Below are 57,671 nucleotides of genomic sequence, written 5' to 3' on the forward strand. Positions count from 1 at the left end.
CTGCTCTAATGCCTTTTGATAATCTGCTTGGTGTGAGGATTGATATTCTGGCTCTTCATCCCACTGCAGGCCACAGGCCAATAGTTGAGACTGAATTTGGAGATCTGCACCCGGAATGCATCTTGGTGTGTCGATATCTTCAATGCGAAGTAACCATGCGCCACCCTGTTTACGGGCATCGAGCCAGCTACCCAAAGCTGCCACCAGTGAGCCTGCATGGAGGGGTCCTGTAGGGGAAGGGGCGAATCGTCCGCGATACAAGCTCAAGACCCTAAGATCTGGATTGTGCAATTGCTAAAGCGCTCAACTCACTTTTCACGTTTGCAAAAACAGCATCCCAATTACGTAATTCTGGTTGACGAAATAATTTGACAGATGGATACCAGGGACTGGATGTAGAAGATGCAAACCATTTCCAATCTGGTGCAAAGGGGAGTAAGACCCAACAGGGCTTGCCGAGTGATCCAGCAAGATGCGCAATGCTAGTGCAAGTAGTCACAACTAGGTCAAGGCACTCTATCAACGCAGCAGTATCAGAAAAATCGACAATCTCTTTTTCAACAAACTGAATATGGCTCAGTTGTGAAACAAGTTCTTGATCTCTGGGGCGAATCACTTGTTGTAGTGAAATGTATTCAATATTCTGTTCTGGCAAGCATTTCACGAAATCGGCTAAAGCCAAGCTGCGTAGGTGATCCTTTTTGAATGTAGGGTTACCGCTCCAGGTAATGCCTACGCGTAAAGCCCCTTTTTTGCGGCCTAGGCGCGAGTTCCATTGCGCCACTTTTGCTTGATCTATCAAAAGACTAGGGTGAATGCGGGCAATATCCACTGTTCTAATGTTGAGGCTATACGGCAAACTTAAAAGTGGACAGTAACAATCAACATCACTTGGTAGATGCTTTTCATCCACTAGGGTCACGCGTTCATTCGGGGCTTGCAAGAGCGCTAATAGCGCTCCGGGAACTACAAATACGACGTGCGCTGCTAAGTCAGAGAGCGGTGTAATAAAACGTGAAAATTGAATAGTGTCGCCAAGCCCTTGCTCGCAGAACACTAGAATGCGCTTTCCCTCTAGCGGGCTATCACCTAACCAGAGCGGCTTGGAAATGGTTGGAGCCGAGTGGAGATAACTTGGTAGCTGTCTACGCCACTCATGCTCTTTCAGACCCTCTTGAAAGTGTTGCTGGAGTAAAAGTGCATAGCCTTTGTTGTAATGGGCATCTGCATACTGCGCCTCTATATCAATCGCTTTTTGATAATGCGCAATCGCTTGGTCTAATTGCATCAGCTCATTCAAAGCCACGCCTTTGTTATTCCATGCCTCTGCATAATTTGGCTGAATGGCAATTGCCTGATCAAAGCTAGCTAAAGCCTCAGGAATTTGGGTGTGATAGGTCTGCAATACCCCCTGATTGCAATACGCTGCGGCATATTGCGGGTTGAGCGCCAAGGCTTTGCTGTAGCACTCGGCTGCCTGGGTAAACTGTTTCAGTTCTTTATGGGCTAAGCCACAATTATTGAATGCCTCTACATAAGCTGGTTGCAATTGAGTGGCTTGCTCGTAATATTGAATCGCCTGATCAAATTCCTGTAATTGCTTGTGAGCGTTTCCAAGGCTGTAGTAAATCTCTGCCTGCCCAGGGTCGAGTTTGAGACATTGCTGGAAACTCTCGATCGCAGCGCGATAGTCCTCTAGCTCTAATAAGGTATTGCCGCGATTAAAGTGCGCTTGGAAAAAGCTGGGGTTTAAGGCAATTGCTTTGCTAAAAGCATTTAGTGCCTCCTGATTTTTTCCTGACTCGAGTAGCAGGTTGCCGTAATTATTTAATGCATGAAAGTGATTGGGATTGATACGCAGAGCACTCTCAAGCAAGTGTTCTGCTTTATCAAACTGTTTTTTCTGGAGGGCGACTACTCCTGAAAGATGGAGGGCATCAAACTGGTTCGGAGCTAAGGCCAGAATTTGTTCGTAGATTTTCTCGGCCGAATCGAGTTGGCCTTGTTGATGAAGCTGAACTGCCTGCTGGAAAAGTGACTGAATTTGGGCTGGATTCATGGGGTGGTAATCCAGGTCAATTTTGAGGGGTTTAAGCCCGAATTTCCTTGGTCGGCTGGAAGGCTATTAACGGGGGTCCCAAGGCGTATGAGTCGCATGGGAATATGATAGTAGATTCCCCGGGAAGATTAAAATTAAGCCTGTATTCCAGATGGCAAAATCCCGTATGGATGCCCTTTTCAGCAACTCTCAATTTAAGTGAAATAGTCAGTTCCGTCTTATGGCATTACCCCGCTTCGTTCACCTCCGCGTTCATTCCGAATTTTCAATTACGGATGGAGTAGTGCGAATTGATGATGCGGTGGCAGCTGCTGCTAAAGATGAGATGGGTGCCTTAGCGCTGACAGACTTGAGTAATTTATTTGGTCTAGTGCGGTTTTACACCGCAGCCCGTGCAGGAGGCATTAAACCCATTGCAGGTGCTGATGTTTGGGTAAGTAATCCACAGGATCCCGATCAGCCACATCGTCTTTTATTACTAGTTCAGAATCATTCTGGCTACCTCAACCTCTGCGAATTGCTCAGCAGGGCTTCCTTAGATAATCAATCACGTGGCCGTGCTGAAGTGGACTCTGCCTGGTTTAGTGAGCCCGCAGCAAAAGCGGAAGATAAGAAGGCGAAAAAAACACTCTCTCATGGTTTGATCGCATTATCCGGAGGGCGCTTTGGAGAGGTCGGCGCCGCCTTATTGGCAGGCCAAGAGGATCAAGCAAAAATAGTTGCGCGGCGCTATGAAAAGCTATTCCCACAATCCTTCTATATTGAGGTTCAGCGCGGTGGCCACCCTCAGGATGAACAACAGCTCCAACTGGCATGTCATCTTGCGAGCGAGTTAGATTTACCGGTAGTAGCAACCCATCCCGTGCAGTTTATGCAAAGAAGCGATTTCACGGCGCATGAAGCGCGCGTGTGTATTGCTGAAGGTGAGTTACTTGGTAACCCCCGTCGACAAAAGAAATTCAATGAAGAGCAATACTTCTTAACGCAAGAGGAGATGGAGAGGCGTTTTGCAGATTTGCCGGCGGCATTAGCAAACTCGGTTGAAATTGCCAAGCGCTGTAACTTATCTCTTGTCTTGGGTCAGCCGCGTTTGCCCGATTTTCCGACGCCGCCCGGTATTACGCTCGACGACTATTTGCTGCAACAATCTCAGATTGGTTTAGAGCGTCATATGGCACGCAACTTCCCTGATCCGGAGGAGCGCGCTAAAGAAATGCCGCGCTATCAAGATCGCTTGGTATTTGAGGTCAAAACTATTTCTCAGATGGGTTTTCCGGGCTACTTCTTGATCGTGGCGGACTTCATCAACTGGGCAAAAAACAATGGTGTTCCGGTGGGTCCTGGCCGTGGATCTGGTGCGGGCTCTTTAGTGGCGTACTCTTTAGGCATTACAGACCTAGATCCACTGCGTTACAACTTGCTCTTTGAGCGCTTTCTCAATCCAGAGCGGGTATCGATGCCCGACTTTGATATCGACTTCTGCCAGCACGGTCGTGACCGTGTCATTCAGTACGTTAAAGATAAGTACGGCAAAGATGCGGTGAGTCAGATCGCCACCTTTGGAACCATGGCGGCGAGAGCTGCGATTCGTGACGTTGGTCGGGTACTCGAGCAGGGTTATAACTTTGTTGATGGCATCGCTAAGCTAGTGCCAAATAAGCCAGGTCAATACATGACGATTGAAATGGCGAAAAAGGAAGAAAAACAATTAGCAGAGCGCGAAAAGAATGAAGATGAAGTACGTCAACTTCTCTCCTTGGCTCAGCAATTGGAGGGCATGACTCGTAACGTAGGCATGCATGCTGGGGGCGTATTGATTGCTCCAGGCCGTCTAACGGATTTTTGTCCGCTGTATACCCAAGAGAGCAAAGATCAAGACAGTAGCTCAGTCATTAGTCAGTTTGATAAAGACGATGTAGAGGCAATTGGCCTGGTGAAGTTTGACTTCTTGGGTCTGACTACGCTAACGATTCTGGCAGCAGCAGAGCGCTGGATTAAAGCCTTACATGCAGATCGCAAGGATTGGAATATAGGCGAGATTCCGCTGGATGACGAGAAGGCTTTTGAGGTTCTCAAGCGCGCGAATACCGTTGCGGTATTTCAGCTAGAAAGTCGCGGCATGCAGGGCATGCTGCGCGAAGCAAAGCCCGACCGCTTTGAAGACATTATTGCTCTGGTGGCTTTATATCGTCCGGGTCCAATGGACCTGATTCCAGACTTTATTGAGCGTAAGCATGGCCGTCAAAAAGTAGAGTATCCCGATCCGCGGATTGAGCCCGTTCTGCGCGAAACCTACGGCATCATGGTCTATCAAGAGCAGGTGATGCAGATGGCCCAGATGATTGGGGGATACTCATTAGGTGGCGCAGATATGCTGCGCCGCGCGATGGGTAAGAAAAAGCCTGAAGAAATGGCGCAGCATCGCAAAATCTTTAGTGATGGTGCAAAAGCTGGCGGTATCACAGAAGCCAAAGCGAATGAAATCTACGATTTGATGGAACGCTTTGCGGGCTATGGATTTAATAAATCCCATGCTGCTGCCTATGCACTCTTAGCCTACCAAACTGCTTGGTTAAAGGCTTACTATCCCGCTGAATTTATGGCAGCCAACTTATCGCTCGCGATGGATGACACCGATAAGGTGAAGATTCTGTATGACGATTGCTTGGCCAACCAAATTCGGGTTTTCTCGCCTGATATTAATACCGGGGTGTATGAGTTCACCCCATTGCGTGCGCCAGATGCTGCGCCCGACTCTCCAATCAGTCATGTTCGCTATGGTTTAGGGGCCGTGCGGGGAACTGGCGAAGCGGCAATTGAGGCAATTGTTAAGGCGCGTGAAGCTGGTGGCCCATTTAAAGATTTATTCGACTTTTGCGCACGGGTAGATCGCCGTCAGGTTAATCGACGTGCAATCGAGGCGCTGATGAGGGCTGGGGCATTTGACAGCTTGTATCGGGATTCGGTTGCGGCAGGCGGAAATCTATATGACATTCGCTCCACTTTGCTAGCATCCTTGGCAAGAGCAATTGAGGCTGCTGAGCAGGCTGAGGCCTCCATTCATCAGGTGAGCTTATTTGAAGTGGCTGGTGAAGAGCATCGTCATTTGCCTGAGCTCGTTCGCGAGCCAGTATGGTCAGAGAAAAAACGCCTCCAAGAAGAGAAGACTGCTCTGGGTCTATGCTTAACTGGCCATATGTTTGATGCCTACCGTGAGGAGGCATCACATTTCATTCGTCAGCCATTAGCAAAGATCACAGAAGGCAAAGATCAGCTCATCGCTGGCATCATTACTTCCGCACGCATGCTTACTGGTCAGCGCGGCCGTATGATGATCGCAACTATCGATGATGGCACTGCTGCACTAGAAATCACCTTGTATAGCGAGGTATATGAGCCCAACCGCTCTTGGTTAAAAGAGGATGAGCTGTTGATTGCGAAGGTCAATGTCACGCCAGACAAATTTTCTGGTGGCATGCGCATTGTCTCTGAGGCGGTGATGGATATTACTGGCGCGCGCATGCGCTTTGCCCGCAATATTCATGTCAATCTTGACCCAGCGGTAGATGTTCGTATGCTCCGTACACAAATTAACCCTTATCTCATGTCTAATCGCGTACGCGATCCAAAATTCGGCGCACCACCATCCAGTGCTAATGATGGCGTCAAGGGCTTGATGTTGACAGCTGCTGTTACTACGAGTGGCGGAGCTTGTTTGGTGCAATTTCCGGAAGAGATGCGTATCTACCCAGATGATGCTTGTTTGCATAGCTTGCATCAATTGCTGCCAAGCAAGCAGGGAAGCGCTGTAGAAGTTCAGTACCACTAGGTACTAGAGAGCACTTTCTCTACCGCCTCTATCACTTGGGTGGGTTCCAGTAAATCTAAGCATTCACTATGACTATCGGCGTGATCTAAGCATCCCGCTTTGCGACAAGGTACGCATTCTCCTGGCCCTTGTAGGATCGTGACCTTGCCCACAGTTTGATGGCGTGCACGCAATTGATAAGGCTGCTGTCCTACAAAGCCATTTGGCCATGGCCCAAAATTCGTGGGCGGTGTTGCGCCAAAGAGGGTGATGGTTGGGGTATTACAAGCGGCTGCTAAATGCGTGATGGAGGTATCCACGCCAATATAGAGCGAAGCCCCACGCAATAGTGACCCAGCTTGGGGAATGGATAGCTTGCCAGCTGTATCGAGTACTTTGCTACGAACCGCATCATCGAGTAAAGACAAGATATCTTGGTTTAACTCCAAGTCTTGCTTTGCTGCAGAGGCGCTGAGCACCACCTGGAAGCCACGCTGTACAAGATTGCTAATGAGGGCTTGCCAGTGCGCAAGTGGCCAGCGCTTATACGCTGTTAGTGGACCTGGATGAATGACGACATAAGGTTGCGTTAAGGCGCTGGCAATCACTGGTGTAAGCGGCTCGCCAATTGGAGGGGTGACCTCAATCGGTTTTGAAAATAATGCCTGTGGATTTTTGAAGAACACCTCTAAGAGGCGCAATTTTTCTGCAATCACGTGCTGAGCAAAATAATCGACATCAACTGTATGCATGGAAATCCATTTTTTCCAGGCATTTTGTTTGTCTGCTTTGCTATGACCCTTACCCTGCGGGTGTCCGCCTAATACGCCAACGCGCCTAAAGGCCGCAATCAGACTATACAAATAAGCGCGGTCACTTGGTTGGGTGACAAAAGCGAGGTCATAGCGTTGAAACAGGCGATTGAATAGCGATAGATATTCGCCGAACTTGGGTCGATCTGAGCTTTCAATTATTTGGGCGATGTCCGGATTGCCCTTGAGCATATCGAGCTTTCCCTTGTAGCCTAAAAAATGAAATTCTGCATCCGGCCACAATTCTCGGGCCTTGCTAATCAAGGGGGTGGTCACTAAGACGTCACCAATTTGCCGAGTGGCAATAAACAATACTTTTTTAGGCTTTAAAGAAGAGAACGCTTTCATGATGCTTTACATTGCCTTAGCCAAAATCTTTTCTCGTACACGACGGGCATTTTCGGCAGCATTGCTTTGATCGTGGATTTTGTGGAAAAGGTGAAAGACCTCTGTGGCCCATGAGCCAGACTTACGTTGAATACCGTGGCGCTGCAAGCGAAAGACAAAATCGGCATCTTCATGCCCCCAGCCCGTCATGGTTTCATCAAATCCCTCAATCATCTGGGCATCCGATTTCCAGCAGGCCATATTGCAACCTTTAATGCGTCGCCAAACAAACTTTTTGTAATCACGCCATGAGCCATTGCCCAGTTTGATTTTGATAGGCCAGTACTTATTGATGCCGCCACGAATGCGCTCTCTCAAAAGGCTAGCGTCAAATCGGGCGAAGTCCCAATGGGGCCATGTGAAGAGTTCATGTGTCAAAGTTTCATTTAGGAGCACTCTGCTGCCGGTGACGAGGTAATTTTTTTGCGCTAGTGCGCGGTGTTGCGCTACAAAATCTGGCTGAACAATGCAATCGCCATCGAGAAAAATAAGATAGTCCCCTTGAGTGCTAGCAATTGCTTGATTCAAAATTTTAGTTTTCCGAAATCCTTGGTCATCTTGCCAAAGGTGGGTGATGGCAATTGGGTGGGTAGCACGAATGTGCTCGATGAGTTCTTTGGTTTGCTTAGTAGATCCATCATCCGCAATAATGATTTCAAAATCACGGTCAGTTTGTGTGGCGAGAGACTCTAGAGAAAGCTTTAGCGCTTGTGGCCAGTTATAGGTGGCCAACAAAATCGAAATCATTTACGCACTTCCTGATTGAGGTGCCACAGCTTGATATAGCGATAGTAAGTGCCTTGACCATTGGAGATGGCTAGGGCAAATCCTTGTGGACCATCTAAAAATCCTGCTCGCAAGATGTAGGTTCGAAAAAAGGCCCAGGCGCCATGTATTACCGCTTTGAAGGGGCTACTGTTTTTGCCTTTAGCAAACGCTTGCTGTGCAGATGCCGTTGAGTAACGATCTAATTTCTGGAGCACTTGGGAGTAATTCATAAAGCTGTAATGCAGCATCGGATTTTCGAGTTTAGCAACCGGACCCTGGGGAATCAGTCGCTCGTGCACTAAGTCATCCGAGAAGCGTGCAGTCCCGCGTTTAAAAAGACGGTCAACGTAATCGGGGCTCCAGCCAGAATGGCGGATAAAGCGACCGCAATACCAAGAAAGGCGTGGGATCGCAAAGCAATCTATCTGGGCGCTGTGGTGAATGGCGGTCAAAATCTCCGATCTGAGGGCGGGGGTCAGTCTTTCATCGGCATCGAGGGATAAGACCCATTCGCCTGTTGCCAGGTCTAAGGCGCGGTTTTTCTGGGGGCCAAACCCCGGCCAATCGGCGGGCTGGGCAATCGTTGCGCCATGTTTTTGGGCGATCTCCAGGGTGCGGTCGGTGCTGTTCGTATCGACCACGATGATCTGCTGGGCCAGCCCCTCTAGAGAGGCTAGACAATCGTCCAAATTGGCCTCTTCGTTGCGGGTGATGAGTATGACGGATAAGGTGGGCATAATTCATTATATGAATGCTCAAGACCGTTATGCCTTAAATCGCCTAATCGCCTATCTCAAGCCCCATATTGGCCTCATTATCGGCTCATTATTGGCCATGGCCTTAGTGGCTGGGGCTGAAACCTCTATTCCGGCACTCATGAAGCCTTTATTGGACCGAGGCTTCACTGGGCAGCTTAATAGCAAGCTATGGCAAATCCCCGTCTTTTTGGTGGGTTTGGCTTTGGTGCGGAGTTTGGCGCAGTTTTTATCTAACTATTTACTCACTCGGGTGATTAACGCAGTGCTCCTGAAATTACGCGAGCAAATGTTTCAAACCTTGCTCCATGCTGGCAGCGCATTTTTTCAGAAAAACTCAGCCTCCAAGTTAATTAATGCAGTGGTCTTTGAGGTAAATAATGTCCTATCCATTATGGGCGGAATGCTCATTAGCTTGGTGCGGGATTCGCTCACGGTGGTTGGACTGATGGGCTACTTAATTTATCTGAACTGGAAACTCACTCTCGTGGTGTTACTCATTTTTCCAGTGATTGCTTTTGTCATGAGTAAGGTCAATCGTCGCTTGCGTTCACTCAATCGCGAGCAGCAAAATTTAACGAGTGAGCTTGCTTATATCGTGGAAGAGTCCGCCGCAGGTTTTAAGATTGTCAAAGTCCATGGCGCCGAGGAATATGAAATTGGCCGCTTTATGGAGAAGGCGGAGCGCCTGCGTCAGTTTGCTCTGAAGTCTGCAGTAGCAGGCGGCCTGAATCAGCCGATCACCCAGCTCATCGCTTCAATGGCCTTGTCGATTGTGCTAGTGATTGCCTTAATGCAGTCTGCTACTGAAGGCACTACGGTTGGAGGTTTCGCAGCTTTTATCACTGCCATGATGTTGGTGATTTCGCCTCTAAAGCATTTGGCAGATATTAACCAGCCTTTACAGCGTGGCTTAACTGCAGCAGAAATGATTTTTGATTTAATGGATCAACCCTTCGAGGAGGATGAAGATCGTAGGCTCAATATGAAACCGCTGGATCATGCCAAAGGCGCTATTCGTTTTGAGAATGTCGGTTTTTCATATCAGCAAGAAGCGGGGCGCAGGGACGCACTGACTGGCGTCAACTTAGATATTCAGCCCGGTGAAGTGGTTGCTTTTGTTGGGCCTTCTGGAGGGGGTAAGTCCACTCTGGTGAATTTACTGCCACGCTTTTTCAGACCCACCAGCGGCCATATTTTTTTAGATGGAATACCTCTAGAAGAAATCGTTTTATCGGATGTCCGCAAACAAATTGCTTTTGTAAGTCAGGATGTTGTGCTGTTTAACGACACGATCGCTGCCAACGTTGCCTATGGGGCCCTTGGGGAAGAGGGTATCGATCGAGGTCGTGTCATTGAGGCCCTGGAGGCGGCCAATCTTTCGGCTTTAATCCAAGACCTACCTGAGGGAATTGATTCTTTGGTTGGTGATAACGGTAATCGCTTGTCTGGCGGTCAACGCCAGCGCTTAGCTATTGCTCGTGCTATCTATAAAAATGCACCTATTTTGATTTTGGATGAGGCTACCTCAGCTTTGGATTCAGAATCTGAGCGCCAGGTACAAGATGCCTTAGAGCGATTGATGGCAGGTAGAACAACGCTAGTAATCGCTCATCGTCTCTCAACGATTGAACATGCTGACCGCATTGTGGTTTTAGAGCATGGGCGGGTAGTTGAAAATGGCTCTCACGAGGAATTAATCAAGCGGGATGGCTTGTATGCCAATCTGCATCGAATTCAGTTCTCGAATGCTTAGAGGCTGAGTTTTAACTTAAAACAATATCGTATTGTTCTTGGCGGAAGCTGCCCTCTGCCTGAAGCGTAATAGGCTTACCAATAAAATCGCCTAGCTGAGCTAAGAATTGATTTTCCTCTTCCAAGAAGAGGTCGATCACATCGGGCGCAGCGACTATCCGAAACTCTCGGGGATTAAATTGGCGGTGTTCGCGCACAATCTCCCGTAGGATCTCGTAGCAAATGGTTTGAGCGGTCTTTACTTCACCTTTGCCCATGCAGGTGGCACAAGGCTCGCAAGTAATGTGGGCAAGTGACTCTCTCGTTCGTTTGCGCGTCATTTCCACCAATCCCAAAGCAGAAAATTCGCTTACAGAAGTCCGGGCATGATCACGCTCTAAATTCCGTTTGAGTTCATACAAGACCGACTCTTGATGGTCTTTGCCAATCATGTCAATAAAGTCAATGATGATGATGCCGCCTAGATTGCGTAAGCGTAACTGCCGTGCAATGGCTTGAGCAGCTTCGAGATTGGTTTTAAAAACGGTGTCATCGAGATTACGGGCACCAACATAGCTGCCCGTGTTGACATCAATAGTAGTCATCGACTCTGTTTGATCAATCATGAGGTAGCCACCAGATTTCAGATCCACTCGCCGACCTAATGCCTTATTGATCTCGGCATCTACATCAAATAAATCAAAGAGGGCGCGCTCGCCACGATGCAAGGTCAGCTTGCCCAATAAATTGGGCATATAGAGGTTGGCAAAGCCCTTGAGCCTCTCAAAATTCTCTGCAGAGTCCACTCGAATTTGCGTTGTCTCTTCGCCGGCCACATCGCGTAGGACGCGCTCGGCCAAACTTAAGTCCTGATACAGCAAGCTTGGAGCTGCATTGTGCTTGACCGCCTCGCGAATGTTCTCCCAAGTGGTGCGCAAGTAGTGCATGTCATGAACCAACTCTGTATCCGAGGCATCTTGGGCGCTCGTGCGCACAATAATTCCGCCTTTTTCATCATCAGCCATCAGGCCAGCTAAACGGGCTTTGATTGCTTCGCGCTCTTCTGGTTGGTCAATGCGTTGAGAGACACCGATATATTTCTCGGTAGCCACATCCGTGCCTGCAGGCGGCAGATAAACCAAGTTGCGGCCTGCAATACTGAGTTGGGTTGTTAGGCGTGCACCCTTGGTACCAAGGGGATCCTTAAGCACTTGCACCAACAATGTTTGACCTTCAAAAAGTAATTTCTCAATCTGGGGCTGAGGAGTGCTTTGGGTAATATCCGCTACGTGCATAAATGCAGTCCGCTCTAAACCAATCTCGATAAATGCCGATTGCATTCCAGGTAAGACGCGAACTACTTTTGCTAGATAGATATTGCCAACAATGCCGCGCTGACGAGTTCTCTCAATTTGCAGCTCTTGCACTGCTCCCTGCTGAATTAAAGCTACGCGCGTTTCTTGCGGAGTGATATTGATGAGGATTTCTTCATTCATATGCGAATAACTTGAGCGCGATCGAGTAGTAGAGCGGTTTCATAGAGCGGAAGACCCATGATACCGCTATAACTGCCTTTGATCGAGGGGATAAAAGCACTCCCAGAACCCTGGATTCCATAGGCTCCAGCTTTACCAAAGGGTTCACCGCTCTCGATGTATACCTTAATTTGATCGGTCGACAGTTGTGCAAATTGCACTTCCGAAACCTGTACTAAGCAGTAGGGTTTTTCATTGGGCTCAATCGTCAGTGCTACTGCGCTTAAGACCTGATGGATTTTGCCGCTCAGCATTTGAAGAATGTGGGCAGCATCTGCTGCATTGCTAGGTTTACCCAAAATTTGGCCCTCAACACTGTCCGGGAGACTCACTGTAGTATCGGCGCACAAGATCGGTGCCCATGGGAGATTCTTTTGTTTCCAGCGCTCTAAGGCGACAGTGCTTTTGGCCAAGGTCACCCGCTCAACATAAGCCCGAGCATTTTCTTGTAGCAGTGGGGTTTCAATACTTTCAGTATCTTCGCCTGGCTCTGGGAGTAGTAACTCAAAACGAGTACCGATTTGCTTTAGTAGCTCTTGGCGTCGTGGGCTTTGAGAGGCCAGGTAAATAAAGGTGTGCACAGCATTACTCGCGATGATAGGGGTGACCCTGCAAAATAGTCCATGCTCGGTAGAGCTGCTCAACTAAAAGCACTCTGGCCATTGCATGCGGTAGTGTCAGGCTTGAGAGGCGCCACATCGCTTGAGCATTATTTTTGAGGCTGGGATCTAAGCCATCAGCCCCACCAATTAAAAAGGTGATGTCAAAACCTTCTTGGCGCCAATTGGCCAGCTGAGTAGCGAGGTGTTGAGTGGTCTGGTCTTTGCCGCGCTCATCGAGCGCAATAATGCGTGACCCCTTAGGAATGGCCGCAGCGATTTTGACTGCTTCTTTGGCGGGGGTGAGGTCGGGCTTAATTTCTTTAATTTCAATGCTGCAATCGGCTGGCATACGCTTGATGTAATCGTGGGTGGCTGTTGCCACCCAATCTGGCATTTTGTGTCCAACAGAAACAATGGTTAAGCGCATCGATTATGTAGTGCTATGGGGTTTTACTCGTCTTCCTCATCTGGCTCGCTTGCTTTTGCAAGACCTTTGCTGCCGGCCAATTTCACGCGAACGGGTTTGGCGCCCCACATACCTTCAAGTTGATAGTAAGAGCGCAACATGGGTTGCAAAATATGTACGACGATATCGCCGCAATCTACTAGCACCCATTCTCCAGTTTCTAAGCCTTCAATCGAGATGACTTCGCCACCTTTGGCATTGACTTCTTCTTTGACGGACATGGCTAAAGAGCGGGTTTGGCGATTGCTTGATCCGGTAGCAATAATCACGCGATCAAATAACTCGCTGAGTTTGGTGGTGTCGTAGACGCGAATATCTTGCGCCTTAACATCTTCGAGGGCATCAATAATGACGCGTTGTAATTTACGTAAGTCCATGGTTTCCGAGCAATATTTCTAAAGAGTTGAGGGTGATCTTAGCTTGATTACTGATACAAGCCCAGATTTGTAATGATTTCTAGGGTATGAGACGGTATTTGCTCGGATCCAATCGTGTGGCGAGCGGGGGTTTTGAGGTGTTGACGTAATGCCGTGGAGGAAAGATCCACAGCAAGACTTTCATCAATGTAGATGAGGCCAGAAGTGTCAGTTTCAAGGGCGCTTGCATCTTTTGTCTGATGTTTTGCGAGGTATTGTGCAAGTACAGGCGTTAATTGTTGCTCTAGTGCATGATTTGGGCGGCTCGCAACAGCGAAATTGAGATAGTTGCTTAATTCTTGCCAGTCATGCCAGCTTGGTAGCGCTAGAAGCGAATCAGCACCCATCAACCAGATCAGACTGGCATCTGACCCAAAACGCGCTCTGAGGGCTTTAGCGGTATCAATGGCATAACTTGGTCCTGCGCGATCAATCTCGATGCGATCAATGCCTACTTGAGTGGGAATCTTGAGATACAACATTGCACGAGCCAAATCAATTCCAGCAGCCTCTGTTAATTGCAGGCGAATAGCCGCTGGGGTGATACCACTTCCTTTTTGCCATGGCTCACCACTGGGAATGAGTAACAAGGCATCGAGGTGCAATATCTTGGCAAAATGAATCGCTAACTTGAGGTGACCCACGTGGGGTGGATCAAAGGTGCCACCTAAAATACCGATTTTTTGACGAGTGCTCAAGCTAACCAATCACGCGGTTTAAGGTAATAGTCATACAACTTGGCTTCGGGTGTGCCTGGCTCAGGCTGCCAGTTGTACCACCATTGCACTACCGGGGGCATCGACATGAGAATAGATTCCGTACGACCACCAGAGTGCAGACCAAAAATAGTGCCACGATCAAAGATGAGGTTGTACTCAACATAGCGGCCGCGACGATATTCCTGAAAGGATTTTTCTGCAGCGGTAAAGGGGTCTTGATGGCGACGCTCTACGATTGGTAAATACGCATCAATGAAAGCATCACCTACGGCACGGGTCATTGCAAAGCTTTTTTCAAAACCAAGCTCATTGAAGTCATCAAAAAAGACGCCGCCAATGCCGCGAGGTTCTTCGCGGTGTTTGAGATAAAAATATTCATCGCACCATTTTTTGAAGCGCGGATAGAGCTCAGGGCCAAACGGATCGAGTGCATCCTTCGCTGTTTGGTGAAAGTGCTTGCAATCCTCGTCTACGCCGTAATAGGGCGTGAGGTCAAAGCCGCCACCAAACCACCAGACAGGTTCTTTATCCGGCGCCTGTGCAATAAAGCAGCGCACATTCATATGGGTGGTAGGAATCATGGGATTATTGGGATGAAAAACCAAAGAGACGCCCATCGCCTCAAAGCTGCGACCTGCTACTTCTGGGCGATGGTGCGAAGCTGAGGGCGGCATTTGATCGCCGCGCACATGAGAAAACCCTACACCACCTTTTTCCAAGATGTTGCCTTGATCGAGAATGCAGGTACGTCCATAACCTTTGAGCTTGCTGTCCTCAGGTTTGTGCCACTCATCTGCCACAAATGCTTTGCCATCGAGCGCACTCATCGCGCTGGTAATGCGATCCTGCAAGCCTAAGAAGTATTCCTTGAGGGCTGCAATGTCAATTTGAGTATGTTGTTGTGACAAGGGGCTCTAGACTCTTATTTAATTGCGCGATAGCCAATATCTTTGCGGTATTGCATGCCATCAAACTGAATTTTGGCAATCGCATCGTAGGCTTTTTGTTGGGCACCACGAACGGTGTCTGCTAAACCGACAACGCACATGACGCGACCGCCGGAAGTGACGAGCTTGTCATCCTGTAATTTAGTGCCAGCATGAAAGGTCAACTGATCCTCGGTGTCTGCAGGAATGCCGGTGATGACATCACCATTGCGTGGAGTATCAGGGTAGTTATGAGCAGCCAAGACAACGCCTAATGCGGTGCGGCGGTCCCACTCTAGCTCCACTTCATTGAGCTTGCCATCCACTGCATGATCAAGGGCATTCACCAGATCGCTGCGTAAACGCGCCATGATCGGTTGTGTCTCGGGATCACCCATGCGGCAGTTGAATTCCAGTGTTTTAATTTTTCCGTCTGGCGCAATCATGAGGCCCGCATACAAAAATCCGGTATAGGGCAGGCCGTCCGCTTCCATGCCCTTGACGGTAGGCATGATGACTTCGCGCAGGGCGCGCGCATGAATTTCTGGGGTGACTACTGGAGCAGGGGAGTAGGCTCCCATACCGCCGGTATTGGGGCCTTGATCAGCATCCAATAAACGCTTGTGATCTTGACTCGTTGCTAACGCAAGAACATGTTTGCCATCGACCAACACGATGAAGCTGGCTTCTTCGCCAGTGAGGAATTCTTCAATCACCACACGGGCACCTGCGTTACCTAATTTATTGTCAGCCAACATCATGTCTACGGCAGCATGTGCCTCAGCCAGATTCACGGCCACAACGACGCCTTTACCAGCAGCTAAGCCATCAGCCTTAATGACAATCGGCGCACCCTTTGAATCAATGTAGGCATGCGCTTCGAGTGCATTTGAAAAAGTTTGGTAATCCGCAGTTGGAATGCCATGGCGCTTCATGAATGCTTTTGAGAAATCTTTGGATGACTCTAATTGGGCTGCCAATTGTGTTGGTCCAAAAATACGTAATCCATTGTTACGGAAAACATCCACAATACCCGCAGCGAGAGGGGCTTCTGGTCCAACAACGGTTAAGTGAATCTTTTCACGCTTAGCAAAGTCAGCTAATTCTTGTAAGCCAGTAATGGGTAAATTTTCAATGCCAGCAGCAGCTTGTTTGGCAGTAGCAGTCCCACCGTTTCCGGGGGCAACATATACGGTTTGTACTTGAGGGGATTGAGCTAGCTTCCATGCTAGAGCATGTTCGCGTCCGCCAGAGCCGATAAGAAGAATTTTCATAGTAAAGGTGATAAAGGAATATTAAAGAGCCGCGTTGGTAAAGACATCTTGAACGTCATCTAAGTTCTCAAGCGCATCGAGTAATTTCTGCATGCTTTCGGCTTGCTCACCCTCAAGGGTAATTTCTGTTTCAGGACGCATCGCTACCGTAGCCAGTTCAGCTTTTAGGCCAGCTTGGTTGATAGCATCTTGTACTTTTGAAAAGTCAGGTACCGGTGTGAGCACTTCAAACGAACCATCATCGTGTGCAATCACATCATCGGCACCAGCATCTAGTGCAACTTCCATGAGCTGATCTTCATTGGTGCCTGGTGCAAATAACATCTGTCCACAGTGCTTGAAGAGGAATGCAACAGAACCTTCTGTTCCCATATTGCCGCCATTTTTATTAAATGCATGGCGTACTTCTGCCACGGTGCGAGTGCGGTTGTCTGTTAGGCAATCCACAATCACAGCAGCACCATTGACGCCGTAACCCTCATAACGAATTTCTTCGTAATTAACGCCTTCAAGAGAGCCTGTGCCGCGCTGAATTGCTCTTTGTACGTTGTCATTGGGCATATTGGCATCTTTTGCCTTATCAATGGCTAAACGTAAACGTGGATTTGCAGTCAGATCGCCGCCGCCCATTTTGGCAGCAACGGTAATTTCTTTAATCAGTTTGGTCCAAATCTTGCCGCGTTTTTCGTCTTGACGACCTTTGCGGTGCTGAATATTGGCCCATTTCGAGTGGCCGGCCATACGGGTAAGTCCTTTTAATAATTTGGCTGTAAGAGGCTATTTTAAGGGGTTCTAGAGCAAAGGGAGGGGGTTGCTGAGCAATTTTTGTTACACTCTCATGTCTTAGCAGTAACAAAGCATCAAAATTAAGCAGAATTTCCACTGCAAACACCTGCCTCGGTGATGGAATTGGTAGACGTGCCGGACTCAAAATCCGGTGCCGCAAGGCGTGGCGGTTCGAGTCCGCCCCGAGGCACCACTCTTTTCCCGTTTTAAATGATCTTAATAGCGACCTGCTTGCTGGCAAAGCTAAAGGCAAGTAGCTCATATTTCCATTGGTATTGCACCAACGCTTCCTGAAATGCTTTGAATTCATCTTCTTTCCAGGATTTGTAGCCAATATATTCATCAAAGACGATAACGGTTCCCGGCACAATTTGCGGGCCCAATAAATCAAAAATGGTTTTGGTTGAGCTGTAAAGATCGCAATCGATATTCATAAAGCGAATCGGTTCAGGATGCGTCTTTTTAAATTCCGGAATCGTTTGATCAAACCAGCCTTGGTGCAAGGTAACGTTCGCAGGGACTTCTGGTAGATCGCCGTTGGCGCTATAACTTCCTTGTGGCTCATCATTCCAGTTTTCTGGAATACCTTCAAAGCTATCAAATCCATGTACTTCTGTTTTGATGAGTGAGGCGATATTGCAAATAGACTTGCCGTTATAGACGCCAAACTCTAAAACCAGGCCATCTAATTTGGCATGCGACATTGCCACATCAATCGTTTTGGTATTGGTACCAGTCAGGACGCTCGATTGCAGATTGAGGGTTTTGAGGTGCGCCCAAGACTCTAGCTCAGGCTGGACGCCAGGCGCTTGCGCAATCGCCTGCAGGGTTTTCTCTCCCAGCTCCTCTTGTCCGTAATACGCTTGCAGCATACCCAAGAAAAACACATACATGGGATTGGCGCTATCTAAGCTTGCGGCTTGTTCAAGGGCTTGCATCGCCTCAGCACCGCGCTCAAGATCCACTAGTACTGCATGACGGTTAAATAGGGGCTCGACAAAATGGGGGTCTAGCGTAATAGCTTGTTGATAAGCCTCTAAGGCTTCCGGTAGTTCTCCAAGTTCAGTGAGGCAGACGCCTAGACTATTCCATGCGCTAGCATTGTTGGTTTGCAGCGCAAGTGCCTTGCGAAACCAATATTGCGCTTGGGCAGGTTTCATCGACTTGAGAAAGAGTGAGCCTATGTTGTAATGAATCAGCGCAGAGTCTGGTGTTATTTCTAATGCTTTTTTGTAGAGCCCAAACGATTCTGAAAATTGATTTTGTTTGAGAAGATTATTCGCTAAATTGACGAGCGGTTCAATCTGCAGAGGGGCAAGCAAAGTCGCTTTTTTGTAGAAGCTGTTTGCCGCATCTAGATCGCCTATTTGGGTATGGCAAATGCCCAGCGGTACATACACACTTGCTAAAGCCGGGCTGAGTTGATTGGCTTTGGTAAACAAGGCGATTGCCCCGTGAAAATCGCCTTGGTATTGGGCAATAGAGCCGCTGAGACACAAAGCCTGCAAATGTTCAGGCGCCTCGCTCAAAATAGCGAGATAGATGTCATTAGCTTTGCCGAGCTCTCCATTTTGGTGAAATTGGATGGCTTGCGATAGCAGGTTTAAAGCGCTCATATGAATCTGGAATAAATGGGGTTCGAGTGCCGCTTAAATTTCGTAAGAATCTGTCTCATTATTCATTGCTTGCTCAACCATTTTTTTGGTGAGAGTTGGCGAGAACAGTTCGATAAAGGTATAGACGAAGGAGCGAAGATAAGCGCCTTGCTTCACTCCAAGATGTGTCACGTTATTGCCAAATAAATGGCCTACGGAAATTACTTTCAAATTGCGGTCACGATCGGGATCGTACGCATGGCCTGCAACAATTCCAATACCCATGCCTGCTTCTACATAGGTCTTGATCACGTCAGCATCAATAGCCTCAAGGATGATGTCAGGAGTCACGTTGCGTTGTGCAAAAGCGGCATCGATCTTGCTGCGACCGGCAAAGGCTTTGTCATAGGTAATGATTGGGTATTTAGCAATTTCTTCTAAGGTAATAGTTGCTTGGTTCAACAGGGGATGGCTGAGGGGAACCATTACTACATGCTGCCACTGGTAGCCGGGCAGTGCCAATACGCCCTGGGTGTTAGCAATACCTTCAGTAGCAATGGCGATATCAGCACGATCGTGACTCAACAGTTCGGCAATCTGGCCCGGGCTTCCTTGTTGAATGCTGACGCGCACTTTAGGAAAGCGCTTAGTAAATTCCGTCAGTACCTTAGGAAGTGCATACCGTGCTTGCGTATGGGTGGTTGCAATGACGAAGTTACCCTGGTCTTGACTCGCAAAATCTTTACCTACACGTTTGAGTGTTTCTACTTCATCGAGGATGCGCTCGATGGAGCTCAGAATTCGTTTGCCTGGTTCGGTCAAGGAGCGTATGCGTTTGCCGTGGCGGCGAAAAATTTCCACGCCCAATTCATCCTCTAATTCAATGATGGCTTTAGAGACGCCTGGCTGAGAAGTGAAGAGCGCCTTTGCCGCAGTGGTTAGGTTGAAGTTTTGCCTAACGGCTTCGCGCACAAAGCGGAACTGATGAAGGTTCATGTGGAATTCCTATCTATATATCTACAAAGATATAGGAATCAAATTCTAAATGAATTTTGGGTATTAGGCCTTAGAAACCCAGCGTAAACCAGCCAGTGCCAATAAGAAGTAGACCAGGGGAGGCGTTAAAGCCGTCATAAAGGCGGGCCAAGCACTCAGTAAGCCCACATTGGAGAAGAGGGAGTTAAAGAGCTGAAAGCTCATTCCGAGCATGATTCCGCCAAAAACCTTAATCCCCACGCTACCAGCGCGCACTTTTAAATAAGCAAACGGAAGCGCTAAAGCAAGCATCACAAAAATGGTGAAGGGGTAAACCACCTTTTTCCAGAAGGCGATTGAATGTCTCTGGGTGTCTTGTTTGTTTTCTTGGAGGTGATTAATAAAACGACCCAAGCTCACAATCGACATTTTCTCCGGACTAATGAGGAGCACGCTGAGAATTTGCGGGGTGACCTCAGACTCCAGAGTCAGAATGGGGTGGGTAAACGTCTGTGCTGAAAACACCGGATTGAGAGGGTCAGTCTGTTTGGTTTCTTTAAAGCGTGTTTCGGTAACATCATTCAGAACCCAGATACCCGTCTCATCAAAGTGACCAGAGGGCGCGCTACGAATCGATAGCAGGTTATAGACATCATTAAATTCATACATGCGGATATCGCGAATGTCATTATCTTTATCCACCTTGCCTACGTTCACGTACCGTACACCAGGCCGCACAGGGCCGCTGCCATCTTCATCCCTGAGACGATCCTTAACCCAAACGCCTGTTTTAAATTGAGATGAGTAGGTTGAGCCGAGCGCCTTCATGCGAATCTGTTCAGATTTCGCTTCGGTGTAAGGGCCAACCCACTCACTCATGATGAGGGTGATGGCTACTAGTGGGAGGGAGATTTTGCTCAGGGTTATGAGGCCACGCTTCACATCAAGGCCCGCAATGCGCAAGATCGTAAATTCTGATTGGCTAGCGAGCATTGCAAAGACATAAATACTTCCGATGAGGCCGGCGATGGGAATGATTTCGGAAATACGGCTCGGCGCCTTGAGTAAGACATGCAATAAGGCGAGCGGAAGAGTGTATTGCCCTTGCACTGAACCCAATTCGCTCAAAATATCAAAGAATAAAAATAGCGCAACTAAGGCAAAGAGAATGAAACCAAATGCAGCATAAATCTGCTTGGCAAGGTAACGCTCATAAATATAGGGAAAGAGCAATTTCATTTTCTTGACAGAGATGCTGGTAATTGACGGCGCCACCACTTCACTGACGGATTAATACGATTGCGAATTAACAAGATTGCCATCAACAGTGCTAATAAGTGTATTGGCCAGACCCCAACAAACACGCTGAACTTGCCCTGCGCAACAAAGTTTTGCGTTAGGTTTAAAAGGTTGCTATAGATCAGATAAATCAGCACTGCATAAAACATGGCAGTGTAATTTCCCAAGCGAGGGTTCACATACGCTAATGGGATAGCAATCAAAACCAAGCCAAGCGCCATGAGTGGCAAACCAATGCGCCATAGAAGCTCGGCTCGATTCGGATTAATGGTGATGGGGTCGGTATCGTTCAGCAATTCAGAAATAGTCTTTTCGCGATCCCTTGGAGGTGGCGCAAGCGCCTCCTTGCTGCGAATCTTGGTGGTGTACTCATCAAACTCTAGGATACGAAAATCAGGCTGTGTAGGCTGCCCCTCATAGCGGCGACCATGATTGAGGATGATGGATTTTTCGCCATTCTCAGCATTTTGAATAAAGCCAGTTGACGACACTGCAATGCTGAGGCGACCATTTTTGTTGTCCGCAACAAAGATATTCTTTACTTCGCTCTTATCAATATCCAGCTCTTCAATAAAGAATACGCGCTCTGCTTTAGCCGATTCCTTAAATTGTCCAGCGCTCACCATAGAGACGTCATCACGTTGTTGGAAGCGTTGACTAATCAGGGTGGATTCGCGATTTGCCCAAGGCCAAACGAATAAAGCAAGCAAGGCAATGACAATGATTAACGGCGTAGCAAACTGCAGAATAGGTCGAATGAGATTGGTAACGCTCAAGCCACTGGCAAACCAAACAATCATTTCTGAGTCTTTGTACCAACGCACTAAAACAATCAGTGTGGCCACAAATAAGGAAACCGTTAGAAGAACTGCTAGGTAGCCTAAAGTTGCCAATGCTATTAGAACCAGCGCATCTTCGGGGTTCACGGCACCATTAGCAGCAAATCCCAGAATACGAATCACCAAGGTCGTTACCATGATGGTTACCAGCACCAAAAAGACGCCACCAGTTGTAAAACTGAGTTCACGGCGAAGGGCTTGGTTAAAAATCATGGAGGGGCTGGTTTGGTGGGCTTAGTTGGGGTGAAAAGTGGGTTAATCTCATGTCGGAGGATAATGGATAAATATCCTCAATTTGCATTCTTTCATCCTTAAATTGACCTAAAAACTGCGCAAGACAATATGACTATTCAATTTAGTACCAAGATTTTCCCTCAGGCGGACCTCCACAGCCCAAAACTACTCAAAGCTGGCCTAAAAAGCGTACTGGCTAATGCCACGGATTGCTTGGTCTTGCCTTATTCAAAAGCGGATTTTGAGGGTTTTGCTGGAGCCAAGGGTGCAAAGGCCCAGGCGGGGCTTTTGGGCGAGTTAGATCAATTTCTGGGTGGTTCGGTTGCCCATGCCAAAGCACTGGGTGATTTGGACGGAAAAGTTACCTCTGTTTGCGTGTTACGTGCAGATAAGTCATGGGCTGCTGCCGGGGTAAAAGCAAAGCGTGTTTTATTGCTTGGAATTGGTGATCTACATTCAGCTGCTGATCGCGGTTTGATTGCTTACTCTAAGGTTGCACGAGCAGCCTTGAAATCATTAAGTGGCGGCTCAATTGAAAATGCCCTTTGGTTTACTCCTGGCTTTAAAGATTTAAAAGATGTTGCAAGCGTTGCAGAAGAAGTTCGGTTAACGATTCAGTATGCAGGCGATCAAGCTTATCGCTTTGGCGTTCGTCAGCCGGCAATGAAATTCAAAGCCAAAGATACGGCTGATTCCTTTAAGCATCTGACTTTTGCGGGGAATGATGCGATTTCTAAAGATTTGAAATTGGCTGTAGAGCAGGGCGCCGCTATGGTGGAGGGAATGAATGTTGCCAAAGATTTGGGTAACCTTCCACCAAATATTTGTACACCAACCTATTTAGGTAAAACTGCTCAAGCCTTGGCTAAAAAAACCAGCCTCAAAGTGGAGGTGCTCGGTCTTAAGCAAATTGAGGCTTTGGGTATGGGCTCTTTTCTTTCTGTTGCCAAGGGCTCTGATACGCCACCTCAATTTATCGTGATGCGCCATCAAGGCGGCAAAGCAGGCGAGGCCCCGATTGTGTTGGTCGGTAAAGGCATTACTTTTGATACTGGCGGTATTTCATTGAAGCCAGGAGAAGCAATGGATGAAATGAAGTACGACATGTGTGGCGCAGCTTCCGTAATTGGTGCTTTGTATTCAGCAGCGCTGATGGGTCTGAAGAAAAATGTGATTGGCGTGATTCCGACTTGTGAAAATATGCCATCAGGTGGCGCTACACGTCCCGGAGATATTGTAAAAAGTATGTCTGGTCAAACTATTGAGATTCTCAATACTGACGCTGAGGGTCGCTTGATCTTGTGTGATGCCTTAACTTACGTAGAGCGTTTCAAGCCTCGCGCGGTGATTGATGTTGCAACCTTGACTGGTGCTTGTGTCATTGCGTTGGGTCATGTACATAGTGGTTTATTTTCAGAAGACCAAGGTTTAGTTGATGCGCTGACGAAGGCGGGTCAAGCCTCTCTCGATACCGTATGGCGTTTGCCGCTAGATGCTGCATATCACGAGCAACTCAAATCGAATTTTGCTGATGTTGCCAATATTGGCGGTCGCCCTGGTGGCAGCATTACTGCGGCTTGCTTCTTGTCGCGCTTTACCGAGAAATACAAGTGGGCTCACTTGGATATCGCTGGAACCGCTTGGAAGAGTGGCGCAGCAAAAGGCTCAACTGGTCGTCCAGTGCCCTTGCTGGTTAATTATTTGCTAGAGCAAAACTAAGCCTCTGATATGGCGCGCATCGATTTTCACAGCAACGTGAGCGATAAGCTGGAATACGCTTGTCGCCTGACCCGCAAAATCTGGAGCGCTACCCAAGAGGGCCAGCCCGTCCGTAATATTGTGATTGTTGCCGAAGGTCCTGATTTAAAAAAACTTAATGAATTAATGTGGACCTTTAGTAATACTGATTTTTTGCCGCACTGTTTTATTGAGGATGAAGCTGCTGCCGAGACACCGATTGTTTTGACAGATCACTTTGCCTCGCCTGCCTTAAATTCCATTCCGCATGCGGATGTCATGATTCATTTGGGGATGCGCATGCCGCAAGATGTGCCAGCTTTAGTAGCTCGTTTTCCACGGATTGTAGAGGTGGTAACGGTCAATGAAGCAGAACGTCTTGCGGGGCGTGAGCGCTTTAAGGCCTATCGTGACCTTGGTCACGAGCTACATAATTTCGATCAATCCAAGAGTTGATCGCCATGTTGATTCACCCACAATTTGACCCTGCAGCAATTCGGATTGGTTCCTTTGCCATTCATTGGTATGGCTTGATGTATCTGATGGCTTTTGCTCAATTCCTGCTGCTAGGTCGTTTGCGAATTCGTACTCCACAGTACCAAGCCTTGGGATGGACCTATAAAGACTTGGAAGATTTGTTATTCGCTGGCGTATTGGGTGTAGTGCTCGGTGGTCGTTTGGGTTACACCTTGTTTTACATGCCTGACTTTTATCTTGTGCATCCCCTGAGTATTTTTAAAATCTGGGAAGGCGGCATGTCTTTTCATGGCGGCCTGTTGGGTGTTCTGCTTGCCCTATGGTGGTTTGCAAAAAAACGGCACACGAGTTTTTTTGTAGTGAGCGATTTGGTAGCGCCGCTCGTTCCTTTTGGTTTAGCGTTTGGCCGTTTAGGAAACTTTATTAATGGCGAGTTATGGGGTCGACCTACTGATTTACCCTGGGCGATGATTTTTCCGATGGTCGATTCTGTACCGCGACATCCCTCGCAGATTTACCAGTTGCTGGGCGAAGGTGTCTTGCTGGGCGTGCTGTTGTGGATTTACGCAAGCAAACCGCGTCGTGTAGGGCAAGTCTCGGGATTCTTTCTGTTGGGTTACGGCATCTGCCGTTTCTTGGCTGAATATGCCCGTGAGCCAGATGCATTCCTAGGTTTATTGGGTTTTGGACTCTCGATGGGTCAATGGCTTTGCGTGCCAATGATTGTTTATGGAATTTATCTAATGCGCCGTTCGCAATCCTCAGCCTATGCTCAGTGATGAAGTGACTCTAAAGAAGCTCGAGATTCTGTGTTCTTTTGTGAGAACCGGAAGTCTCGTGAAGACTGCTGATGAATTGCAGTTAAGTTCAGTGAGTATTCACAAAGCGCTGCACTCATTAGAGGCGGGCATTGGTTGCCCCTTATTTATTAAAGAAGGCCGCCAGCTCAAGGCCTTACCAGCGGCGGTCTACTTGGCCGAGGCAAGCGTTGATTTATTGGGAGATGTTGAGCGTATTCTCAAGAAAACCAGATCTAAGGCGGGTGTTGAGAGTGGTCAAATCCGTCTTGGCTCTATGTATTCTTTAACGGCCAACATTATTCCGCGCATCATCATGGGAACCAAAATCCGTAGACCTGATTTGGACATCGATCTTTATCTTGGTTCAAATGCAGATCTAATGAAGAAGCTGACAGAGGGCAATATTGATGCCGTTGTGATTGCAGCACCAGCCGAAGGATTGTTAGATGGTATCGAGATTGTCCCTTTGTTTGAGGACCATCTATTTTTTGCCTCTTCGAAAAAAAGCAAGCCCAAGGAAGACAGCATTGATCTTTCGACCTATGCGCAGGAGAAATTCCTCACCCTGCAAGATGGTTTTGCGACTACCTCAGGTTTTTATGACGCTTTTGAGCTAGCAGGCTTTAAACCCGATGTCGTGATGAAGGTTGGGGATATCTTTTCTTTAATGAATATGGTTTCAAGCGATATGGGGCGCTCTTTATTACCTGGTCGGGTGAGGGCGCTGATGGGTGATGCGATTGAATTTACCCCCTTATTGCCCAAATATCAGGTCACCCAGCGGATTGCCTTAATGTATCTTCAGGCTAATGAATCCAACCCGAATATTTTGGCGCTTGCGGCTGAAGCCCGTATGTTGCATCGCAATAACTAATTCAAATACTAAGAGCATTCCCTTGATCATTAACTAAAGGTTAATGAAAATGCAATTCGCTTAATTGATTCCCGAAACGGGTGGGGCTACATTGGGGCATTCGTTTTATGGACCCCCTTTCTAAGAGAGCGGCATGCTTGAAAAGTTAGCTAAAGCCCGATATTTTTCACGCGTAACTGGCGCAGTGAATCGACTCATCTCCGAGCGAGGTGAATCGAATGCTGTCAGCATGGCTGATGATGTGATTAATAACTATCGCAAGCTCTCGAAAGATCAGCACCTTAAATTTTTCACATTCTTATTTGAAAAGCTCAACCCAGATCCTGCCGCAGTGATGTCTGCGGCGCAGAATTTCTCGGCTGAAGCTAGCGCCCGAAACTACATTAAGTTGCAGCGGGTTACGGAGCCGCCACGTCAAGAATTGTTCCGTCGCTTAAATCGCGCTACGAACGGTACCGCGGCACTGGTGGCGATGCGCCGTGATTTATTGCAGTTGCTCGAAAAGCAACCAGAACTCACGGCAGTTGATTTTGACTTACGCCACTTGTTGTCTTCTTGGTTCAATCCTGGCTTCTTGAAGATGCATCGCGTTGACTGGAAGTCACCAGCAGAAGTGCTGGAGAAATTAATTCAGCATGAAGCAGTACATGCGATTGATGGCTGGGATGACCTGCGCAGACGTTTGCAGCCAGACCGCCGTTGCTTCGCATTCTTTCATCCACAGTTACCCAATGAGCCCCTTATCTTCGTTGAGGTGGCTTTATTGCCTGAGATTCCTGCGGTCATTACGCCTTTGGTCGACAAGAAGGCTGAAACAGTTCACCAAACTTCCCAATACAAGGTGGCCGCTTTCTATTCCATTAGTAACTGTGAGCCGGGATTGCGTGGTGTATCCATGGGTAACTTCCTCATTAAGCGCGTTGCTGAGCAGTTGCATGCTGAATTCCCTGGCCTGAAAACTTTCGTCACGCTGTCACCAATCCCGGGATTTATTGATTGGGTCGCTGCGGGAGCCGATATTGGCGGAGAAAAAACTGGTGTGCAATTAAAGCCAGCAGTGCGTGCTGCTCGCGAACAGGCATTAGAAACTATGGGCCTAGCAAATCGCTCTTGGACAGAGCGTTTAAGTGCTGGCTGGCATCCGGATAACGCTACAGAAAAAGAAAAAGCGGCTTTGCTCTGCTTGGCTAGCATTTATTTGGCCTTGGGTTCTGCAGGCAGAAATGGCAATCCGGTAGCCAAGTTCCACCTGGGTAACGGGGCCAAATTACATCAAATTAACTGGGCAGGCGACCTTTCCCGTAAAGGTTTGCGTCAATCGGCCTCGCTGATGGTCAATTATTTGTATGATTTATCGGCGGTTGAGGAGAACCATGAGCGTTTTACGCATGGTGAGATTGATTATTCAAGGGCTGTAGGTCGTTTAATGCAGCCCTAAGCAGGAATTGAGCAGGGGAGACGCTAAAGCAGAATTCAAAGAGTATTCGCTTTAGAATGGGCAGCAAGAAGCCGGGCGTTAAGACCCGGCAATTTATAAGCAATTAAAAATAAATAGCTATAACTAATCAGGAGATCAACATGAGCAATGAATTTCATTCAGGATCCGACGCATCCAAACCAAATGCTTTGCGCCGTCAACTATTGGCCGGTTCAGCAGCGTTGCCAATGGCAGGAGTAATGGGCTTTAGCCACAATGTCGCTGCCCAGGGCGCAACCAAGACCTTGAACATTTCTCATCAGTTTCCTGGTGGCACGATCCAGGCAGGCGATTTCCGTGATCGCCTCTGTAGAAAATTTGCAGAGTCAGTAGAAAAGCGTACTAAAGGCGCTCTGAAGTTCCAGGTTTATCCAGGCTCTTCACTGATGAAAACCAATGCGCAATTTAGCGCAATGCGTAAAGGCGCTTTGGATATTTCACTTTTCCCAATGCCCTATGCTGGCGGAGAAGTTCCTGAACTCAATATTGGTTTGATGCCAGCATTGGTGACTAGCTATGAGCAAGCTGCCAAATGGAAAACTGCTGAAGTTGGAAAGATGCTCACCAAAACATTAGAAGACAAAGGAATTGTTCTTTTAAGTTGGGTTTGGCAAGCCGGCGGTGTTGCTAGCAGAACCAAGCCAGTCGTTCTCCCAGAGGATGTGAAAGGCATGAAGATTCGTGGCGGTAGTCGTGAATTTGACTTGATGCTCAAAGCAGCAGGCGCTTCAGTGATTTCCTTGCCCTCCAATGAAATCTACGCAGCAATGCAAACTGGGGCAATGGATGCTGCCTACACATCATCTACTAGCTTCATGTCCTTCAAATTGGAAGAGTTGGCAAAAGCATTTACTAGTGCCCGTAATAAGTCTTACTGGTTCATGTTAGAGCCACTCATGATGTCCAAGCAAATCTTTGATGCATTGCCTAAAGATCAGCGTGATGCTTTGATGGCTGCTGGTGCTGAGATGGAAAAATTTGGCATGGAAGCTGCTAAGGATGATGATAAAACTGCTGCGCTTGCTTATGCAAGAGCAGGTAGTAAGGTGTCTGACGTGGATGCTGCCATTGTGGATAAATGGAGAGCAATCGCCCGTGATAGCGCTTGGAAAGATTATGCCGAGAAGAATGAAAGCTGCGCAGCATTGTTACGAGCAGCAGAAAAAGTGACCTAAGAATATGACTCAACTTTTACAAGCGACAGACCGCTTAATGTCTGGCATTAACAAGCTGATGGTGTTATTTGGTTCATTGGCTTTGGTGGCTGCTTCTGTCATCTTGAGTTATAGCGTAGCCTCCAGAGCATTTTTCGGTGCAACGACAGATTGGCAAGATGAGGCTGCCGTATTTTGCTTGGTAGGGGCCACTTTCTTATGTGGTGCCTATGTTCAGCAGATTCGGGGGCATGTCGGTATATCAGCGGTTTCTACGATGTTGCCTAAGGCCCTCAATCGTTTACGCGTGTTGATTATTGACGTTGCCTCTTGCGCATTCTGTGCATTTTTTGCATGGAAGTCTTGGGCATTGTTCCATGAGGCATGGGTAGACGGCCAAGTCACAGCATCCTCATGGGCGCCACCACTGTGGATCCCGTACATCATGATGTCGCTGGGTATGACCTTGTTGGCATTTCAGATTTTGCTCCAAGCGTTTGGAGATGTTGTTAATCCAGGCGAAGGGGAATAAGTATGTCAATCATGACACTAGGATTATTGTTTGCAGCAGTTACCTTATTGGTAATGTTCTCGGGGATGCCAATCTCCTTTGCCTTAGGTTCTGTTGCCGTCATATTTATGGTCTTCTTTATGCCTGCATCCTCATTGGATACAGTCACGCAGAATGTGTATGAAGAGATGGCGAGTATTACCTTGCTCTCGATTCCGCTCTTTATCTTAAAGGGGGCGGCCATTGGTCGTTCACGTGCGGGTCAAGATCTGTATGAAGCGTTGCATGTGTGGTTGGGTAAGGTGCCAGGCGGCTTAGGTGTGGCCAACGTATTGGCTTGCGCTTTATTCGCTGCGATGGCCGGCTCCAGTCCTGCTACTTGCTCTGCAATTGGTAGTGCTGGTATTCCAGAGATGCGTAAGCGTGGCTATTCACCTGGTTTGGCTGCTGGCATTATTGCCGCCGGCGGAACCTTGGGTATTTTGCTCCCACCATCAATCACCATGATTTTGTACTCAGTTGCTGCTGAGCAATCTTTGGGTCGTTTATTCCTAGCAGGCATTGGCCCTGGTTTAATGCTGGTGTTGTTTTTCTCAATCTATACCGTGTATCGCTTCCGCAAGGAATACAACCTCGCTCTTGATGCAGTAGAGAAGGGCGCACCAAGTCAGCCGATTCTTGAGCGTCAGACATACACGATGCAGCAGAAGATGAGCTCCTTGCCACGCGTCTTGCCATTCTTAGTGTTATTGATTGGTGTGATGATTGCCCTGTACGGTGGTTATGCAACACCATCAGAGACCGCAGGTTTGGGCGCCATTTTGGCATTCGCTTTAATTGCTGGCATCTATAAGATGTGGCGCGTAAAGGATTTAGCGCCGCTGCTAAATGCAACCATTAAAGAGTCCACCATGTTGATGTTCATCATCGGCATGTCGCTCTTATTCTCTAACGTGATGAGCCACTTACATTTGAGTCAGTCTGCTGCTCAAGCAATTGTGGATTTGGGTTTTGGCCGCTGGGGCCTCTTGACTGCGATTTTGGTCTTGGTGGTGATCTTAGGCTTCTTCTTGCCACCGGTCTCGATCATTTTGATGACTGCACCGATTTTCTTGCCACCATTAAGAGCCGCTGGCTTTGATTTGGTTTGGTTTGGCGTGGTGATGACGATTGTGATGGAGACGGGCTTGATTCATCCACCAGTGGGTCTGAATATCTTTGTGATCAAAAATATTGCACCCGATATTTCTTTGAATGAAATTATCTGGGGCGTCTTTCCATTTGTGATCATCATGATTCTTTCCGTTGTATTGCTTTGTTTTGTGCCAGAAATTGCCACCGGTTTATCAGACCTGGTAATGGGTGCAGCTAAAGTTCATTGATTACGGCATTAATAGATAAATTAGTTTCATAGGAATATTTCATGAATTTATATTCAGTTTTGGAAAAAGGTTTTCCAAAAGACAAAACAGCGTGCGCCATTGAAACGCATGATGGCCTTTACTACTCTTGGGCGGACTTAGAAGGGGCAACTGCAAAGTTAGCCAATCTCTTAAAAAGCCTCAAGCTACCAGCAGGTTCACGGGTGGCTGTACAGGTTGAGAAGTCTCCAGAGGCATTGTTTTTGTATTTGGCAACCATTCGTGCCGGCTATGTTTACCTGCCACTGAATACTGCCTACCAGGCCGCGGAGATGCAGTATTTTATTGAAAACGCTGAGCCTGCAGTCGTAGTTTGTAGCGGCAAAAATGATGCTTGGGTCTCTAAGGTAGCATCTAAGGCTGGAACAAAACAAGTCTTCACCTTAAATGAAGATCGCACTGGTAGCTTGCTCGAGCGCGCTGCCGGTATGAGTGACTCATTCAAAACGGTTGTTACAAAAGATGATGATTTAGCGGCAATCTTGTACACCTCTGGTACTACAGGGCGTAGCAAGGGAGCGATGCTCACCCATAAGAATCTGTATAGCAATGCGCAAGTACTCCAAAAATTTTGGGGTTGGCAAAAAGGTGATGTGCTCCTGCATGCATTGCCAATCTTCCATGTGCATGGTTTGTTTGTTGCCGCTCATGGTGCATTGATCAATGGCAGCAAGATGATTTGGTTGCCACGCTTGGATGTTTCACAATTGATAAATCACATGCCACGCTCTACCGTCATGATGGGTGTGCCAACTTTCTACGTGCGTCTATTGGCTGATAAAGGCTTCACCAAGAAAGTAGCCCGCAATATGCGTTTGTTCGTTTCTGGCTCTGCTCCATTGCTGACTGAAACATTCAATACCTTCAAACAAGTGATTGGTCAGCCAATTCTCGAGCGCTATGGCATGAGTGAAACCGTGATGCTAGTTTCTAATCCTTACAAAGGTGCTCGTGTAGGCGGCTCCGTTGGCCTGCCCTTACCTGGCGTCAAGGTACGCGTAGTGAATGAGAATAATAAGCCATGCGGCGTTGATGAGATTGGCAGCATCCAGGTGAAGGGTCCGAATGTATTTAAGGGCTACTGGCGCATGCCGGAGAAGACTGCAGAAGAATTTACCAAAGATGGTTGGTTCAAGACTGGAGACGTCGGTCGTTGGGGTGGGGATGCCAATGGTGGTAAGGCACCCAAAGACTACTTATGTATCGTAGGTCGCAGTAAAGATCTCATCATCTCTGGTGGCTACAACGTTTATCCAAAAGAAATCGAGAGCTTTATTGATGATATGGTTGGTGTTGATGAAAGCGCTGTGATTGGTATTCCACATCCAGATTTTGGTGAGGCGGTAATGGCAGTTGTGGTGCCTAAGAAAGGCGCCAAGCTCAATGCGGATTCAATGATTGCGACTTTAAAAACTCAGATTGCGAACTTCAAGATTCCTAAGCGTTTAGAAATCGTAAGTGATTTACCGCGCAATGCAATGGGTAAGGTGCAAAAGAATATTTTGCGCCAGCAATATACGAGTTAATTAAAAACCGAATGCCTTGCGGCTTTCATTTAGCATGAAGGCCGCAAGGAAAAACAACATGATGCCAAATACGCGTTTGAGCTGAGCAATATCGAGTTTTCTTGCCATCTTGGCACCCCATGGAGCGGTAAAGATACTCACCACAACAATACAAGCGACTGCTGGTAAGTAGACAAAGCCCAGTGATCCTGCTGGCAGGTTGGGATTACCCCAGCTTCCATACATATAACCAAGCGTTGCGGCAGCGGCTACTGGCAGGCCTAATCCTGATGATGTGGCCATTGCGGTGTGGGGCTTGACGTTACACCACAGCATAAAAGGCACGGTAATGAATGCACCGCCGGCGCCCACCAGGCTAGCAAGTCCTCCAGCGAAGGCTCCGAAAGAAAATAGTCCCAAAGGGCCTGGCAATTCTCTACCAGGCTTTGGTTTCTTATTGAGCAGCATCTGTATGGACGTGTAAATAATAAAGATGGCGAAGAAGAGTGAAAGCCAGGAGGTCTTTAAAGCTTCAAACAATTCACTGCCACCAATCAAGCCGCCAAAAATCATTCCAGGGCTAAGGGATGCAACCAATTTCCAATCAATCGAGCCATGCTTGTGATGCGCCCAAATTGCAGAAGAGGTGGTGAATAAAATAGTGGCCATGCCAGTTGCAATCGCCATGTGCACGATTACTTCTTGACTAAATCCTAGGTGGTTAAAAACCAAGATCATGAATGGCACCAAGATCATGCCACCACCAATGCCAAGCAGTCCCGCAAGAAATCCGGAGATGCTGCCGCACAGCATGAGCATTAGGATATCGTTTAGTGACATGAATTCCCCGCCTTAGCCGCTAGGCCGTCATCCTGAACCCTAAGGTTCAAGGTGGAACGGCTACTCTGTTTCGGGTGCATTAAGTAGTTCAGGGAGTGACCAAGTCTGAGTTGGCACTGTGAACTCGCAAAACGCTCACGCCCACAAGGTAAAGATCGTTCCGGATGCTTGCGCATCGGTTCAAGGAACTATTGGCCTTGGCGAACCAGGCAGGGAAAGGGTTTGCATCAAAGTATCTACCTGTTCTTCAAGTCCACGAATCTCTGCATGAAGTCGTGCTACTTCATCAGAGCTGACATGTGAAGAGGTGCTTTGTTGCGTTTGATTTTTTTGCAAAGTGATGAGATCACCTGCAATTTTGAGTGCAGCCATCATGCTGGCACGTTCGATGCTACGGTTGCCTCCGCCGATGGCCAACTGAATTTGTTCGTCCACCAAGACGCAGGCAGCACGCAACAATGGCTCGTGTTCGGCGCTGGTGGCTAAGGTGATCTTTTGACCAGCAAGAGTTACTTCAATGCGTTGTTGGCTCACTGTCATCCTCAAGATTGGTTGGTGGGATTGCTTCGCCAAGCAAATTCAATTGGCGACCATCATTTTGTTCTGGCAAACGACTCAAGATCCGCTGCACCCGTTTTTGAGCATCTTCAATCTTGCCCTCTAATTGCGCGCGACTCTGAGTCATGTTCTTCACCGCATCCTGAATTGCAGAAAGCTTTTCAGACAAACGCTTGATCGATGCATTTAAGCTATCAATATCAAGGACATCCTGGGATGGGGGTTGGGAGGTTAGCTCACTCATATTGGCATTGTAGCCTCGAGAAGGGTCTCCCTGCAGCCCTCTAGAACGTATATTTAGTGGTGATGAAATAAGAGCGTCTATCGCTAGGGTAGTAGTAATAGCTTTTTGCGCCAGCCCCATCTGCGGTGCTGATGGTTCCATAGCCCCCGTAGGTGGCATAAGTGGCATTTCCAACGTTTTTAATGGTGAATTTGGCGTCAAAACCACCTAATTTGTAGGCCAGGTATACATCCCCTACGGTGTAGGAAGGCATGACGGCAAGCGCGTTGTAGTAACTTGGGCTGGCATCGTAATGCTGGTTGCTAACGTAATTGACAACACCCCCAAATGACCAATTCATATCAATCAGGTAGCTAGCCCGGGCATTGAGCAATAAATTTGGCGTTAGCGGAATCTCATTGCCAGAGTAGGGGCCATCAGCATAGAAAGATTTTTGATATTTACCACCACCAGCAACGGTGAGTTTGTTCGTGAGATTGGTTGATGAATCTACAACCACACCTTTGCGGTTGATGTTGTAGGGGGAGTTGTAGTTATAGCCAGTAGATGGGTTGTAAGTAATCTCGTTTTGAGAAACAGAGGAAAAGATAGAGCCATTCACACGCAAACTATTGAGCATCCAATTGCCGCCTAGCTCATAGGTTTGAGCGGTCTGAGGGCGTAGGATGCCATTAAATACTCGGTTCCCCTCAGCATTAAAGCCCCAGAATTCATCGATATTCGGAAAGCGATAGGACTGATTCCATTTGACGTAGATCTTTTGGTCTTTTGCATAATTCATATTGAATGCGATATCGCCAGCATTGGCTGAATAGGTTTGACTGTTATTGACCGATCCGTTTGGTGAAAAGATATTTGAATCGTACGTGTTAGCTTGCTGCGTTTGATGTCTTGCGCCACCATCTAGACTTAATCCATTGGTAATAGGGAGTTTCAAAATTCCGTAGACCGATTGATTGACGATGGACGCATTCTGAATATCGTGATTCAGACCATTTGGATTGGCGATGTAAAAATTAGTATTTAAGAAATCTTGTTGGGTCGCTCCATAGGTATCGGTTGACCCCTGAGCACCTTTATTAAATTCATACCCAAAAATCCCGCTACCAAATGAACCCAGGCCAGCCTTGATCCGTGGCGAGAGATTGAACTGCCAGCCAGATAATTTGCTGCTGCTGGGTACCTGCCATGAGTTGCCAACGTTATAGGCAGTTTGCGTATCCCAATAGGGATTGGCAAAAAATACCGTCTTATTGGTGTAAAAACCATCCAACTCTGCAATGGAAGTTTCTCCAAGTCCTTTGGTTCCACCAAAGCGAACGCCGACATTATCGGTGGTCGTATTCGATCCAATGTTATTAAATTTTGCTGCTTGCGGATCTCCTTGACCTACTTGGCCAACAACGCCACCAGGATTTTGTGCATTTGTGTACGCATAAAAAAGGTCTGTATAAACGCGATCGATCCCGCCTAACTTTTGCGTTACCTTGGCATCAAATGAATACGCATTAGCTGCAGAGTTTTGTCGCCAACCTTGGGTGTTGGATGTGTTGGCGGTGAGTTGATAGGTTGTATCTTCAAAACTATCTCGCAAAATGGCATTGTTGATCAGTGTTCCATAGCTGCCATACATCACGCTGGCCTGATTGAGCTTTGCATTATTGCCGTTAGTAATGATGTTGATTACGCCGCCAACTGCGCCGTTACCATACTGAACGCTGGCGCCGCCTTGCAGCACTTCAATGCGCTCAATAGAGTCTATTGGAATGGATTCCCAATTGACCCCAGCAGAATCAATGGGGTTAAGCCGTTGGCCATCAATCAAGATCAGGGTGGTGCTGTTGGCGGTAGCGCCGTAACCACCCATATCTACCGTGGCATCTAAATTGAGTTGTCCTGGATTTAAGCTACGAACATTCAGACCACCAATCTGTGACAACACATCTGGAATATTGCTCGAGGTGGAGCTGGCAATTTCATCGCGGGTGATAACTTTGACATTAGCTGGCACTTCATTCAGATTTTCTTCAAATCTTGAACCAGTGACGATGACTGTCGATTGAGAATTTTGCGCAAGCGCAACAAGCGAATTACTGAGGAAAAATACACTGGCGCAAATTTGGGCAATTTGCTTTGACTTCAACTGCTGTTTCATTTCAAACTTTCTGTGATCGAATACCCATCTAACTTCCCCGTTAGCTGGGTCGAACAGAATTTTTTGTGCAGGAGCTTAGGCGTCAATTTGGCGTCAGATCGCAAGATAGGGCGCTGTCATCGGCGCGCGAAGATCCCCGTCCGCAAAATTCCACCTGTCTTGGCCGGTATCCGGGCTAGTAAATGTCAGAATCTGGCCTTCCCATGCAAATGACAGCACAGTGGCATTCTCAGATTCCTGACCCCTTTGGATTGCTCCTTAGGAGGTATTTACTTACCGTTGCGGGGGCAGCACACGTTTAGTGTTTCCCGTTTAACTTTATTGCACTGCAATAAAGCACCACGACCTGGCAATTCTAGTCCATCCGGAGGACGCTTTGACCTCAAGTCGGGTTTTTGGTGCAAAAAAGCCTACAATATGAGGTCTAGGATTAAGGATTCATGACCGTATTAGATAAGCATCCCGAAAAAAACCTGATTCGCCTTCAGTTGAGCCAAAACTCCGTGCTGAAAAGCCTTGATGTGGCTGCAATGGCTGAATTGGAGCGCCATTTAGAGATCTCCGACCTTAAGAAATCAGAAATACTGCTGCACCAAGGTGATCACCAAATGGAGCAGTATTTTGTGCTGGACGGAATTCTCAAGCGGATTGTTTCCAGCGCAGATGCCAAAGAGATGATCCTGCGGTTTGCAATCGAAAAAGACATTGAGACCAGCTATGCTGCCTGGCGCCTGAAAACCGCTGCTCCTTACAGTATTGCCTGTGTCACCAAGGCCCGTGTGGCTCGGATGCCCCTCAAAAAATGGGCGGAATTTTTGGAAGAGCACAAGCCCCTCAAAGAAAGCTTTGAGTTTGAGGTAATGCGTCTCATGAGCGAGATCATGGCCCACACCATTACACTCCATATGTTGGACGCTCCCGGTCGTGTAGAGCGCTTTTTGCGCAAGTACGAGGACCTTTTTGAGCTGCTTCCCAAAAAGGAGTTGGCCGCCTACCTCAATCTCTCCCCTGAGACCCTGAGCCGCCTCAAAACCAAGCATAAAGAGCTCTTTATTTAGGCTTGGGTACCCCTGTAATTACAGGATTTAGAGGGAAATTGACCGAAGTCAATGATGAACCCCCACCCCAAGCCTAATATTCATCTCAGCCAAAGCAGGACGTAAAACCTGCAGTGCGATTAATAACTTTATTGGAGACGATAGCGCAAGCTAAATTGCTTTAGCCCTTATCAGGGCCTTTTCGCAATTCACATCAAAAAATTATGACAACAGACAATCAAAACACCCAATTAACAGATGGCTTTCACCTCGTTATTGACGCTCTGAAAGCGAATGACCTCAATACGATTTTCGGTCTGGTTGGTATTCCAATTACTGACTTATGCCGTTTGGCTCAAGCTGAAGGTTTGCGTTTTATTGGCTTCCGTCATGAGCAACACGCTGGTAACGCTGCTGCGATCGCAGGTTACATGACACAAAAGCCTGGTATTTGCATGACCGTTTCTGCGCCAGGCTTCTTGAACGGTTTAACTGCATTGGCTAATGCCACTGTGAACTGTTTTCCAATGATTTTGATTTCTGGTTCAAGCGAACGTGAAATCGTTGACTTGCAACAAGGCGACTACGAAGAGATGGATCAGCTTAATGCTGCTAAACCTTATTGCAAAGCCGCTTATCGTATTAATCATATTGAAGACATCGGCATTGGTTTTGCGCGTGCCATTCGTGCTGCCGTTTCTGGTCGTCCAGGCGGCGTGTATTTAGATTTGCCAGCCCAGCTGCTATCTCAAACCATGCCGGTTGAAGAGGCGAAGAAATCCATCTTCAAGGTAATCGATCCAGTACCACGTCAAATCCCAGCCGCTGATGCGGTAGCGCGTGCATTAGATGTGCTCAAAGGTGCTAAGCGCCCATTGATTCTCCTGGGTAAAGGTGCTGCTTATGCACAGGCTGATAAAGAGATTCGTGATCTGGTTGAAAAATCCGGCATTCCTTACTTGCCTATGTCGATGGCCAAAGGTTTGTTACCAGATAACCACCCACAGTCGGCTTCTGCAGCACGCTCATTTGTATTGGCTGAAGCCGATGCAGTGTTGTTGGTTGGTGCGCGTTTGAACTGGTTGCTTGCACATGGTAAGGGTAAGACTTGGGGTAAAGAGTCTAAGAAATTTATCCAGATCGACATTCAAGCAAATGAAGTGGATAGCAACGTACAAATTGCTGCTCCATTGATTGGTGATGTTGGTTCATGCGTGAGCGAACTCTTGAAGGGTATTGCATCAGTGCCTAAGCCAAGCGCTGAGTGGATTGCTGCAATCAATGAGAAAAAAGATAAGAACATGGCCAAGATGGCCGAAACATTGGCCAAAGAAGCAAGTCCAATGAACTTCCATGGCGCACTGCGTGTAATTCGTGATGTGATCAAGAAGAACCCTGATGTGAACTTAGTAAACGAAGGTGCTAATACCTTGGATTACTGCCGTGCCATCGTCGATATGTACAAACCGCGTAAGCGTTTTGACTCCGGTACTTGGGGCATTATGGGTATTGGTATGGGTTATTCGATTGGTGCGGCGGTCATCAGCGGCCTGCCAACAGTGGCAGTTGAGGGTGATAGCGCGTTTGGCTTTAGCGGCATGGAACTCGAAACCGTTTGCCGTTACAACCTCCCAATCACTACCGTTGTATTTAATAACAACGGCGTATACCGTGGTACCGATAAGAATCCTACTGGCGGTGCTGATGTTGCCCCAACTGTATTCGTAAAAGATGCGCGTTACGACAAGATGATTGAAGCATTTGGTGGAGTGGGTTATTACGTGACTACCCCAGCAGAATTGGAAGCAGCCTTAACAGAAGCAATTGCTGCCGGTAAACCAGCCCTCATCAATGCTGTTATTGATGAAACCGCAGGTACTGAGAGTGGACGTTTAACGAACTTAAACCCATCTACTGCAGCCGCTAAGAAGTAATTCCAGATTAATTTAGAAGCAAACAAGAAAGACTTAAGGAGAAACAAACATGACTAAACCATTAGACGGTATTCGTATTATTGACTTCACACACGTACAAGCAGGTCCTGCATGTACTCAGTTGTTGGCTTGGTATGGCGCAGACGTGATCAAAGTTGAGCGTCCAGGTGCTGGCGACGTTACTCGTAGCCAATTGCGCGACGTTCCAGGCGCTGATGCTTTGTACTTCACAATGCTCAACGGCAATAAGCGTTCATTGACACTCGATACTAAGACTGCCGAAGGTAAGGAAGTTTTAGAGAAGATGATCAAAACTTCAGACGTAATGGTTGAGAACTTTGGTCCTGGAGCCTTGGATCGTATGGGATTCTCTTGGAAGCGTATTCAAGAATTGAACCCAAAGATGATCATGGCTTCTGTAAAAGGCTTTAGCGATGGCCACTCATATGAAGATCTGAAGGTGTATGAGAACGTTGCTCAGTGTGCTGGTGGTGCTGCTTCTACTACTGGTTTCTGGGATGGTCCTCCAACAGTTTCTGCTGCTGCTTTGGGTGACTCTAATACTGGTATGCACTTGGCAATTGGTATTTTGACTGCTTTGATGCAGCGCGCTAAGACTGGTAAAGGTCAAAAAGTATCATGCTCCATGCAAGACGCTGTATTGAACTTGTGCCGCGTGAAGTTGCGCGATCAACAACGTTTGGATAAGGTTGGTTACTTAGAAGAGTATCCACAATACCCACACGGTTCATTCACTGACGTAGTTCCACGTGGCGGTAACGCTGGTGGTGGCGGTCAGCCAGGTTGGGTATTGAAGTGTAAGGGCTGGGAAACTGATCCTAACGCATACATCTACTTCACTATTCAAGGTCACGCTTGGGAGCCAATCACTAAGGCTTTGGGCAAACCAGAATGGGCAACAGATCCTGCTTACATGACTGCAGAAGCTCGTCAAGATAAGATTTTCGATATCTTCGCAACCATTGAAGATTGGCTCAAAGACAAGACTAAGTACGAAGCTGTGGATATCCTCCGCAAGTTCGATATTCCTTGTGCACCAGTTCTCTCTATGAAGGAATTGGCAAACTCACCAGACTTGCGTAAGAGCGGTTCGATTGTTGAAGTTGACCACAAAGTACGTGGCAAGTATTTGACTATCGGCAGCCCAATTAAGTTCTCTGACTTGGAAATCGAAGTGAAGCCATCTCCTGTATTGGGTGAGCACACTGATGAAGTGTTGGCTGATCTCGGTTACAGCGCTGATGACATCGCCAAGTTGCATGCAGCTAAAGCAGTTTAATAACGATAAACATCGCTGTTGATTTGAAGGCGCTCCTAGTGGGCGCCTTTTTTATTCCCTAATAACTGAATGCCTTGTAAAAATTCAGATTAAAACTGCTATAGACTGAACATATGAATACAAATGTCGATTTGCATCAATTAATAGAGTGCGTTGGCGATGCTGTGATTGTTGCCAATGCCAATGAAAAAATTATTTTGTGGAATCCAGCGGCTACTCGCATCTTTGGATATTCAGAGGCCGAGGCCTTGGGTAATACTTTAGATTTAATTGTTCCAGAGCGTCAGCGCCAAAAACACAATGAGGGCTACAGTCACTCAATGCAAACGGGCACCACTCGCTATGGCACTTCTTTATTGAAGGTCCCCGCAAAACATCAAGATGGCAGCACGCTGTCTATTGCCTTTACAGTGGGCATGCTTTTTGACGCAAATCATCAGGCCAATGGAGTAGTGGCGATCATTCGGGATGAGACAGCCCGTTTTGCGGAGGAGCGGGCCCTCAAAAAGCGCCTCTCTGACCTTGAAAACCCCCAGTCCTAGCCGCATATAGTCTCTATAAGGCTTGAATGGAGCCTGTGCCCAAAAATTGGGCATTATCCTTTTTCCAGAATTCCCCGCTGGTAAAATTGCTTCAATTCAAAATTTTCATTCTTATTAGGACTTAAATCATGGCAAAAGCACTAGAAGGGGTCAAAATCCTCGACTTTACGCACGTTCAATCAGGGCCAACCTGTACTCAGTTACTGGCTTGGTTTGGTGCGGATGTGATCAAGGTAGAAAAATCTGGCGAAGGCGATGCAACCCGCGGTCAGTTGCGTGATATTCCGGATGCTGACAGCTTGTATTTCACAATGTTGAACCATAACAAGCGTTCAATCACTGTTAATACCAAAACCCAAAAGGGTAAAGAAATTCTCGAGCGCCTCATTAAAGAGTGCGACGTTCTAGTGGAAAACTTTGCACCTGGCGCGTTAGATCGTATGGGCTTTTCTTGGGAGCGTATTCAAGAACTTAATCCGATGATGATCATGGCCTCTGTGAAGGGTTTTGGTCCTGGACCATACGAAGATTGCAAGGTATATGAGAACGTAGCGCAGTGTGCTGGCGGTTCTGCATCTACTACTGGTTTTGATGATGGGCCTCCAATGGTGACTGGTGCACAAATTGGTGACAGCGGTACTGGCTTGCATTTGGCTCTCGGTATTGTTACGGCTCTGTATCAGCGCACTCACTCTGGTCGCGGTCAAAAAGTATTGGCTGCCATGCAAGATGCTGTATTGAACTTGTGTCGCGTGAAGTTGCGTGACCAGCAGCGCCTTGAGCGCGTTGGCCTCATGCAGGAATATCCACAGTTCCCAAATGGCGAGTTTGGTGACTCTGTACCCCGCGCTGGCAATGCCTCTGGCGGTGGTCAGCCTGGTTGGATTGTTAAATGTAAGGGCTGGGAAACTGATCCTAATGCCTATATGTATGTCATTGTTCAGGCTCCAGTTTGGGAAGCCATCTGCAAAGTGATTGGTCGTGAAGATTGGATTACGGATGTCCGTTTTGCATCCCCAATGGCACGCTTGCCACACTTAATGGAAATTTTCGGTGAGATCGAAAAATGGACCATGACCATGACGAAGTTTGAGGTGATGGATGTATTGAATAAATACGACATCCCATGCGGCCCAATTCTGTCGATGAAAGAAATTGCTGAAGAGCCTGCATTGCGTGCTACTGGGACTGTGGTTGAAGTAGATCACCCAATTCGTGGCAAATACTTAACTGTCGGTAATCCGATTAAGTTATCTGATAGTCCAACGGAAGTAGAACGATCACCATTGTTGGGTGAACATACTGATGAAATTCTCAGTGAGCTTGGTTACTCAACGGATGAGTTGATCGCATTGCGTCACGATAAGGTGATCTAAGATGCGGATTGCGTTGATTGGGAGTGCAGATTTTGGTAAGGCTGCATTAGAGGCCTTTTTGGATCGTGGCGACCAAGTGGTTGCCATTTTCTGCCCACCGGATAATCCCAAGTCAAGCAAGCCTGAGGTTTTAAAAGAAGCTGCGCTCGCAAGGGGATTGAACCCCTTGCAATTTGCCTCCTTAAAGAGCCCGGAAGCCGCTCAGGCCATGATCGATAGCCAAGCGGATATTTGCGTCATGGCTTATGTTTTGCAGTTTGTGCCACAAGAATTAGTCAAAATTCCTAAGCACGGTACGATCCAATATCACCCATCTCTCTTGCCAAAGTATCGTGGCCCAAGCGCAATCAATTGGGCTATCGCATTGGGTGAGGAAAAAACGGGTTTAACTATCTTCCGTCCATCTGATGGCTTGGATGAAGGCGAAGTCATTTTGCAAAAAGAGGTAGCGATTGGTCCTGATGACACATTAGGAAAGATCTACTTTGATCATTTATTCCCGATTGGCATCAAAGCGCTATTAGAGGCTGCTGATTTAGTGGTGGCGGGCAAGCATCAAGAACTGGTTCAAGATGAGTCCCAGGCTAATTACGAAGGTTGGTTTGATACAAACGCCGCACAGATTCATTGGGCAACGCATATCAGTCAGATCTACAACTTGATTCGCGCGTGCAATCCTGCACCAGGTGCTTGGACCAAGTTTGGCGAGCAAAAGGTGCAGATCTATGATTGCCATAAGCACGTGGCTGCAACTTTTGGCGCCGTGCAAGGTAAATCGGGTGAAATTACCAATATCACCTTAGATTCCTTCTTTGTGACCTGCCATGGTGGGCAGATTGAAGTGCTCAAGGCAAAAGGTACTGCTGGTAAGGTGACTGGAGCTGAATTGGCAAAAGAATTAAATCTGCAAGTAGGCCAGTTCTTCGCTCTGTAAATCATTCCATGATGAATGAATCAACTCCATCCTCTGCGGAAAAAGTAGAGAATGCTTCATCCTCAAAGGTGGAAGATTCACAGTTAGATCAAAGTGAGTCTGCATCAGATCAAAAGATTGACCATTCAAGAAATCCTGCGCTGAGTAAGCGCGAAATCATGGAACAGTTATCTCGAGAGCGATTTCCTTGGGATGATTAAACTCCCAAGATAACTTCTTTAAATCTCTAAGTTATCGATTAAGCGAGTGTTGCCAAGCTTGGCTGCGGTGAGGATTACCAAGGACTCGCCAGCCTGCAAATTTTCATTGGAAGCAGGCGCCAAATTGCTTTGCTGACGAATTGCGATGTAGTCTGGTTTCCAGCCACGGCTAGCAAGAGAGGCAACAGCGGCTTTTTCGATCTCGGATAGAGATTGGCTATTACGATCTTTAAGTTGCAGCACACGTTCACGAACTTCTTGCAATGCTCTTTGTAATTGTGGAGCTTCTGCACGCTCTTCTGCAGAGAGATAGCCGTTGCGCGAAGATAGGGCTAAACCATCATCGGCGCGAATGGTTTCACCAGGAATAATCTCAACTGGCAAGGAAAATTGCTTCGCCATTTGGCGAATAATCATGAGCTGTTGGTAATCTTTTTTGCCAAATACGGCTACCTTGGGCTGTACACAAGAAAATAATTTCAAGACAACCGTACAAACACCTTTAAAGAAGCCAGGGCGGAACTCACCTTCCAGGATATCACCCAGTTGCTGCGGTGGATCTACGCGATACTCCTGCGGCTGCGGATAGAGATCTCGCTCGGTAGGTGCAAATAGGATGTAAACCCCTTCCTTTTCCAGCTTCTCGATATCGGCCTGCATGGTGCGTGGGTAGCTATCGAAATCTTCATTAGGGCCAAACTGTAGGCGGTTCACAAAGATGCTGGCAACGACAGGGTCACCATGTTGTCTTGCTAAACGCATGAGGGAGAGGTGACCTTCATGCAAGTTGCCCATGGTTGGGACAAAGGAAGCACGATTTTGCCCGCGCAAGTGATCGCGCAGTTCCTGAATGTCGCTAATAATTTTCATGCAACCGGGGTATAGGCGAGACGCACATAGATTGGCGCATAAGGCTCGGCCTGAGTAATTTCTACCAAGGCTTCGCGAGAGAGTTCCAGCATCGCAATAAAGTTGACGATCACAACGGGAATGCCTTTGCCAGACTTGATGGCATCTTCAAACAACTCTCCAAACTCAACAAAGCGTGTGCTTTGAAGGCGACGCAAAATACGCGTCATAAAGTCACGCACCGAAAGCTCTTCGCGGGTAATCGTATGGTGTTGATTGAGTTTGGCGCGGTGGAGAACATCGCGCCACGCCATTTGCAGGTCATCGAGATTAACCTCTGGCCAAGTGATGGCGACTGTGGTGTCCACAAAGCCATGTGCCACTTGGAAATCGCGACCCTGCTGGGGAATTTGATCCAATTCTTGAGCGGCTAACTTCATGCGCTCATACTCGAGCAAGCGACGTACCAATTCTGCACGTGGATCTTCCACTTCTTCTTCGCTGTCTGCTTTTTTCATTGGCAGCAGCATGCGTGATTTAATTTCAATCAACATTGCGGCCATTAAGAGATATTCGGCAGCTAGCTCAAGATTGTGATGACGAATTTGATCAATGTAGCTCAGGTACTGTTGGGTTACCTGCGCCATTGGAATATCTAAGACATTGAAGTTTTGTTTGCGAATTAAATACAGCAATAAATCGAGAGGGCCTTCAAAGGCCTCCAGAAAAACTTCTAAAGCATCGGGTGGGATGTAAAGATCGGTAGGGAGCTTAAAAAGTGGCTCACCATACAACTTGGCAAATGCTGACGACATCCCATCGGTAACCGACGGGGTGCTGTCGAGCAAATCTGACATTGGCTGAGTGTTTGGCTCAGTCATTCGAATAAACGTAGGCGCGTTGCTTTAATTTGGCGGCCTTGGCGCGACGTTGGTCTTCAACGCTCAATGGCTCCTTGTCCCAGAGTAGGGCGCGACCCGCTTGTTGGTCAGCCTCAAGATGGGGTTTCTCGGACTTCAGTTCGCCTAAGAACTGGGTGAATTCTGATTGATATCTTGCCATGGCATTTCCTAAAATACTCAATAAATTCAATAACCTATGAAATTAATTCGAAAAGTTATCGAGGGACTACACCTGTCATTATAGGTGCTTTTTAGCCCCTTTTTTACAAGTTTGCGGCCAGCAAAGCCTCAATTTGAGGGGCTTCTACGCGGGTCATTAGGTGCTTGTATGGCTGGATAGGATTCTTGCTGGAAAGCGGGGTATTGATGTCATGCCAGCCAAGGCTTGGCAATGAGAGGAATTGCTCCACACCTGCAGCGACCTGAGGAATAACCGGCTTGAGGTACAGCGTCAGCATGCGGAAGGCCTCTAAGGTAACGCTACAGACCCGCTGAAGGTCAGCCTCTCGTGCAGGATCTTTAGCAATTTCCCAAGGCTTGTTTTCATCCACAAAGCCGTTGACCTTATCGGCGAGCTCCATCACGGTACGCAGTGCTTTCGCAAATTCTCGCCCTTCATAGAGCTCTGCAATTTTTTCGCTGGCTGATGCAATTTCTTTCAGGAGAGGATGATTCATGGCTTCATCAGAAACCACGCCACCAAATCGCTTGACTAAGAAACCAGCACTGCGGCTTGCGATGTTGATGTACTTTCCTAAAAGGTCGCTATTGACGCGTGCGACGAAGTCTTGAAGATTTAAATCTAAATCTTCCATGCTGTCATTTAATTTAGTCGCAAAGTAATAGCGGAACCACTCTGGATTAAAGCCGCACTCGATGACGCTGTTGGCGGAAATTAATGTGCCACGAGATTTACTCATCTTCTCGCCATCCACCGTTAAGAAGCCGTGGGCAAATACATTGGTGGGCGTGCGGTAGCCGGCAAATTGCAAAGTCGCAGGCCAAAATAAGGTATGGAAATACAAAATATCTTTACCGATGAAATGGTATTGCTCGGTAGTGGTATCTGGCTTTACCCACTCATCAAAATTGAGGCCCTTAGCCTGGCAGTAATTTAGGAAGCTGGCATAGTAACCAATTGGGGCATCCAGCCATACATAGAAGTATTTACCAGGGGCATCGGGGATTTCAAAGCCAAAGTATGGGGCATCGCGGGAGATATCCCAGTCGCCTAACTTGCTCTCGCCAGGTTCGCCAACCCATTCCTTCATTTTGTTGCGCGCTTCAGATTGCAGCGGTGTTTTGACTTGAGTCCACTCGCGCAAGAATGCTTCACATCGGGGGTCAGATAACTTAAAGAAATAGTGATCCGAGATCTTTTTAATCGGTGTTGCTCCACTCACTACCGAGAAGGGATTCTTTAGATCGGTAGGGGAATATGTTGCCCCACATTTTTCACAGTTATCACCATATTGATCTTTGGCGCCACATTTCGGGCATTCGCCTTTGATAAAGCGATCAGGTAAAAACATTTCTTTAACAGGATCGTAAGCTTGCTCAATCGCGCGCTTTTCAATTAAACCTGCATCCCGTAGTTTGAGATAAATACTTTGTGCCAGTTTTTCATTCTCAGGGCTATCTGTGGTGTAGTAGTTGTCAAATGAAATGAGGAAGTTGTCAAAGTCGCGCTTGTGCTCTTTCCACACATTTGCAATTAACTCTTTAGGCGTAAGACCTTCTTTTTCAGCGCGCAACATGATCGGCGTGCCATGAGTGTCATCAGCGCCAACATAGTGAACCTCGTGACCCCGCATTCTTTGGAAGCGCACCCAAATATCTGTCTGAACGTACTCCACCAAATGGCCGATGTGGATCTGACCATTGGCATAAGGAAGGGCGGAGGTAACTAGAAGGCGACGCTGCGGGCTGCTCATGTAAAGCGGACTTAAATAAAAAGGTTAATTTAGGGACAATCCACAATTATGCTGGCTTGAGCAGTGATTTTAGTCTGCGGTTAAAGTAAACACCCAATAAGACTCGATAAAATCCTGCTAAACCCCATTTTAGAAAGCGCCGCATGTTATCCCAGGCAGTCAAGCCCCATATTCAGATGTCCAATGCCTCAGTGCCTCTGGTGCACGAGGTAGAGACCATGGATGAGGCCGGGCGTTTAAAGAAGGCCTATATCCCTGGGGAACGGCCTTTAACTATTTACCTGGACAAGCGTGAAGTAGTCACCTTGATGACGCTGGGAAGCGCCCCTGAGGCCTTGGTATTGGGTTACCTCCGTAACCAGCGATTGGTAGAGTCACCTGATGACATCGAAAGTATTCAGGTGGATTGGGAGACTGATTCTGCGGCTGTAAAAACCCGTCGTAGCACGGTAGATATTGATGCCTTAACAAGCAAGCGGGTAGTAACCACCGGCTGCGGTCAGGGGACCATGTTTGGTGGCCTGATGGAGGAGATGTCAGAAATTAAGCTGCCAGATGGCCCTCAGCTGTCCCAAGAGGCCATCGTTGCCTTGGTAGAGGCGATCCGGACCCATGACACTATTTATAAAAAGTCCGGCTCCGTTCACGCTTGTGCAGTTTTTGAGCGAGAGGGCGAGGCTGGTGTTCGACTGCTCCATTTCATTGAAGACGTAGGCCGCCATAATGCAGTCGACTCGATTTCAGGGTTGATGTGGCTGGCCAATAAGCCGGGCAAAGATTTGGTGTTCTTTACCACCGGACGGCTGACCTCAGAGATGGTCATCAAAGGTGCCCAAATGGGAATTCCGTTTCTGTTGACCCGCTCTGGTGTCACGCTCATGGGGCTGGAATTGGCCCGCAAAACCAATCTGACAATCCTCTCACGTTGTTCTGGAAAACACTTCGAAATCTATAACGCCCCCGAACGGGTGGTTTTTAGCCAAAACACCCAATAAATTGGTGGGCAGGGCCTAGCGAAGGTTTTACAATTCGGCCATGACTATTAAATCTGACCACTGGATCCGCCGCATGGGCGAGCAAGGCATGATCAGCCCATTTGAACCTGGGCAAGTTCGCCAAGATGCCGCCGGCAACAAAATCGTAAGTTATGGCACCTCAAGCTACGGCTATGACATTCGTTGTGCTGATGAATTTAAGATTTTTACCAACATCAACAGCACCATTGTTGACCCGAAGAATTTTGACGAGCAATCCTTCGTGGATTTCAAGGGTGACGTTTGTATCATTCCTCCCAATTCATTTGCTTTAGCAAGAACGGTGGAGTACTTTAAGATTCCACGTAGCGTTTTAACGGTTTGCGTTGGTAAGAGCACCTATGCACGCTGCGGCATTATTGTGAACGTCACTCCATTCGAGCCAGAGTGGGAAGGTTATGTCACCTTAGAGTTTTCCAATACCACTCCATTGCCTGCAAAGATTTATGCAGGTGAGGGTTGTGCGCAGGTACTCTTCTTTGAGAGCGATGAAGTTTGCGGTACATCTTATAAAGATCGCGGTGGTAAGTACCAAGGTCAGCGGGGCGTAACCCTGCCCAAGACCTAAGTCTTTCACGGTAGTGGATAAACTTCATTTTGGTCGCCGCCCAGAGCGGATTAATCTTGATGAATATCGCGCAACCCTGACGCGCTCAGCGGTAGCGCGTCCAGAAAACAATTTCTACCATTGGTTGCTTGGCACAACCTGGTCCAAGTTTTTACTCTTGGTCATTTGTGTTTACCTGGGAACCAATCTGTTATTCGCCTTTGCTTATCTGGCTTGTGGGCCAGGGGCAATTACGAACACTAAACCGGGTTCTTTAATTGATGTGTTCTATTTCAGTGTCCAGACGATGGCAACCATTGGTTATGGGCAAATGACACCAGTTGGTCATTGGCCCAACTCAATCGTTACTTTTGAAGCCTTTTTTGGCATTGTGTATTCAGCCCTGACAACGGGTTTGGCCTTTGCTCGTTTCACGAGACCTACTGCCGGCGTACGTTTTACAAAGGTAGCAGTAGTTGGTAATCACGATGGCGTGAAGACGCTGAAATTTAGAGTGGCTAATGATCGTAGTTCACATATTGTTGAGGCGCAATTACGCTTGTGGTTGATTGCCGAGAGCATGACTAGTGAAGGTGAGCGCTATCGCAGATCGGTAGAGTTGCCCTTGCATCGTTCTGAGAGTCCGGTCTTTTCATTGACTTGGACAGCTATGCACAGCGTTGATGAGGCTAGCCCCTTAAATGAGTTCTTGGGTAAAGCCTCTCTGAATGGACATTGGCATCTCCTGATTACCTTTACCGGCTATCACGAAAGCTTAGCAAACCAGGTTTATGCTCGCCATGTTTACTTGCCAAGAGATGTGCAGCAAAATGCGACATTTGTCGATATAGTCACGGTTTTGCCAGATGGTGGCCGGGTCATTGACCTAGCCAATTTTGAGAAGTGGGTTCCGAATACGTCGGACAAGATAGCAGGGGAGTATTTATGAAATTTCGTTTCCCAATCATCATTATTGATGAGGACTTCCGTTCCGAGAATATCTCGGGTTCTGGTATTCGCGACCTCGCCGAGGCAATTGAAAATGAAGGCATGGAAGTCATTGGCTTAACGAGCTATGGTGATCTGACTTCTTTTGCTCAGCAAGCATCCCGTGCCTCCTCTTTTATCGTATCGATTGACGATGAAGAGTTTGTATCTGATTCTGAAGATCATGATTTGCCAGCGCTCAATAATTTACGTGCCTTTATCACTGAGGTACGTAAGCGCAATGAAGATATTCCAATCTTCTTGTATGGCGAGACCCGCACCTCACGCCATATGCCAAATGATATTTTGCGTGAGCTGCACGGCTTCATTCATATGAATGAGGATACCCCTGAATTTGTAGCGCGTCATATTATTCGCGAGGCGAAGGTTTACCTGGACTCATTGGCACCACCATTCTTCCGCGCTCTAACAAATTACGCTTCAGAAGGTTCATATTCTTGGCATTGCCCCGGACACTCTGGTGGTGTAGCTTTCCTCAAGAGCCCAGTAGGTCGAATGTTTCATCAATTCTTTGGCGAGAATATGTTGCGTGCCGACGTCTGTAATGCCGTGGAAGAGTTAGGTCAATTACTAGACCACACTGGTCCAGTGCTTCAGAGTGAGCGTAATGCCGCCCGTATCTTTAATGCAGATCACTTGTTCTTCGTTACGAACGGCACATCTACCTCTAATAAGATTGTTTGGCACTCGACTGTTGCGCCTGGCGACGTTGTCTTGGTAGATCGTAATTGTCATAAGTCAGTGATCCACTCCATCACCATGATGGGTGCAATTCCTATTTTCTTAATGCCTACACGCAATCATTTAGGCATCATCGGTCCCATTCCGAAAGAAGAGTTTGAGTGGAAAAATATTCAGAAAAAAATTGACGCCAATCCATTTATTAAGGATAAGAACGTCGTACCACGCGTAATGACACTTACCCAGAGCACGTACGATGGCATTGTGTACAACGTTGAGATGATTAAAGAAATGCTTGACGGTAAGGTGGACTCATTGCATTTTGATGAGGCTTGGTTGCCGCATGCAGCATTCCATCCGTTTTACAAGGACATGCATGCGATCGGCTCTGATCGTAAGCGCACCAAGAAGAGCTTGATGTTTGCGACTCAGTCCACTCACAAGTTGCTGGCTGGCTTATCTCAAGCTTCCCAGGTCTTAGTCCAGGATGCAGAAGATACTAAGTTGGATCGTGATTGCTTTAATGAGGCCTATTTGATGCATACCTCAACGAGCCCGCAATATGCCATCATTGCTTCTTGTGACGTCTCTGCAGCCATGATGGAGTCGCCGGGCGGCACTACCTTGGTTGAGGAGTCAATCGCCGAGGCAATGGACTTCCGACGCGCAATGCGCGAGGTAGATGATAAGTTTGGTTCGGATTGGTGGTTCAAGGTTTGGGGCCCAGATCACTTAGCTGAAGAAGGTATTGGCGAACGTTCTGATTGGGTCTTGGAGCCCAATGCAAGCTGGCATGACTTTGGCAAATTGGCCAAAGACTTCAACATGCTCGATCCTATTAAAGCAACTGTAGTGACCCCTGGCCTAGATATCGAAGGTAATTTCGGTTCTATGGGCATCCCAGCGAGCATCGTCACGAAATACCTAGCAGAGCATGGGGTGATCGTAGAGAAGTGCGGTCTGTATTCCTTCTTCATTATGTTTACCATCGGCATTACTAAGGGCCGTTGGAACACCTTGGTGACTGAGTTGCAACAGTTCAAAGATCATTTTGATAAAAATGCGCCACTCTGGAAGGTATTGCCAGAGTTTGTCGCAAAGCACCCGCGCTATGAGCGTGTGGGACTCAAGGATATTTGCCAGCAAATTCATGAGTTCTATAAGAGCCGAGATGTAGCACGCATGACGACAGAGATGTATACCTCCGATATGGAGCCAGCCATGATGCCTTCCGAAGCATGGGCAAAAATGGCACACAAACAGGTTGATCGTGTGCCGCTAGATCAGTTGGATGGACGGGTAACAGCCATGTTGGTGACGCCTTACCCGCCAGGTATCCCGCTATTGATTCCTGGAGAGCGTTTCAATAAACGCATCGTGGACTATCTCTACTTTGCTCGAGACTTTAATGAAAAGTTCCCAGGCTTTGAGACGGATATTCATGGGCTTGTCAAAACGAGTGTTGATGGCAAAAGCGAGTATTACGTTGACTGCGTTAGGCAAGAACGCGATATCACTCTGTAAATAAATAAGGCCCCTAGGGGCCTTATTTATTGGGTCTACTTCAATAGCACCGAGGGTGATGCCGGAATGCTTCCTGGAATCTTTTGCAATGACATAAGCTGTGACAGTAGCTTAATTGTCAGTGGCGAGTACCCATTTTCTTCGCTGGGAATGCTATAAGTAAATCCATCTAAGCTCTCAATAATGGAAAAAGGTTTTTGAGTAGGCTTATCTTTGTTTACAACCAGGAGGGCATATTTATTTATCTCGCTGCGGTTATCGTTAAAGGTTGTTGGGGTTGGTGGTAGCTTTAGTAAAAATGGTTGTTGGGCCAATTGAGCCTTAACTACTTGCCCTAAAAACTCAAAAATATTGTTGGTCGAGCGAATCCGAACCAATAGCTTTGGCTGATTCTTCTTGGCAGGATTCTGTTTGCTGATTTGCTCGGCTAAGGTTTCTTGGCAATAGATACCAGGGAAGTATTGTTGGGCAACATAGTTTTCGTACTTATTCTTTTGAACGCACAGTTTGTATTGCTTTGAAACTTGAACGGGTTGAAATAAGTACGGCTGAGGCCCATCTACTTTCTGTAGAGCAATACCAGATTCCTTCAAAAATTCTAATCCCTTTTCCCCAAATTTAGGCCGCAAATGATCAATGGTAGTTGGGGGCCCAATTTTTTGTGAAGTATCAATTAGGGCAGCCTCAAAGCCATCGGCGATAAGCTCATAGAGATGCTTCTGAAATTGCGCGTAATCAGGCCTCAAGGGGTTGTTGATGAAGGTTTCCTGAGACCCATTTGGATGTATTACCTGAATTTGATCAATCACAATAGTTAGGGCAACCTCTTTGGGAATGTGATTATGTTCAAAATATTTCACCGTCTCCACGGGAAGTTCGTTGAGATAGCCTTTCCAAAAAACGGCATTATCTAAAGAGGATTGTGTGAAATTAAAGTTATTGTTTAGGTTAAGTGAGGTACTCGGAGTTGCATAGGAGAGGCCACCTTGGATCACGTTATAGCTAGCGTTGTAAGGAATAGCACCGCCAGTAAATAATGCGCCGACAGAAGAGCTCACGCCAATCGATCCCGAGCCATTAATGGTTGGCATATCCAAGAAGCTTACAGGGCGGTTTTCAGAAGCGCGCAATATATTCTGAAAAATCATATTAATTTGATATTGCTCAAGCGTATTTGCGTATTTGGCAGACATCTGACCAAAATCGGGGGTCATGGGAGAGCCGCAGGCGCAGAGAATCAATGCGCTCAAAATCATTGGCACATATTTACAAGACTTCATTAATTTCTTCATATTATTTTTTGTGGATGCAATTAAGGGGGGCTACTAGCCGCCCCATAGAGACGCTGAATGCGCAAGAGATCCACGTTCACTGCTTCATAAGAAAACAATTGATTTGGAAATTCCAAGGTAAAAATGACAAATAAGGAAAAACCCATTAAGGCAAGATAAATGGCGGTCAAGAACCAATCCTCTTCTTTGTGGACAGCCATGGTATAGCCGCTTAATAAGGAGCCAACACAGAGAAGGACCAGTAGGCAGCGCTCAATAATAGCTGGTGGATGGGCTTTGGCTGCCAGAGCGCCATCCTCAAATGCTTGAACCATCTCGCCCAATTGGATAGCCAATATTTTATTTGCATAATTTTGAGTGGCTACAGGTGCTCTTGCAATTGCGGAGATGATGACTTCATTGGTGGCGCTGACTTGATTGTTCAGGGCTTCTAGGTGGCTGTCTAACTCTTGCTCGGTATCCACATTGATAAATGTTTTTAGTCTGGTTTCGATTAGCTTATCCAATGCCTTTTTGGCCACAATTTGATCTTGTGGCAATAAATATTTTGTAGACTGATAAACGCGCTCGATCGAGTAGGCCTCAGCTCTGTTCACGCCGATGCGTTTAGTAAAGTGATCATTTGCGCTTGAAAATGTAAAGCCCAAAACGAGGGCAGAGAGACCAAAGATAGAGGCTGCCAGGGAATCTCGGACAATGACCGTGCCATTGTGCTTCAGTCGATATCTCCCATGTAGCCAGCCAATCACCAAGAACAACACGATTGCTGTAAAGAAAAATAAGGGTAGAAACTTAATAAAGGATAAATGATTGAGCATTAAATAATTTGACATATCAAATTCTTATCAGTTGTTAGGTCTGGGAACGGTAAAAAGTCTTTGTATCGTAGACGTTTCTGGCTAGTAGCGGGGATATTATTTGCCCGGTTTGTCCAATTGGAAAGTCACAGGGGCATCTTCATCAACTTTGCTAGGTGCTTCAGGCTTGTTTTCATCGCCACCAGTGAAATTGAAGTCTTGGCTTTGCACAACTGCCGCAGGCTTATCTAGGAAGGTGGTCACTAGAGCTGGAAAAGCCATAACTACGACAACCATCACCAACTGCAGCCCTACCCAGGGTAGGGCGCCCCAATAGATGTCACTACTTTTGACTTCTTTCGGGGCTACGCCTCGAAGGTAAAAAAGGGCAAATCCAAAGGGTGGGTGCATAAAGGAGGTTTGCATATTGACGCACAGCATGACGCCAAACCAGACCAATGCGGCGCTAGCAGCTGCTTGAGGGTTGCCATTCATGGAATCGAGCAATACTGGTGACAGTAGTTTCACGGCAACTGGCGCAAGCATCGGGACCACGATAAAAGCAATCTCAAAGAAATCGAGGAAGAAGGCAAGGAAAAATACAAAGAGATTGACGACAACTAAAAATCCAATCCAACCACCAGGAAGGTTTGAAAAAAGCTCCTCAACCCAGCGACCACCATCGACCCCTTGAAACACAACAGAGAAGCAAGTTGAACCAATCAAAATAAATACCACCATCGCTGTAATGCGCATCGTGTTTTGATAGGCTTCTTGTATCAACCCCTTCAAATTGGGAATGCTTGCTCGGCGTATCCAGGCTAGCAGTAGCGCACCCATGGCGCCCATCGCGCCTGACTCGGTTGGCGTAGCAATGCCGGCCATGATGGTGCCTAGTACTAAAAAGATGAGCACTGCAGACGGAATGATGCCCATGAGGCATTTTTTCCAGAGCGCCCAACCTTTAAGGGTGAGATCACTTTCGGGTACGGGTGGTAAATAATCGGGTCGGATGCGCGATAAGGAGAAGGTATACAGGGCAAACAATGCGATCTGCAATAGTGATGGACCCCATGCACCCAGGTACATACTGCCAACGTCTGCGCTACCGCTTTGGGTTTTGAGTTGGTCTGCCAAGACGATTAAAACGAGCGAAGGCGGTACCAACTGGGTAATCGTTCCGGAGGCTGCTAAAACGCCCGTAGCGTAGCGCATGTTATAGCCATAACGCATCATTACGGGCAAGGAGATCATCGCCATTGCGATCACCTGCGCAGCTACTGTGCCCGTAATGGCACCCAGAATAAAGCCAACGATGATGACGGAATAGCCTAGGCCACCACGAATGCGCCCAAACAGTTGACCCATGGAGTCCAGCATCTCTTCAGCAAGGCCGCAGCGCTCTAGGATGGCACCCATAAAGGTGAAGAAGGGGATTGCCAGCAAAAGATCATTGGCCAGTACGCTACCAAAGATCCTTTGTGGAATGGCCTGCAAAAAAGACATACCAAAAAAGCCTTCCGCCATAGCAATTGCAGAAAAGAATAAGCCCGCAGCCATCAATGAAAAAGCTACTGGAAAGCCAATCAACATAAAGATGACTAGGCCACCAAACATGAGAGGGGGGATCCACTCTAATGGAATCATTGCATCGGCTTTTCGTAATGAAGGTCTTCGGCGGGCAAGGTAATTTCACCTTTTAATGCGCCGATGCGTTTAATTATTTCTGAGATCCCTTGTAGACTCAACATGAAAAAACCAAACGGCACCACAAATTTAATTGGGTAACGCGCAAGACCACCTGAGTTCAGAGAGCCCTCCATAACCAACCAAGAGGGATAAAAGAGTGTGGTCCAAGAAAGCCAGCAAAAGAGTAAGCAGGCAGGCATTAAGAAGCAGATTAGCCCAAATAGATCAACCCAAATTCTGCCGCGGTCAGACAAGTGGGAATAAATCAGATCAACGCGAACATGCTCATTGCGTTTAAGGGTATAAGAGGTACCCAGCATTACTGCTGCACTAAAGAGATACCACTGGAGCTCTAGCGGCCAGTTATTGCTAATATCAAAGCCATAGCGAAGTAGGGCATTCACGGCAGAGACAACGCAGGACAACAAAATCATGACACTGGCTGCTTGGCCTAGCCATTGATTAATGCGATCAATGCCCTTGGAGAGCTTAGTCCAGAACCCCATGCGACTTAGAGGTCTGCGCGACCCCGTTCAATTGCAGCAAGCACTTGAGCTGGGGCGGTACCACCAGCATGCTGGCGAGACTGTACAGAGCCATCTACTGTCAGCAAGGCAAAGACATCATCGCCAATCAGTTCAGGGCGATTATCTAGTCCGCAAGCAAAGCGCAATTCAGAAAGACTCAAGTCGGTTAGCATGCAGTTTCTGCCAACGCAAGCTTTCACGGCGTGGGCCACTGCTTCGTGAGCATCGCGGAATGCCAGGCCTTTTTTGACGAGATAGTCGGCCAAATCAGTAGCGGTAGCGAAACCTTCTTCTGCAGCAGCTTTCATGACATCGGCTTTGACTTCAATATGGGGAACCATATCGGCGAAGATGCGCAGCGTATCTTGTACAGTATCAACCGCATCAAATAATGGCTCTTTATCTTCTTGATTATCTTTGTTGTAGGCCAGTGGTTGGCTTTTCATTAGCGTCAGTAATGAAATCAAGTCGCCATAAACGCGACCGGTTTTACCGCGCGCCAATTCAGGCACGTCAGGATTTTTCTTTTGCGGCATGATGGAGCTGCCAGTGCAAAAGCGGTCTGGCAGGTCAATAAAGCCAAAGCGTGGACTTAGCCAGAGGACGAGCTCTTCCGATAGACGGGAGACATGCATCATCAAGATAGAAGCAAAGGCACAGAATTCAATTGCAAAGTCACGATCTGATACTGCATCTAAAGAGTTGTTGCAAATGCCATCAAAACCCAGAATCTTGGCGACTTGTTCGCGGTCAATTGGGTAGGTAGTACCAGCCAATGCAGCAGCACCTAAAGGTAAGCGATTAAAACGTGCACGCAAATCCGCTAAACGGCTTGCATCACGACTAAACATTTCGTAGTAGGCCATTAAGTGGTGCCCAAAAGTAATCGGTTGCGCTACTTGGAGATGGGTATGACCAGGCATGATGGTTGCGGCATGCTTTTCAGCAAGATCCAATAGGGCAGTGCGCAAAGTTTTTAAAGTTGTCGCAATTTCATCTACGCTAGCGCGCAACCATAGACGCAGATCAGTAGCAACTTGATCGTTACGTGAACGACCAGTATGCAAACGCTTGCCAGCATCACCAACCAACTCTGTGAGTCGAGCTTCAATATTCAGGTGCACATCTTCTAGTGCTAATTGCCACTGAAACTCACCCGCTTCAATTTCCGCTTTGATTTGCGTCATACCCTTTTGAATGTCAGCTAAATCTTGCGCGCTGATGATTTTTTGGGTGGCCAGCATTTCGGCGTGAGCCAGAGATCCGGCAATATCAACCATGGCGAAACGTTGATCAAAGCCAATAGAGGCTGTATAACGCTGTACTAGTTCGTCAACGGGTTCGGCAAAACGGGCCGACCAAGCTTGGGCTTTGTTGGCTAGGGAATTTTTAGATGAGCTCATAAACACAGTATATTGGTGTAGGTCTTTGATTATTTTAAATGTTATGCCCCAAATCCTGAATTCTTCGCCTTCTTCTGCCGCCCCCGACGCCCCAAAGCGCTTGGTTATTGCGTCCCGTGAGAGTCGCCTAGCCATGTGGCAGGCGGAACATGTCCGAGATTGCCTAAAAAAGCTCTATCCACAGTGTGATGTCCAGATATTAGGCATGACTACCCGGGGGGATCAAATTTTGGATAAAGCCCTCTCAAAAGTGGGTGGTAAAGGCCTTTTTGTCAAAGAATTAGAAGCCGCCCTAGAAGATGGTCGAGCTGATTTAGCAGTGCACTCTTTAAAAGATGTGCCCATGGTCATGCCAGAGGGTTTTGAGTTGGCCTGCGTGATGGAACGTGAAGATGCAAGGGATGCTTTTGTATCTAACG

At 47.4% G+C, this 57,671-nt stretch carries 50 protein-coding genes, 1 tRNA gene, 1 other RNA gene, 3 pseudogenes and 1 riboswitch (2 of these 56 cut by a window edge); of the genes and pseudogenes, 24 read left to right on the forward strand and 31 right to left on the reverse strand.

All coding sequences use genetic code 11. The features are described from left to right. Positions 1 to 261 carry the beginning of a tRNA glutamyl-Q(34) synthetase GluQRS gene (gluQRS, locus tag ICN24_RS06690; protein WP_216222359.1) on the reverse strand. It extends 642 nt beyond the left edge of the window, so 261 of the gene's 903 nt are visible here — the first part of the coding sequence; the start codon lies at positions 259 to 261; the stop codon falls past the left edge of the window. 10 nt (positions 262 to 271) lie between these two features. Beyond that, positions 272 to 2,059 carry a tetratricopeptide repeat protein gene (locus ICN24_RS06695; RefSeq protein WP_216222361.1) on the reverse strand — a complete coding sequence of 596 codons (1,788 nt, stop codon included), beginning with the start codon at positions 2,057 to 2,059 and terminating at the stop codon, positions 272 to 274. 220 nt (positions 2,060 to 2,279) lie between these two features. On the opposite strand from ICN24_RS06695, the gene dnaE reads away from it, so the two are divergent. Continuing rightward, positions 2,280 to 5,888 (forward strand): DNA polymerase III subunit alpha, encoded by a 3,609-nt coding sequence (dnaE, locus tag ICN24_RS06700; RefSeq protein WP_216222363.1) that lies wholly within the window; start codon positions 2,280 to 2,282, stop codon positions 5,886 to 5,888. On the opposite strand, the gene ICN24_RS06705 is transcribed toward dnaE, so the two are convergent. From ICN24_RS06705 to ICN24_RS06715, 3 genes are read right to left on the reverse strand one after another with little or no spacing between them, the layout of a single operon-like run. After that, entirely contained in the window at positions 5,885 to 7,027 is a 1,143-nt protein-coding gene (locus ICN24_RS06705) for a glycosyltransferase family 9 protein (RefSeq protein WP_216222365.1), read from the reverse strand. The two genes, dnaE and ICN24_RS06705, sit on opposite strands and share 4 nt — an antisense overlap. Positions 7,028 to 7,033: 6 nt before the next feature. Further along, positions 7,034 to 7,813 (reverse strand): glycosyltransferase family 2 protein, encoded by a 780-nt coding sequence (locus ICN24_RS06710; protein WP_216222367.1) that lies wholly within the window; start codon positions 7,811 to 7,813, stop codon positions 7,034 to 7,036. Further along, a complete protein-coding gene (locus ICN24_RS06715; RefSeq protein WP_216222369.1) occupies positions 7,810 to 8,571 on the reverse strand; it encodes a glycosyltransferase family 2 protein in 762 nt (253 codons plus the stop codon). The genes ICN24_RS06710 and ICN24_RS06715 overlap by 4 nt, the downstream gene beginning before the upstream one ends. A gap of 10 nt (positions 8,572 to 8,581) precedes the next feature. Here ICN24_RS06715 and msbA point away from each other — a divergent pair, with 10 nt between their 5' ends. Next, entirely contained in the window at positions 8,582 to 10,345 is a 1,764-nt protein-coding gene (gene msbA, locus ICN24_RS06720; RefSeq protein ID WP_216222371.1) for a lipid A export permease/ATP-binding protein MsbA, read from the forward strand. 10 nt (positions 10,346 to 10,355) lie between these two features. On the opposite strand, the gene rng is transcribed toward msbA, so the two are convergent. From rng to ICN24_RS06760, 8 genes and pseudogenes are all read right to left on the reverse strand, one after another. Beyond that, positions 10,356 to 11,819: a ribonuclease G gene (gene rng / locus ICN24_RS06725; protein ID WP_216222372.1), complete on the reverse strand. Its 1,464-nt coding sequence runs from the start codon at positions 11,817 to 11,819 to the stop codon at positions 10,356 to 10,358. Beyond that, positions 11,816 to 12,457: a nucleoside triphosphate pyrophosphatase gene (locus ICN24_RS06730; RefSeq protein WP_370623119.1), complete on the reverse strand. Its 642-nt coding sequence runs from the start codon at positions 12,455 to 12,457 to the stop codon at positions 11,816 to 11,818. Before ICN24_RS06730 ends, rng begins: the two co-directional genes overlap by 4 nt. Then, positions 12,444 to 12,887: a 23S rRNA (pseudouridine(1915)-N(3))-methyltransferase RlmH gene (rlmH, locus tag ICN24_RS06735; RefSeq protein ID WP_216222376.1), complete on the reverse strand. Its 444-nt coding sequence runs from the start codon at positions 12,885 to 12,887 to the stop codon at positions 12,444 to 12,446. The genes ICN24_RS06730 and rlmH overlap by 14 nt, the downstream gene beginning before the upstream one ends. A gap of 26 nt (positions 12,888 to 12,913) precedes the next feature. Continuing rightward, positions 12,914 to 13,303, reverse strand: a pseudogene (rsfS, locus tag ICN24_RS06740) (ribosome silencing factor); the annotation flags it as partial. A gap of 47 nt (positions 13,304 to 13,350) precedes the next feature. Then, entirely contained in the window at positions 13,351 to 14,040 is a 690-nt protein-coding gene (gene nadD, locus ICN24_RS06745) for a nicotinate (nicotinamide) nucleotide adenylyltransferase (protein WP_216222380.1), read from the reverse strand. Further along, positions 14,037 to 14,948: an oxygen-dependent coproporphyrinogen oxidase gene (gene hemF, locus ICN24_RS06750; protein WP_216222698.1), complete on the reverse strand. Its 912-nt coding sequence runs from the start codon at positions 14,946 to 14,948 to the stop codon at positions 14,037 to 14,039. The genes nadD and hemF overlap by 4 nt, the downstream gene beginning before the upstream one ends. 35 nt (positions 14,949 to 14,983) lie before the next feature. Beyond that, positions 14,984 to 16,261: a phosphoribosylamine--glycine ligase gene (gene purD, locus ICN24_RS06755; RefSeq protein ID WP_216222381.1), complete on the reverse strand. Its 1,278-nt coding sequence runs from the start codon at positions 16,259 to 16,261 to the stop codon at positions 14,984 to 14,986. Positions 16,262 to 16,282: 21 nt separating this feature from the next. Next, positions 16,283 to 17,002, reverse strand: a complete 720-nt coding sequence (locus tag ICN24_RS06760) for a YebC/PmpR family DNA-binding transcriptional regulator (RefSeq protein WP_216222382.1) — start codon at positions 17,000 to 17,002, stop codon at positions 16,283 to 16,285. A 153-nt stretch (positions 17,003 to 17,155) separates the two neighbouring features. Here ICN24_RS06760 and ICN24_RS06765 point away from each other — a divergent pair. Beyond that, positions 17,156 to 17,240: transfer RNA gene (locus tag ICN24_RS06765), tRNA-Leu, on the forward strand. 13 nt (positions 17,241 to 17,253) lie between these two features. Here ICN24_RS06765 and ICN24_RS06770 read toward each other — a convergent pair. The 4 genes from ICN24_RS06770 to lptF all read right to left on the reverse strand — a co-directional run bounded on the left by ICN24_RS06770 (position 17,254) and on the right by lptF (position 21,968). Then, complete coding sequence (locus ICN24_RS06770) at positions 17,254 to 18,663, reverse strand: tetratricopeptide repeat protein (protein WP_216222383.1); 1,410 nt, start codon at positions 18,661 to 18,663, stop codon at positions 17,254 to 17,256. Between the two features lie 33 nt (positions 18,664 to 18,696). Continuing rightward, on the reverse strand, positions 18,697 to 19,638 hold the full coding sequence (locus tag ICN24_RS06775) for a CysB family HTH-type transcriptional regulator (protein WP_216222384.1): 942 nt from the start codon (positions 19,636 to 19,638) through the stop codon (positions 18,697 to 18,699). Positions 19,639 to 19,701: 63 nt separating this feature from the next. Beyond that, the gene (lptG, locus tag ICN24_RS06780) at positions 19,702 to 20,856 is read right to left on the reverse strand and encodes an LPS export ABC transporter permease LptG (RefSeq protein WP_216222385.1); all 1,155 of its coding nucleotides are present in this window, start codon (positions 20,854 to 20,856) and stop codon (positions 19,702 to 19,704) included. Beyond that, the gene (lptF, locus tag ICN24_RS06785) at positions 20,853 to 21,968 is read right to left on the reverse strand and encodes an LPS export ABC transporter permease LptF (RefSeq protein ID WP_216222386.1); all 1,116 of its coding nucleotides are present in this window, start codon (positions 21,966 to 21,968) and stop codon (positions 20,853 to 20,855) included. Before lptF ends, lptG begins: the two co-directional genes overlap by 4 nt. A gap of 135 nt (positions 21,969 to 22,103) precedes the next feature. Here lptF and ICN24_RS06790 point away from each other — a divergent pair, with 135 nt between their 5' ends. The 9 genes from ICN24_RS06790 to ICN24_RS06830 all read left to right on the forward strand — a co-directional run bounded on the left by ICN24_RS06790 (position 22,104) and on the right by ICN24_RS06830 (position 31,966). Next, positions 22,104 to 23,708: a leucyl aminopeptidase gene (locus tag ICN24_RS06790; protein WP_370623120.1), complete on the forward strand. Its 1,605-nt coding sequence runs from the start codon at positions 22,104 to 22,106 to the stop codon at positions 23,706 to 23,708. A 9-nt stretch (positions 23,709 to 23,717) separates the two neighbouring features. After that, a complete protein-coding gene (locus ICN24_RS06795; RefSeq protein ID WP_216222390.1) occupies positions 23,718 to 24,182 on the forward strand; it encodes a DNA polymerase III subunit chi in 465 nt (154 codons plus the stop codon). A gap of 5 nt (positions 24,183 to 24,187) precedes the next feature. Beyond that, a complete protein-coding gene (lgt, locus tag ICN24_RS06800; RefSeq protein ID WP_216222391.1) occupies positions 24,188 to 24,982 on the forward strand; it encodes a prolipoprotein diacylglyceryl transferase in 795 nt (264 codons plus the stop codon). 4 nt (positions 24,983 to 24,986) lie between these two features. Next, positions 24,987 to 25,877 carry a LysR family transcriptional regulator gene (locus ICN24_RS06805; protein WP_370623113.1) on the forward strand — a complete coding sequence of 297 codons (891 nt, stop codon included), beginning with the start codon at positions 24,987 to 24,989 and terminating at the stop codon, positions 25,875 to 25,877. Positions 25,878 to 26,010: 133 nt separating this feature from the next. Further along, entirely contained in the window at positions 26,011 to 27,315 is a 1,305-nt protein-coding gene (locus tag ICN24_RS06810; protein ID WP_216222395.1) for a malonyl-CoA decarboxylase domain-containing protein, read from the forward strand. Positions 27,316 to 27,455: 140 nt separating this feature from the next. Next, the gene (dctP, locus tag ICN24_RS06815; RefSeq protein WP_370623114.1) at positions 27,456 to 28,529 is read left to right on the forward strand and encodes a TRAP transporter substrate-binding protein DctP; all 1,074 of its coding nucleotides are present in this window, start codon (positions 27,456 to 27,458) and stop codon (positions 28,527 to 28,529) included. 4 nt (positions 28,530 to 28,533) lie between these two features. Continuing rightward, entirely contained in the window at positions 28,534 to 29,040 is a 507-nt protein-coding gene (locus ICN24_RS06820; RefSeq protein WP_216222396.1) for a TRAP transporter small permease, read from the forward strand. A 2-nt stretch (positions 29,041 to 29,042) separates the two neighbouring features. Continuing rightward, entirely contained in the window at positions 29,043 to 30,401 is a 1,359-nt protein-coding gene (locus ICN24_RS06825; RefSeq protein WP_216222397.1) for a TRAP transporter large permease, read from the forward strand. A gap of 41 nt (positions 30,402 to 30,442) precedes the next feature. After that, positions 30,443 to 31,966 (forward strand): malonyl-CoA synthase, encoded by a 1,524-nt coding sequence (locus tag ICN24_RS06830; protein ID WP_216222398.1) that lies wholly within the window; start codon positions 30,443 to 30,445, stop codon positions 31,964 to 31,966. On the opposite strand, the gene ICN24_RS06835 is transcribed toward ICN24_RS06830, so the two are convergent. The 5 genes and pseudogenes from ICN24_RS06835 to ICN24_RS06855 form a co-directional block, all read right to left on the reverse strand. Further along, positions 31,967 to 32,785, reverse strand: a complete 819-nt coding sequence (locus ICN24_RS06835; protein ID WP_216222399.1) for a sulfite exporter TauE/SafE family protein — start codon at positions 32,783 to 32,785, stop codon at positions 31,967 to 31,969. Beyond that, positions 32,786 to 33,004: non-coding RNA, 6S RNA (gene ssrS, locus ICN24_RS06840), on the reverse strand. It lies immediately after the preceding gene. Positions 33,005 to 33,103: 99 nt separating this feature from the next. After that, a pseudogene (locus tag ICN24_RS10420) lies at positions 33,104 to 33,325 on the reverse strand (cell division protein ZapA); the annotation flags it as partial. Continuing rightward, on the reverse strand, positions 33,300 to 33,587 hold the full coding sequence (locus tag ICN24_RS06850) for a hypothetical protein (RefSeq protein ID WP_216222400.1): 288 nt from the start codon (positions 33,585 to 33,587) through the stop codon (positions 33,300 to 33,302). The gene ICN24_RS06850 and the pseudogene ICN24_RS10420, both read right to left, overlap by 26 nt. Before the next feature lie 40 nt (positions 33,588 to 33,627). Beyond that, the gene (locus ICN24_RS06855; protein WP_216222401.1) at positions 33,628 to 35,742 is read right to left on the reverse strand and encodes a TonB-dependent receptor; all 2,115 of its coding nucleotides are present in this window, start codon (positions 35,740 to 35,742) and stop codon (positions 33,628 to 33,630) included. A 143-nt stretch (positions 35,743 to 35,885) separates the two neighbouring features. Further along, a riboswitch (cobalamin riboswitch) is annotated at positions 35,886 to 36,101 on the reverse strand. Positions 36,102 to 36,182: 81 nt separating this feature from the next. On the opposite strand from ICN24_RS06855, the gene ICN24_RS06860 reads away from it, so the two are divergent. The 7 genes from ICN24_RS06860 (at position 36,183) to ICN24_RS06890 (ending at position 43,065) form a co-directional block, all read left to right on the forward strand. Beyond that, positions 36,183 to 36,800 (forward strand): Crp/Fnr family transcriptional regulator, encoded by a 618-nt coding sequence (locus ICN24_RS06860; protein WP_216222402.1) that lies wholly within the window; start codon positions 36,183 to 36,185, stop codon positions 36,798 to 36,800. Positions 36,801 to 37,003: 203 nt separating this feature from the next. Further along, positions 37,004 to 38,713, forward strand: a complete 1,710-nt coding sequence (gene oxc, locus ICN24_RS06865; protein ID WP_216222404.1) for an oxalyl-CoA decarboxylase — start codon at positions 37,004 to 37,006, stop codon at positions 38,711 to 38,713. A gap of 49 nt (positions 38,714 to 38,762) precedes the next feature. Then, positions 38,763 to 40,013: a formyl-CoA transferase gene (gene frc / locus ICN24_RS06870; RefSeq protein WP_216222406.1), complete on the forward strand. Its 1,251-nt coding sequence runs from the start codon at positions 38,763 to 38,765 to the stop codon at positions 40,011 to 40,013. A gap of 113 nt (positions 40,014 to 40,126) precedes the next feature. Beyond that, entirely contained in the window at positions 40,127 to 40,555 is a 429-nt protein-coding gene (locus tag ICN24_RS06875) for a PAS domain S-box protein (RefSeq protein ID WP_216222407.1), read from the forward strand. A gap of 128 nt (positions 40,556 to 40,683) precedes the next feature. Continuing rightward, positions 40,684 to 41,931 (forward strand): formyl-CoA transferase, encoded by a 1,248-nt coding sequence (gene frc, locus ICN24_RS06880; protein WP_216222408.1) that lies wholly within the window; start codon positions 40,684 to 40,686, stop codon positions 41,929 to 41,931. 1 nt (position 41,932) lies between these two features. Then, a complete protein-coding gene (locus tag ICN24_RS06885; RefSeq protein ID WP_216222409.1) occupies positions 41,933 to 42,865 on the forward strand; it encodes a methionyl-tRNA formyltransferase in 933 nt (310 codons plus the stop codon). A gap of 8 nt (positions 42,866 to 42,873) precedes the next feature. Beyond that, positions 42,874 to 43,065, forward strand: coding sequence for a hypothetical protein (locus ICN24_RS06890; protein ID WP_216222410.1), 192 nt, complete (start codon positions 42,874 to 42,876; stop codon positions 43,063 to 43,065). A gap of 18 nt (positions 43,066 to 43,083) precedes the next feature. On the opposite strand, the gene panC is transcribed toward ICN24_RS06890, so the two are convergent. The 4 genes and pseudogenes from panC to metG all read right to left on the reverse strand — a co-directional run. After that, positions 43,084 to 43,935, reverse strand: a complete 852-nt coding sequence (gene panC, locus ICN24_RS06895; RefSeq protein WP_216222411.1) for a pantoate--beta-alanine ligase — start codon at positions 43,933 to 43,935, stop codon at positions 43,084 to 43,086. Further along, entirely contained in the window at positions 43,932 to 44,795 is an 864-nt protein-coding gene (locus ICN24_RS06900; protein ID WP_216222412.1) for a ScpA family protein, read from the reverse strand. The genes panC and ICN24_RS06900 overlap by 4 nt, the downstream gene beginning before the upstream one ends. Then, positions 44,788 to 44,976 (reverse strand): DUF3460 family protein, encoded by a 189-nt coding sequence (locus ICN24_RS06905; protein ID WP_216222413.1) that lies wholly within the window; start codon positions 44,974 to 44,976, stop codon positions 44,788 to 44,790. The genes ICN24_RS06900 and ICN24_RS06905 overlap by 8 nt, the downstream gene beginning before the upstream one ends. A 109-nt stretch (positions 44,977 to 45,085) precedes the next feature. Then, positions 45,086 to 46,750: pseudogene (metG, locus tag ICN24_RS06910) on the reverse strand (methionine--tRNA ligase); the annotation flags it as partial. 143 nt (positions 46,751 to 46,893) lie between these two features. On the opposite strand from metG, the gene ICN24_RS06915 reads away from it, so the two are divergent. From ICN24_RS06915 to ICN24_RS06930, 4 genes are read left to right on the forward strand one after another with little or no spacing between them, the layout of a single operon-like run. Then, positions 46,894 to 47,745, forward strand: coding sequence for a formate dehydrogenase accessory sulfurtransferase FdhD (locus ICN24_RS06915; RefSeq protein WP_216222415.1), 852 nt, complete (start codon positions 46,894 to 46,896; stop codon positions 47,743 to 47,745). Positions 47,746 to 47,785: 40 nt separating this feature from the next. Further along, positions 47,786 to 48,352 carry a dCTP deaminase gene (dcd, locus tag ICN24_RS06920; protein ID WP_071464932.1) on the forward strand — a complete coding sequence of 189 codons (567 nt, stop codon included), beginning with the start codon at positions 47,786 to 47,788 and terminating at the stop codon, positions 48,350 to 48,352. Positions 48,353 to 48,365: 13 nt separating this feature from the next. Further along, positions 48,366 to 49,280 (forward strand): ion channel, encoded by a 915-nt coding sequence (locus tag ICN24_RS06925; protein ID WP_216222417.1) that lies wholly within the window; start codon positions 48,366 to 48,368, stop codon positions 49,278 to 49,280. Further along, positions 49,277 to 51,544 carry an arginine/lysine/ornithine decarboxylase gene (locus ICN24_RS06930; protein ID WP_216222418.1) on the forward strand — a complete coding sequence of 756 codons (2,268 nt, stop codon included), beginning with the start codon at positions 49,277 to 49,279 and terminating at the stop codon, positions 51,542 to 51,544. The genes ICN24_RS06925 and ICN24_RS06930 overlap by 4 nt, the downstream gene beginning before the upstream one ends. A gap of 35 nt (positions 51,545 to 51,579) precedes the next feature. Here the strand turns inward: ICN24_RS06930 and ICN24_RS06935 are convergent, their stop codons facing one another. The 5 genes from ICN24_RS06935 to argH all read right to left on the reverse strand — a co-directional run bounded on the left by ICN24_RS06935 (position 51,580) and on the right by argH (position 57,252). Further along, positions 51,580 to 52,824 carry a hypothetical protein gene (locus ICN24_RS06935; protein ID WP_216222419.1) on the reverse strand — a complete coding sequence of 415 codons (1,245 nt, stop codon included), beginning with the start codon at positions 52,822 to 52,824 and terminating at the stop codon, positions 51,580 to 51,582. 32 nt (positions 52,825 to 52,856) lie between these two features. Beyond that, positions 52,857 to 53,669 carry a hypothetical protein gene (locus ICN24_RS06940; RefSeq protein ID WP_216222420.1) on the reverse strand — a complete coding sequence of 271 codons (813 nt, stop codon included), beginning with the start codon at positions 53,667 to 53,669 and terminating at the stop codon, positions 52,857 to 52,859. Between the two features lie 81 nt (positions 53,670 to 53,750). Beyond that, complete coding sequence (locus ICN24_RS06945; RefSeq protein WP_216222421.1) at positions 53,751 to 55,280, reverse strand: TRAP transporter large permease subunit; 1,530 nt, start codon at positions 55,278 to 55,280, stop codon at positions 53,751 to 53,753. Further along, entirely contained in the window at positions 55,277 to 55,828 is a 552-nt protein-coding gene (locus ICN24_RS06950) for a TRAP transporter small permease subunit (protein WP_216222422.1), read from the reverse strand. Before ICN24_RS06950 ends, ICN24_RS06945 begins: the two co-directional genes overlap by 4 nt. Positions 55,829 to 55,833: 5 nt before the next feature. Then, the gene (argH, locus tag ICN24_RS06955) at positions 55,834 to 57,252 is read right to left on the reverse strand and encodes an argininosuccinate lyase (protein ID WP_216222423.1); all 1,419 of its coding nucleotides are present in this window, start codon (positions 57,250 to 57,252) and stop codon (positions 55,834 to 55,836) included. 55 nt (positions 57,253 to 57,307) lie between these two features. Here argH and hemC point away from each other — a divergent pair, with 55 nt between their 5' ends. Continuing rightward, positions 57,308 to 57,671, forward strand: the start of a protein-coding gene (gene hemC / locus ICN24_RS06960; RefSeq protein WP_370623121.1) for a hydroxymethylbilane synthase. Its footprint extends 602 nt past the window's final position; only the first 364 of its 966 coding nucleotides appear in the window; its start codon is at positions 57,308 to 57,310; the stop codon falls past the right edge of the window.

Origin of the sequence: Polynucleobacter sp. UK-Kesae-W10, from assembly GCF_018881575.1 — a bacterium.
In the GTDB taxonomy this organism is placed as follows: Bacteria; Pseudomonadota; Gammaproteobacteria; order Burkholderiales; family Burkholderiaceae; genus Polynucleobacter.

Bases quoted from the DNA above. Each gene is read 5' to 3' on its own strand.
- ICN24_RS06695 (WP_216222361.1), bottom strand. From the start codon at position 2,059: ATGAATCCAGCCCAAATTCAGTCACTTTTCCAGCAGGCAGTTCAGCTT.
- ICN24_RS06890 (WP_216222410.1), top strand. From the start codon at position 42,874: ATGATGAATGAATCAACTCCATCCTCTGCGGAAAAAGTAGAGAATGCT.
- ICN24_RS06915 (WP_216222415.1), top strand. From the start codon at position 46,894: ATGTTATCCCAGGCAGTCAAGCCCCATATTCAGATGTCCAATGCCTCA.
- ICN24_RS06850 (WP_216222400.1), bottom strand. From the start codon at position 33,587: ATGAGTGAGCTAACCTCCCAACCCCCATCCCAGGATGTCCTTGATATT.
- lptF (WP_216222386.1), bottom strand. From the start codon at position 21,968: ATGATTTTTAACCAAGCCCTTCGCCGTGAACTCAGTTTTACAACTGGT.
- ICN24_RS06940 (WP_216222420.1), bottom strand. From the start codon at position 53,669: ATGTCAAATTATTTAATGCTCAATCATTTATCCTTTATTAAGTTTCTA.
- dctP (WP_370623114.1), top strand. From the start codon at position 27,456: ATGAGCAATGAATTTCATTCAGGATCCGACGCATCCAAACCAAATGCT.
- rng (WP_216222372.1), bottom strand. From the start codon at position 11,819: ATGAATGAAGAAATCCTCATCAATATCACTCCGCAAGAAACGCGCGTA.
- ICN24_RS06935 (WP_216222419.1), bottom strand. From the start codon at position 52,824: ATGAAGTCTTGTAAATATGTGCCAATGATTTTGAGCGCATTGATTCTC.
- ICN24_RS06860 (WP_216222402.1), top strand. From the start codon at position 36,183: ATGACCGTATTAGATAAGCATCCCGAAAAAAACCTGATTCGCCTTCAG.
- argH (WP_216222423.1), bottom strand. From the start codon at position 57,252: ATGAGCTCATCTAAAAATTCCCTAGCCAACAAAGCCCAAGCTTGGTCG.
- ICN24_RS06810 (WP_216222395.1), top strand. From the start codon at position 26,011: ATGCTTGAAAAGTTAGCTAAAGCCCGATATTTTTCACGCGTAACTGGC.
- dcd (WP_071464932.1), top strand. From the start codon at position 47,786: ATGACTATTAAATCTGACCACTGGATCCGCCGCATGGGCGAGCAAGGC.
- ICN24_RS06905 (WP_216222413.1), bottom strand. From the start codon at position 44,976: ATGGCAAGATATCAATCAGAATTCACCCAGTTCTTAGGCGAACTGAAG.
- ICN24_RS06900 (WP_216222412.1), bottom strand. From the start codon at position 44,795: ATGACTGAGCCAAACACTCAGCCAATGTCAGATTTGCTCGACAGCACC.
- ICN24_RS06950 (WP_216222422.1), bottom strand. From the start codon at position 55,828: ATGGGGTTCTGGACTAAGCTCTCCAAGGGCATTGATCGCATTAATCAA.
- ICN24_RS06835 (WP_216222399.1), bottom strand. From the start codon at position 32,785: ATGTCACTAAACGATATCCTAATGCTCATGCTGTGCGGCAGCATCTCC.
- ICN24_RS06875 (WP_216222407.1), top strand. From the start codon at position 40,127: ATGAATACAAATGTCGATTTGCATCAATTAATAGAGTGCGTTGGCGAT.
- ICN24_RS06945 (WP_216222421.1), bottom strand. From the start codon at position 55,280: ATGATTCCATTAGAGTGGATCCCCCCTCTCATGTTTGGTGGCCTAGTC.
- ICN24_RS06760 (WP_216222382.1), bottom strand. From the start codon at position 17,002: ATGGCCGGCCACTCGAAATGGGCCAATATTCAGCACCGCAAAGGTCGT.
- lgt (WP_216222391.1), top strand. From the start codon at position 24,188: ATGTTGATTCACCCACAATTTGACCCTGCAGCAATTCGGATTGGTTCC.
- purD (WP_216222381.1), bottom strand. From the start codon at position 16,261: ATGAAAATTCTTCTTATCGGCTCTGGCGGACGCGAACATGCTCTAGCA.
- ICN24_RS06930 (WP_216222418.1), top strand. From the start codon at position 49,277: ATGAAATTTCGTTTCCCAATCATCATTATTGATGAGGACTTCCGTTCC.
- ICN24_RS06855 (WP_216222401.1), bottom strand. From the start codon at position 35,742: ATGAAACAGCAGTTGAAGTCAAAGCAAATTGCCCAAATTTGCGCCAGT.
- oxc (WP_216222404.1), top strand. From the start codon at position 37,004: ATGACAACAGACAATCAAAACACCCAATTAACAGATGGCTTTCACCTC.
- ICN24_RS06885 (WP_216222409.1), top strand. From the start codon at position 41,933: ATGCGGATTGCGTTGATTGGGAGTGCAGATTTTGGTAAGGCTGCATTA.
- ICN24_RS06710 (WP_216222367.1), bottom strand. From the start codon at position 7,813: ATGATTTCGATTTTGTTGGCCACCTATAACTGGCCACAAGCGCTAAAG.
- ICN24_RS06820 (WP_216222396.1), top strand. From the start codon at position 28,534: ATGACTCAACTTTTACAAGCGACAGACCGCTTAATGTCTGGCATTAAC.
- frc (WP_216222406.1), top strand. From the start codon at position 38,763: ATGACTAAACCATTAGACGGTATTCGTATTATTGACTTCACACACGTA.
- ICN24_RS06775 (WP_216222384.1), bottom strand. From the start codon at position 19,638: ATGAACCTTCATCAGTTCCGCTTTGTGCGCGAAGCCGTTAGGCAAAAC.
- rlmH (WP_216222376.1), bottom strand. From the start codon at position 12,887: ATGCGCTTAACCATTGTTTCTGTTGGACACAAAATGCCAGATTGGGTG.
- ICN24_RS06770 (WP_216222383.1), bottom strand. From the start codon at position 18,663: ATGAGCGCTTTAAACCTGCTATCGCAAGCCATCCAATTTCACCAAAAT.
- ICN24_RS06830 (WP_216222398.1), top strand. From the start codon at position 30,443: ATGAATTTATATTCAGTTTTGGAAAAAGGTTTTCCAAAAGACAAAACA.
- ICN24_RS06715 (WP_216222369.1), bottom strand. From the start codon at position 8,571: ATGCCCACCTTATCCGTCATACTCATCACCCGCAACGAAGAGGCCAAT.
- lptG (WP_216222385.1), bottom strand. From the start codon at position 20,856: ATGAAATTGCTCTTTCCCTATATTTATGAGCGTTACCTTGCCAAGCAG.
- panC (WP_216222411.1), bottom strand. From the start codon at position 43,935: ATGAAAATTATTAGCGACATTCAGGAACTGCGCGATCACTTGCGCGGG.
- ICN24_RS06825 (WP_216222397.1), top strand. From the start codon at position 29,043: ATGTCAATCATGACACTAGGATTATTGTTTGCAGCAGTTACCTTATTG.
- msbA (WP_216222371.1), top strand. From the start codon at position 8,582: ATGAATGCTCAAGACCGTTATGCCTTAAATCGCCTAATCGCCTATCTC.
- frc (WP_216222408.1), top strand. From the start codon at position 40,684: ATGGCAAAAGCACTAGAAGGGGTCAAAATCCTCGACTTTACGCACGTT.
- ICN24_RS06705 (WP_216222365.1), bottom strand. From the start codon at position 7,027: ATGAAAGCGTTCTCTTCTTTAAAGCCTAAAAAAGTATTGTTTATTGCC.
- ICN24_RS06795 (WP_216222390.1), top strand. From the start codon at position 23,718: ATGGCGCGCATCGATTTTCACAGCAACGTGAGCGATAAGCTGGAATAC.
- dnaE (WP_216222363.1), top strand. From the start codon at position 2,280: ATGGCATTACCCCGCTTCGTTCACCTCCGCGTTCATTCCGAATTTTCA.